Below are 51,779 nucleotides of genomic sequence, written 5' to 3' on the forward strand. Positions count from 1 at the left end.
AAGCCAGGGTTTGGCTGGCGGTGTCAAGCGATGCGGTATAGGTAGTCAAAAGGGCTTCTCCCATGCACTGATTTGAGCGCTAATTATATGATATTTATGGATAATTTCCAAAGTTGATGACATTGGGTTCGGATGGCCCGGCATGGGGCCGGATCAAGGAGGCTGGATGGACCCAAAACTGTTGGATGACATAATCTCAACGAGCGTCGGGGGAGGCGTCGGAGGTGCTGCGGCCGGTATCGTTATCCTCTTGGTTCAGGGGAGCTTTGCGACGTGGCGTAATTGCAGGGATTCCAGGCGTGTGTACTCCTGGCTTTTGAAAAACTCGGATAAGGAAAAAGAGCCGTTTCGTTCAACGCGAGCGATCGCCAGTTACAACAACCTCACCGAAGATCGTGTTCGGTTTGTATGCAGCCATCACGACAAGATCAAGCTATCGACTGGCACTAATGAGGACTTGTGGAGCATCCACATCCGCGACAAGCGTTCGAGCTATTTCACTGGCACTGAGGTTGATGAGTAGTTTCAAGCCATGCGGGTGTGGTTCTTGGGTTCGCTGTCAAACCGGCCTGGCTGAGTGGCTTATCTGTTCAAGCAGGCGTTTCCCAATCCACCGCACCACGGGAATAGCCTTGCTGTTCCCGTAGCTACCTCAAGCGAAACTCTTCGTAAGCGCTTTCTCCAGGCCTGCCACGTGCGCACGAAGCTGCTCATTCTTCTTTGCGCCGTCGATCCCGTAGTGGATCTCGCGATGGCAGGCTGGGCACACGGCTCCGACGTACAGAGGATGATCGAGCCCGCCATCGGACAGCCGATTGATGTGGTGGGGTTCCAAATATGCCCTGCCATCTTTCCTGATGAAGGGGGCGGGTTTCTCGCAGGATTCGCAGATACCCGCCGCGCGCAGTAGTACATAGTTCTTCACGTGAGCGCTGCGAAAGTAGATGTTCCGAATCGCGCTGCCCTGGCTGGTGTCTTCACTGGACACGACTGCTTTAAGTGCCAGCTCACGAGCCGCGGCCACGGAGCTCGGAAGGGCTGCCTGCACCTCATCCTCGACGCCCCCCTCGATTACTCGACCTACCGGAACGAGGCTGAACCGCACGATCTTGCGCATGTTGCCTTCTCGATCTAGGCCGTCACTCCAGTGATGGTCGGCGCAGACAAACTCTCCCATGTAGCGCTGCCCGAGGCTCTTTCCTGCCTTCTTCCCTAGTGCCTTGAAAAGGTGGAGCGACCGCCCTGACTGGGCGTGTTGTAGGACCGCCTTGTTACCTCCCGTCATTTTCATGTCGCCAACCTGGCCTTCCCCTGAGTAGTGGAACACTCCGTATTCATCGAAGCGATCGCTGTACCCGTACTGCTCGCCGCTGTCTCCAGTGAACAGGAAGATCGCAGGCGCCTGCAGTGAGGGCGCGATGCCGCTCTGCTTGCTTCCGCCAAAGGGCCCATGGATGTCCGAGCGACGATCGTAGATCTGGCCGATTTCGAATGCGATCCGGAAGGGGGAGGTCATGTGCTGTCCTTGGCGCCATGGAGAGGCGCCAAGGGTACCTGGAACGAGAGTGCCCTGAGTAGTGGCTCTTGGCCGCTCTTTCCGGTAGGTTCGGAATGATCGGTATGGTCCCAATCAAGGAGAGATGGATGAAGCCCACCTTCGTATTGCTTGCCTTTGCCCTGTTTTCCTCGACTGCCTCCGCCGAGATTGACTGGGATGCGTTGGCGAAAGAAAAAGCAGAAGCCAGGAAGGAAATGAGCGCTATGAGTTGCGAAGAGTTCAAGGCTGGACTCGCCGAACTAGCGGATAGCGTTGATGTCTTGCGCACTGTGGATGATCGCAACACCAACGATTACGAGATGATGATCTTTGGTGTAGGGCTAGCACTGAAAAAAGCTGAGTCTTGCATCAACTAAATTGGATGGCCGGCACGAGGCCGCATCAAGGAGAGGGTCAGTGGGCGTATTTAGCACGGCGCAGGAGCGCCTGGAATCCATCTACGGCAAGATGCAGCGATGGGACAGCGGTAACGGTGTTCGCTGTACGAATGATGTGAAGGGACACGTAACGCTTTACTCCAAGAACCTTGCGTCTGGAAACCTTGCTGAATTGGCATTTGAGATCAATGGATTGGCGGCGCGCGCTGGACGGACCACCACGGAGGCAAAGGCGTTCTTGGAGAGCCTGCGTTGTGCAACGGGGCAGCCCGTCAACATAGATCCCAGGCACAAGTGGCCAAGAGTCGGTTTCGCAAAGCAGGAGCATGTTGATCTGGTCATTTCTGCGCTGGCTGAGTACTTTCCGGAGTAACGGTTATGCTGCCGGCTCTTTGGTGTCGTTGAAGATGTCGCACTCGCCGAAGTCGAGGCCCATCTGGCTCAGCGCGCGCATGCAGGCCGGGTTCAGCCAGAGGCACTCTTCCCGAACGGCTGTTCCGCGAGCTGCGCTGATGCGCGCGTTGGTTGTGTTCATGGACCAGCCGGCCAGGCGGCGCTGGTAGATCTCGCTGGAGTAGCCGGAAAGCACGACCATTCCTTCCAGCTCGAGCAGTTTGTCCAGAAGGTCGCGGTGCTGCCCGTCGTCCATCTCGTGCCGGTAGTACTGCCGACTGCTGGCGCTGGCGTGCCTGGTGGCGAAGACGTAGGGCGGATCGACGTAGTGCAAAGTCTCCGGCCCGTCGTGCGCCCTCATGACTTCTACCGCCGGCCGGTTCTCGATCAGGACGCCCTGCAGGCGCTGTCCGATCTCCGCCACCTGTTCCGGGTACTCCTGCCACAGCGCCTGGGCGGTGCCGTACTGGCGCTTGGTGTCGATGCGAAACCCGGTGCGGCCCTTGGTGGCGCCGGCTGAGCCGAAGCCCATCTGCGCGCGAATGATCGTCCGGCGCGCCTGTTCAACCGTGTCGGTGGTCGGCTCCCATGCGCGCTCGAACTCGCCGCGTGCATAGGGTGTGAGCACCAGCAGTCGAGTCAGGCGCTCACGCGTTTCCTCGAGCTGGAGCACGCGGAACAGGTTGACGATGTCGCCGTCCAGGTCGTTGTAGACCTCGGCGTAAGCGCGCTCCTTCTGAACCAGCACACCTGCTGCTCCGCCGAAAGGCTCGACGTAGCAGAGGTGAGGCGGAAAGTGACTGATCACCCAAGGCGCGAGCCTGAACTTCCCTCCGTGGTAGCGGATGACCGGTGACTGAATCATGGTTTCTCCAGGTAGAGCGCCGCCGCGCCGCGAGTGCAGCGGATGGCGAGTCGTGAAATGGAAATGAGCGCCCGGATGGGCTATTGCTGATATCTGGATTCGGGACGGTCGAGGGCGCTGACATGCACCTGATTACGGATAGGCCAGGTCCGATCAGCTACGTCCACCCGAGTGGGGCAAAGACACTCATTGAGTTTGAGTGGGGCGCCCCTGGTGATCTGGTGCCACGCGAAGTGCTGGTAAGGGTTTCTGACCAGATTGTTTGCTCAGCCACAGGGCCATGGGAATGCTTTGCTGATGCAAGGCACCATGGAATCGAAATGGCCACTCACTGGTGTGAGCGCCACCACTCCTAAGGAGGTTGCGATGCCATTGGACTACTCGACTCAACAGTTGCGGGTGACTTTCGCTGAGCTGGCGTTTCGCAGCGAATCGATTGCGCTGGTGCTCGACCAGGCCATGCACGAGCTGCCGGCCGGGTATGCGGCGAACATCGCTGACGTGATCGCGCTGCTGAAGGACGATGCGGAGAAGCTCAGGACGTTGGCGGAACGCACCCAGGGCGGAAGCATCCAGGTGTTGGATTGAACAACGCCGAAAGGCAGTTGCTCACGGCGCTCCGTACAGCGTCATTCAACAACGCCGGAACCGCGGACCGGCTGGGGTTGTTCGCCAACAGGTTCCCGGCGCTGGCTCGCGAGCTTCGCGAGATGGCCGGCCAGCTGGAGCAGGACGCCGACACTCTGGAGGTCTTCGTGAACGAGATCCATGAGGGGCGGATATTACGCGTGCCTTGATTCTGCTCCGCTTTGTGGTTGGGCGTTAGCAGATGTAGGCGCAGTGGTCCGACGGCGTCGAGCGAAGTCAGCACGGGCCTTTGCGGTCATCTGGAGCAACTGCGGCAACGACGGTTGAACCTGTTCCCTGTTTTGCATGGCCGATCCTCTGCCTATGTGAACCTGTCGCATAGTAGCCATTTGGCATCGCGCGAAGCATGTCTCCGCTACCGCGTAACTGCAGCAGGTTGACTAGAGCTCCTGCGCATCAAGCCGAGCTGCCTCTTGCCGCCCGAGCCTTTCGAGCTTTCGCGCCACGAAACCGGATGGCGTGAAATCGTGGCGCGGAATGGCGAGGAGTGGAGCTGAACCATCCGGACCCAGGTCATGGGCATGCATGATCAGCAGTTGTATCGCTTCGGCCTGCTCCTCGATGCCATGCCAGCGCATCAGGTTCTCCAGCATGGAGCGGGTACCGCGGCGCACCCGGTGGCGAAGCTCCGTCTCGTCCAGGCGCTGGCGCTTCTCGGCTGCGGCCTTGCTGCGTTCCTTCTGGGACTTGGCCATCACCCTTCCGCCCCGATGTCATCGCGCTTGCGGATGGTCAGCTGTTCAGCGCGCGCAATCGCCTCTCGGTAATCACGGCGGAACCCGGCGACTTTGTCGGTGGCGGAGTCGATGATGTGGAAGAAGCCGCGACCAGTCGGGCGGATCTGGTAGGCCGGCTTCTCGACCACGATGGTGCGGCGCTCTTCGAAGGCAGCGCGGGCGGCGGCGGACTGGACCAGGAGCTGGGCCAGCGCCGGGTGAATGTTCAGCTGTTGCATGGCGATCACCTCGTCTGGGTGGTGGCTTCCTTTGGGCAGCACTCCAGCGCGCGGCTATGCGCCGGTGGGCGCCGCGGAGGAGTGCTATCGAAAAAAGGCCCTGATACATTTGCGCCCTGCCTTCAGGGAGGAGCGCGATGTTTAGCTTGTTGAAGCTTGTGGTGATGCTAATTGGTGCGTATGTGCCTACGTCTCTGATCGAGCTAGCCGAGGGCCGGCACGATCAATGGTCTGTCCCGGGCTGAGTGGACACTGACTTTAGGTGGATAATGTCCACCGCAAGGAGTGTTCATGACCCAGACCAGACTGGTCTGTCCCGGAGCTGATGGACAGGTAGTTAAGAGTTACTGCTCGCATAGCGCCGCTCAAACTCCATCGGGCTGAGATAGCCCAGCGTCGAGTGGCGGCGACGGTGATTGTAAAAGCGGATGTAGTCGAACAGGTCGGTTTTCGCCTCGTGGTAGCTGGCATAGCGCGTCAGGTACACCCGCTCAGCCTTCAGCGAACGGAAGAAACTCTCCATCGCGGCGTTGTCCCAGCAGTTCCCGGGACGTGAATGGCTGGGCACGATTCGATGTCGTCGAAGTAAGGCCTGGTAGTCGTACGCGCAGTATTGGCTGCCTCGATCCGAGTGCAGCAGCACTTCTTCTTTCGGCTGTCGGCGTGCAATGGCCATCTCCAGGGCGGCGTGTACCAAGGCCTGCTGCATGCGGTGGTGCATCGCCCAACCGACGACTGCTCGTGAATAGAGATCGAGCACGACTGCCAGATACAGCCAACCTTGGGCCGTCCGCACGTAGGTCATGTCCGAGACCCAGTGTCGATTGGCGCGATCCGAGGCGAACTGGCGATCCAGGTGGTTCGGGGCAATCGGCAGAGCATGACGACTGCTGGAAACCAGCCGCCAGCGCTTGCGCGAGCGAACGCGCAGACCGGCTTCGCGCATCAGTCGAGCAACCCGGTGTCGACCACAAGCATGCCCCATAGCCGCCAACTCGGCCTTGATTCGGCGATGGCCATAGATCCCATTCACCTCGTGGTGAATGGTGCGGATCTCCTTGCTCAGACGCCGATTCGCCATCTCTCTCGCCGAAGGTGGCCGCTGCTGCCAGGCATAGAAGCCGCTGCGGGATACCCGCAGCAGCCGGCACATTGGCGCTACGGGATAGCGACCAGCCAACGCCTCGATGGCGCGGAACTTCACTTCGTGGGTTGCGAGAAGATGGCGAGCGCCTTTTTTAAAACATCGCGCTCCATGGTGACCTGAGCCAGTTGCTGGCGTAGACGACGCAACTCCGCGCTCTCACCACGCTGCTTGCCGTTGCCCGGAAAGGCATCGTCACCTTGCTGCTCGTACTGGCGCTTCCATTTGCCCAGCAGGCTTTCAGCGATGCCGAGCGTCTCGGCCACATGACGAAGCGGCGTGCCGGCAAGTACCTGGTCTACCGCCTCGCGTTTGAAGGATTCGGGAAAACGTCGTCTGGTCTGGGTCATGAACACTCCTTGCGGTGGACATTATCCACCTAAAGTCAGTGTCCACTCAGCCCGGGACAGACCAGTTTCGGTTATCCGCTTATTGGAGTGACCGCGTAGGGCGGATGCCTCTCGAATGTCGGCAATTTCCGATGCGGCCTTGGGGCGGCTGTTGCGAAGCACGAATTCACTAATCCGCTTCGCCAAATACTCGTCGCTGGCCTCGATCGCGGCCGCAGCCGCTCTTGCCTGGTTGCGCGGTTGTCCCAGCGGTGGTGCAACATGCTGGCTGGTAGTGCCGGTGATCAGGTTGGGGCGCAGGTGGCCAATGCGGCGCGCGGATATTTGCTTGATCAACTGGCCACGGATGTTGCGGAACGGGATGCGTAGCTTCTTTGTGGTCTTGGCCTGCTTCACCAGTAGGTAGTCGTCCTTGATGTCGTCGCGACGCATTACCAGGGCGTCGGCAGGGCGCTGGCCAGTGATGTAGGTCAGGTCCATCGCATCATGAATACAGTCTTGCTGCCCGTGGATTTACTCAACGGCAAAAGCTGTAGCAAATGGTAGAGCGCCGCGCATGCAGCGGATGGCGTGGTAATGGAGGCACTGCCAATGCTGGACTCGCCTGCACGGCTTGCCGGCTGCGCGTCCTTTGGATACCCGCGGCGACCTATTCTGCTCTCGGGTGTTGTAGTGGCCATATGGTCTGCCGATCAGTAAGCAGGCTGACACGCGCGCAGCCTAGTCTTCGTCGAACGAACTGACAGAGGGTCTTGTAAGTGAGTCAAGGACTGCTCGCCGACCCGGCAGTGGCCTAGCCGCGTTTCGCGCGGTAGTCGTCTAGGCCATCGATTCGGCCAGGCCTTGGCGCGGGGGTGGCGACAGGTGTGCGAAGGGCATTGAAGACCGCGGTCAGGCGCCGCGACTTAGCCTGTGGGCCGACACCCAGTGCAACTAGAGCGGACAGAGCTGTGGCGGTCAGATCAGCGTTACCGTCGCTCACGGTTGCTCCTTAAGCACCAGTGAGTGCTGCAGTGTCAGGCTGAAAATCCAGTCGCTCAGCGCGCGGTATTCATCTTCGCGCAGTTCGTCACGTTCAATGGACGCAAGTATCCGACCCTGCGCGGCGCCAGCGCGATACTCCAGCTCCAGTATGTTGGCGCTGTCGCTCAGTTCATTGGCGGCGGTGAGCAAGGCGCAGGCGGCGACCTTCGGCAGGCGTTCGACGGCGGCGTAGAGTTTGGCGGGCAGCGCCTCTAGGGAGATGGTGGAGGGCGGGAATAGCGCTAGTCGCTCGGGCTGTGCTTTGCGGGGTACAGGTCTCAGACCTTGTAGGATGGTTTGGAGACCCTCAAGCGCCTCAAGGGCATCTTCCATGCTGTTTCTGCAAACAGTGCTCATCTTAAAACTCCTGAACACGCCGGGGCGTAGCAACCGCAGCCGGCGAAGACTGAGCGAGCCGGGTGTGAACTTTAGAACTTAATCAGCCGGTTCGTTCCAGAACGAAAAGAAACCTACAGCGTTCCTCTGTTCCTGTTATAGCCACATGCTATCAGCTAATGCAGTGCATTTGTATAGGACTCGCTATGCTCGGCGCCTCTAGCGCGGCCTTTTTCACGGGGATTAGTCTGCTATTGAGTCGTCATATTCTGACTTTTTAGAAGTGTCGATGTGCGGTACCAGTTGATCTTGCATTCGAAGAAGGATGGCTCGTAGTGCTGGCCACGGTGCGGCACCCATGTTGAGAATCAGGCTGCTTTCTGGTGATCCCCACCGAAGGTGTGCCCGGCTTCGATCCAGACCGCCTGCAGCCAGTCAGGTTTCTTCGCCATCGGCTTCTTGAGGGTGCCGGCGACGACCACCGAGTCGACTTTGCGGTCGAAGGTCACGGCGCGCCTCAGCACCATGGCGTGTCTTCGACTCGGCAGGTCCACCACGTCGAAGCGGCCCAGCAGGTCCCTCTGCAGGTCCTGATAGTGCCCTTCGGTCCAGATCGTCCCGACCACCTCACCATCAACCAGGACATGGTAGTAGCAAGCCAGGCACCAGTGAAGCTCCCTTGTGGTGTTGTGCTCGGCATTCAACGAGTAGGCGCCGAGCGCGTGGGTGACCTTCGCCTGCCGCTCTGAGAGGGAGAGCAGCCCGAACTGGCAGGCCTCGTCAGCCTGTGCAAGTAAGTAGTGGTAGTGATCGTCAGTGCGGTAGAGGAAGGCAACTTTGTCGTACAGCGCGACTTCAGCAGGCGTCGCTGATCATCGATAATTTCATGTCATTGGTATGTCGAACGAATCAGGTGACAGTAAGGGAGGTGGACAGGGTGCTCAGAGCGGACGAGAAGGGGCGAAAATCAGTTCCAGAAGGTATTTCGCGACCTCAGTAATATCGGGTCTCGTATAGGGTTTATTTCCTGTTAGAATCGGAATGCTTTCACGGCTGAGCGCAGCACCTTTGCGGGATTTGTATGATGGTCTTGAAAACCGTCGACGGGCAACTGTCCTAGAGTTCGAATCTCTACGCTTCCGCCACCATTACAACGTTGAAAGCCCCGCACTGCGGGGCTTTCGCGTTTCTGTCGGAGGAAATGCCTCGTCTTGGCCTTTCGCCCAATCACGTATCGCGCAGATTGCGATTGCCTTGTACAAGTTGAACAACGTCAGAAAAGGCTGATCATCCCGATAGATGATTCTGTAGGACATTGATCCGCTCAGTTAAACTTCAAGTACCAACCTCCGGAAAATCCTGAATGAATCAAGTCGAAGATCTCGAGCGGCAGATGCGCGAAGCGCTGGGCGTTGCTCCGAAAAAAATCAAAACCACTCGAGAAGTCAGCAACCCCATGCGGGGGTACCTGATCGTTCTCAGTGTGCGTGGCGATAGTGGGCCCGCATTTCGTTTCGAGCATCGCTCGCGCTCGCTGAGTCGCACCGAAGCCATCCTGGAGGCGGAGAAAGCAGCGCGCAGCGCTGGCTACAAGCCCTGGGCACTGCTGGATGCCGTCGAGGCCTGAGGCCTGCCGACAAGGAGCCCGACGGTGACGGCTGCACTAATCCTCTGGGGAATCCTGCTGGTCGCCGGTACCGCATGGCTGGCGTTACGCAAAGCACGGCGAGCCGTAGGCAAGCACCAGGGGGGCGGTTCCAGCTACGACTTAATCAGCGCATCTGTCGCAACTGGCGATAGCGACGCGTTCCGCAGAGGCAATCACGCTGACTGTGGCAGTGCGGATACGGATTCGGGCGGTGGATGCGAGTCCGCTGGCAGCAGCGCTGACTGAGCGCATGATCGATAGCGCAGCGGCAATACGCCTGCATCATTGCCATCGATATTTCCAGAGCGGGAACTCTCCGGTACGGCCGTCCTAGACGTGCCAGCGAGCATCTGTCAGCATTTATTCCGCCTGTGCTGCATTTCTCTGGCGCTTGCATTTTGGCGAACGGCTTCCAAGCTAGGTCGTAGAGCCGCTTTCTGTTAAGGTTCGGCAATTGTTCGGGGCTTCTTTTGCGAGGCTCGTCATTCCATTCTGCTCAAGGGGTGCTGCGTGATTAAGGTGCTGGTGGTCGATGATCACGATCTGGTGCGCACCGGAATTACCCGCATGCTGGCTGATATCGACGGCCTGCAGGTTGTCGGGCAGGCCGACTCCGGCGAGCGAGGGCTGCAACTGGCTCGTGAGCTCAAGCCCGATGTCGTCCTGATGGATGTGAAGATGCCCGGCATTGGCGGCCTCGAAGCCACCCGCAAGCTGCTGCGCAGCCAGCCGGACGTCCGCGTCGTGGTGGTGACGGTGTGCGAAGAGGATCCGTTCCCCACTCGCCTGATGCAAGCCGGCGCGGCTGGTTACCTCACCAAGGGCGCGGCCCTCGACGAGATGGTCCAGGCGATTCGCCAGGTGTTTGCCGGCCAGCGCTACATCAGCCCGCAGATCGCGCAGAACCTGGCATTGAAATCCTTCGAGCCGGAGCGGAATGCATCGCCGTTCGACACACTTTCCGAGCGTGAAATCCAGATCGCACTGATGATCGCCAACTGCCACAAGGTGCAGAGCATCTCGGACAAGCTGTGCCTCTCGCCCAAGACCGTGAATACCTACCGCTACCGTATCTTCGAGAAGCTCTCGATCACCAGTGACGTCGAACTGGCGCTGCTGGCTGTCCGGCACGGCATGGTCGACGCCAGCAACTGATCATGGTGCAACCGTTCGATTCGGCGGCCTTCCTGGCGACCTGCAGCGGGCGGCCGGGCGTTTATCGCATGTTCGACGCAGACGCCAAGCTGCTGTATGTCGGCAAGGCGAAAGACCTCAAGAAGCGTCTCTCCAGTTATTTCCGCAAGTCCGGCCTGGCGCCGAAGACGGCCGCGCTGGTGGCGAAGATCGCCCAGGTCGAGACCACCATCACCGGCAACGAGACCGAGGCGCTGCTGCTGGAGCAGACGCTGATCAAGGAGTGGCGCCCGCCTTACAACATCCTGCTGCGCGACGATAAGTCGTACCCCTACGTCTTCCTGTCGAGCGAGGATCAGTACCCGCGTCTGACCATCCATCGTGGCGCAAAGAAGGCCAAGGGGCGTTATTTCGGCCCGTACCCGAGCGCCGGGGCGATTCGCGAAAGCCTCGCGCTGCTGCAGAAGGCCTTCTTCGTGCGGCAGTGCGAGGACAGCTACTACCGCAACCGCACGCGTCCCTGCCTGCAGTACCAGATCAAGCGCTGCAAGGCACCATGCGTCGGGCTGGTGAGCGAAGAGGAATACGCCGAGGACGTGCGCCACTCGATCATGTTCCTCGAGGGGCGCAGTAACGTACTGGCCGAGGAGTTGTCCACCAGCATGGAGCAGGCGGCGATGCGCCTGGACTTCGAAAAGGCCGCCGAGCTACGCGACCAGGTTCAGATCCTGCGCCGTGTGCAGGACCAGCAGAGCATGGAGTTCGGCACCGGCAACGTGGATGTGGTGGCAGCCATCGTAACGCCTGGTGGAGCTTGCGTGCACCTGATCAGCGTGCGTGGCGGGCGAGTGCTGGGCAGCAAGAATTTCTTCCCGCAGGTGGCGATCGAAGAAGAGGTGGGGGATGTCCTGCTGGCCTTCCTTGGGCAGTACTACCTCAGCCACCACGAGCGCGACCTGCCGAATGAACTGATCGTCAATGCCGTGCATGAGGACTACCCGATCCTCGCCGCGGCTATCGAGGAGTCCCGAGGTCGCCTGCTGGAAATCACCCCGCGGGTGCGTGGCACACGTGCGCGCTGGCAGCAGCTGGCAGTGACCAATGCCGAGCAGGCTCTGGCGGCGCGTCTAGCCAACCGCCAGCATATGGCTGCGCGCTTCGATGCGCTGGGTGAGGCGCTGGATCTGCCCGAGGCGCCGCAGCGCCTCGAGTGCTTCGACATCAGCCACTCCAGCGGCGAAGCGACAGTGGCTTCCTGTGTGGTCTTCGGCCCGGAAGGTGCGCTGAAGTCGGACTATCGCCGCTTCAATATCGAAGGCATTACCGGTGGCGACGATTATGCTGCCATGCACCAGGCGCTGACCCGTCGTTTCAGTCGCCTGAAAGAGGGCGAGGGCAAGATGCCCGACATCCTCCTGGTGGACGGCGGCAAGGGACAGTTGGCGATGGCTCAGGAAGTGCTGCAGGAACTGGCTGTGGTCGGCCTGACCTTGCTGGGCGTAGCCAAGGGTGTCACCCGCAAGCCTGGGCTTGAAACGCTCTACCTCAACGACGCCGAGCACGAATTCACCTTGCCCGCCGACTCGCCCGCGCTGCATCTGATCCAGCAGATCCGTGACGAGGCACACCGCTTTGCAATCACCGGCCACCGCGCCCGGCGCGGCAAGGCCCGGCGCACCTCGACACTAGAAGACGTCGCTGGCGTCGGGCCCAAGCGCCGCCGTGACCTGCTCAAGCATTTCGGCGGGTTGCAGGAACTGGGCAGAGCCAGTATCGATGAAATTGCCAAAGCCCCCGGTATCAGCAAAAAGCTGGCAGAGCAGATTTATGCTGCCCTGCACAGCGAGTAGAATGCCGGCTCAACTCGAAGACCTTCCGACCCGATGAATATCCCGAACCTGCTCACACTGCTCCGCGTTCTGCTCATTCCGATCTTCATCCTGTTGTTCTATCTCCCGTTCCCGGCCAGCCACCTGGCTGCCAGCGCCGTATTCGCGCTTGCCGCCGCGACTGACTGGCTGGACGGCTACCTGGCGCGCCGATTGGGGCAGAGCACGCCGTTCGGGGCCTTCCTCGACCCGGTGGCGGACAAGCTGATGGTCGCCACTGCGCTGGTGCTGCTGGTGGAGGAGCATGCGAACCTGTGGCTGACGCTTCCCGCCGCTATCATCATCGGGCGCGAAATCGTGGTATCGGCGTTGCGCGAGTGGATGGCCGAGATCGGGGCGAGGGCGCATGTCGCCGTTTCCAGCCTGGGCAAGTGGAAGACCGCGGCGCAGATGCTGGCGCTGGTGATTCTCCTGGCCAATCCGCCGCTGATGACGTTCTGGGTCCTGATTGGCTATGCGCTGCTGATCGTTGCCGCGATCCTTACCCTGTGGTCGATGCTGCACTATCTGCTGGCGGCCTGGCCGCACCTGAACACGACCCCGAAAGAGAAATAAGTTTTTTTGAATCAAGGAGTTGACAGGCATTTCCAAATCGTTAGAATGGCGCCCGTCAACACGACAACGCGGGAATAGCTCAGTTGGTAGAGCACGACCTTGCCAAGGTCGGGGTCGCGAGTTCGAGTCTCGTTTCCCGCTCCAGATTTTGATGATTCGCCTTGAGTCATCCGTGTCATGGCTGAGTAGCAGAGTGGTTATGCACCGGATTGCAAATCCGTGAACGCCGGTTCGATTCCGACCTCAGCCTCCAATAGAAAAGCCCTGTAAATCGAAGATTTACAGGGCTTTTTCTTTAACTGCCCGCTGCAGGAACTGCGAGCTTCAGCAGCTTGCGCGGGGAGAGTAGGGCTGTATATAGTCCTGCCCTTTCCGGGCTTACCCCGGAAACACTGCAACGCGCTGCCGCCCGGATGGCGAAATCGGTAGACGCAGGAGACTTAAAATCTCTCGCCCTTTGGGCGTGCCGGTTCGAGTCCGGCTCCGGGCACCACTTATTCTTTCCGAGCGTTTCCAAGACGTCACGGAGATCCAGACTAGCCGGGGTTTTCCCCGGCTTTTTTGTGCCCAAAAGACCCGACCGTTTCGTTGAAAGCCCGGAGCTTTGTGAGTAGATTTGTGAGTAAGGATCTATCTTTCTCATCGTTCTACTCACGTGCGGCGTTCGAAGCGGCGCCGCACGTGGCACCTGGAGCGCGCCGTGCCGCTTACAGATACCGCTGCTCGCACAGCTAAGCCAAGGGAAAAGCTCTACCGCGTCTCAGACACGCTGGGCTTGAGCCTTGAGATCACGCCCAACGGAAGCAAACTATGGCGCTTTCGTTATCGCTTTGCCGGCAAGCCCAAGATGATCAGTCTCGGCGCCTATCCGTCGATAACCCTGGCCAGGGCGCGAGAGCTGCGCGATACGGCGCGATCGCAGGTCGCTTCGGGGGTTGACCCCTCTCACCACAAACAAGCTCAGAAGCGTGCGCTTGAGGCTGCCACCTACACCTTCGAAATGCTTGCCGACGAGTGGCACGCTTACAGCGCGCCTCGCTGGGCGGAAGCCACCGTGCAGAAAGCTCGGGCGTACCTCGATAAGGACATCATCCCCGCAATTGGCAAGCGCCCCGTTACAGAGATCAGCAGGCCTGATTTGGTCGATCTGGTGAGGAGGGTGGAGGGTCGCGGGGCAATGAACGTCGCCGGCAAGGTCCGCCAGTGGTTGAACCAGATTTTCAGGTTCGGTCTGGCCCGCGGAGTTGTCGAAACGAATCCTGCAACTGATCTTGATGTGGTGGCGGCGCATACGCCTCCGGCGAGGCATCACCCGCACATCCCGCTCGCTGAAATCCCAGAGCTACTGGATTTACTCTCCAGTGCTTCTTGCGATGTTTCCACCAAGATCGCCATTCGCTTACTGCTCCTCACCGGCGCACGTCCGGGTGAGTTACGCCAAGCACCCTGGAGTGAGTTCGACTTGGATGCTGCGGTTTGGACGGTGCCGGCTGCTCGTATGAAGGCCCGCCGTCCTCACATTATTCCGCTGCCCACCCAGGCGGTAGAGCTGCTGCGCGCTCAGCATGCAATCACGGGACGTTATGTCTTGGCGTTTGCGGGCAAGGCCAACACTAGCCGCCCACTGAGCGAGAACACAGTGAACAAAGCTTTGAGCACGATCGGTTATGCCGGAAGACAAACCGGCCACGGGTTCCGCCACTTGCTCAGCACTGAGCTGAACAGCCGTGGCTATAACCGTGATTGGATTGAGCGTCAGCTTGCGCACAGCGACAAAGATGAAATCCGCGATACCTACAACCACGCTCAGTACCTCGAGCAGCGTCGTGGAATGATGCAGGCGTGGGCAGACGAGATCGTTCAGTTGTGCTCGAAGCTCGATAGCTCAAAAAACACCTAGAGGAGGGTTGGCATGTCTGAATCTGGAAGTGAGCGTTGGCAACTCATACCCGACGATGAAAACCCGCGAAAGCTTCTTTGGAATTGGGAACCCACTGCCAAGGATGATCTGGATGACCTTTTTTATAGGATACGAAATGGCACTGGGACCGGCGTCGACCACGAACTCTTTTACGCCTCCATCATCGATCGATTCATTACGCGAGTATATGCAGGTGAAGAGGTAGAGCAGTGGGTGATGGATCGGCTCGCTGACGCGTTCAGTAAGGTCTTAATGGGGGGGGACTGGATCGATGAAATTCCACTGCCAGGGCGGCCAGGGAATGCAATCCGTCCATGGAGAGATGACCGAGACCTGCAGATATTCTGCGATGTTTCGAACTCGCTCAACTTAGAAAACGCCGTAGTTGTTAACGCGATCCAGAGCGCTGCCGACAAGAACGCCGTATCTTTTGAGACTGCTCGAGCAGCTTACTACCGCTGGAAGAACAGCCTGGGTCGCTGAGTTCTAAAAATCCCTTAAAACCTTAGAAAGCCCTGAAGTCAGGGCTTCCGTAGCTTTATCGCCATCGTTCCCCAAATCGCCCAAGGAGGCGCAGACGATGGCAAAACCAGCCAGCAGCAAACAGGACCGCCGATTCATTAAGCTCAATGAGGTCCTGAATCTCACGGCGCTGAGTACCACTGAGGTATATCGGCGCATCTCTGCAGGGACATTCCCTACTCAAATTCATCTCGGTCCAAAGTCGGTTGTTTGGATCGAATCCGAGGTGGTTGCCTGGTGCGAACAGCGCATTGCTGAAGCTCGCGGGGTGGCCGCCTAATGAACAAAAAAAAGGCCGACCAACAGGCCAGCCCTCAAAATTCGCAACGTAATACTATCACAGTCGCTAACGCTCCCACCAAGGTCAGCAGGATCCTTGCCTACCTGGTCGCCGGCGGCTCTCTCAATCGTTTCGAAGCCGAGCGCCTTGGCGATCACTGCCTGAACTCGACCATCAGCGCCCTGAAGCACGACTGGGGCATCCACTTCCAGGCCCTGCCTGAGCGTGTACCCACCCGTTGGGGCAAGGCCTGCGACGTAAAGCGGTACAGCATCCCCGAATCGGATCGCGCACGTGCCCAGCGTGCCCTGTCGATGATGACCAGCAATCGCGGGGTGGCAGCATGACGCTTGCGAACCTCTCGACCTGGCCCTATAGTCATCTCGCTGCCGCACATTCGGCAGTCGGGATTGGCGTCCCGGAAGCATTGGCGGACACACCGCCTCAGAGCGGTTTTTTTGTGTCCGCAGCATGGCAGCACCTCTATGGGTGGGGCCGTGTGGTGGCATCTTCGGATGCGCCGGTTCCAATGCCCGGTACGCCAACGCCGCACGGCTCCGCTCTCCCTGATTGGCGTCAGACGAGCGGAAAGTCATCCAGCATTGGAGATCTTTCCATGACCAAGCGTCGCATCCTCACCCTCAATCCGTCCAAAGCTCGGGCCGCCTACCATCGCGCCTGCGCCCTGGCCGCACTCCACGCCGATTCCTCTCTGTCTGTCCGCTTGGCTCGTTACAACGAAGCCATGACTCGTGCTCGCGCCCTGGAAGCTCAGGAGGTGAGCCATGCATAGTCTCACTCGCCTGTCTGGCCGTGTCGGCAACGAACTTGTCTGCGCCGGTATTGCTCTGGAGACGCTGGGCAATCTGCTGACTGCTGACAACTCCAAGCACAATCTCGAAGAGAAAGACGTTGATGGGTTGAACCACGCCGTGCTGGCCATCTCTGCCTTTGTCCTGTCCGCTGGATATGACCTCTGTGAAGCGGCTGAGCTTGAGCAGGAAGGAGGCGAGCAATGAAGACCGATACCACTCTTCGACTTGGTCGCCGCCAATATCGGGATTACGCCAGGCAAGCGAAGGAAAGCGGCAGCTACCTCGATATTGCTACTTACCGTGAGCTGGGCAACAACTGGGGGATGTTCAACCGGATGGCCCGCTCGGTCTTTATCGACGCATCTTGCGATGTTGTTCGCTACGACGAAATAGCGGGGATCACTCTCGCCGCTTCGGTGAAAACTGAGGATTTCAGGGGTGCCATTCGCCCAGAGCTTGACTGGTCAGCACTCGAGGACCACGAGATTTATCCGTTCATTCTGCAGCACGAGATTGGCCATCGAGTCGACAACTTCGAGACCTATGCCACTTCGGATATCGAGAACACGCAAATCCGTAAGCGTTGCGAGCGCTGGATGACGATGGTCAACGAAGTTCTTGCGGATCGCTATGCCTGGAATGTGATCCGCCCCGGCGAGCCGCTTCCCCTTAGCGAGCACGGAAAGGAAATCGAGCAGCACGTCAGCGAATGCCTATTCCTCATCGAATCTTTCGTACCCAAGAAGAAAGTTTTCAAGGGTCAACGCGGAACCGGGCAGTACGAGAATGTTACGGAGTGGATGCTAACGACGAACGAGCGGATGGAGTTCGTAGGCAGCAAGGTTTCACAAGCTGCTGTTAGGCGTTCGCGAGAGCGTGAGCTGCGGACCCGGGAGCGCCTTGGATATAAAAGGGTTCCCGGCACTCCGGCGCTGGTCCCGTTCTAAATGGCCCGATCTCTCGCCAGGTCGAAAGGCCGCCGAGAGTCCGGGACCTTCGCTGCCATTCCTCATGCGGTGATGGACAGCGAAGACTTCCGGTCGCTCTCCGGTGGCGCGCTCAAGGTACTGCTGGGCTTGCTCCGGCAGTACCGTGGCGCGAACAACGGCGACCTCAGCGCCTCGATGGGCCAGGCACGGGAGTGGGGAGTTCGTAGCTCCTCCACTCTGGCCGCATCCATCAAGGAGCTGATGGACTGCGATCTGATCATCCGCACCCGGGAAGGAAGGTTCATCAAGCCTGGTGGTTGCTGCGCCTTGTACGCGATCACCTGGCGTCCTATCGATCCCTGCGATGAAAAGATCGAGGTGTCGCCGACCACTACGGCTCCGCGGAAATTCAGCCTCGAATTATCAAATCACCCACTTCGAAAATCGAACCGACTCAGTTCGAAAATCGAAGCGATGGAGGCATAGAGCAGCATGAAAACCATGCTCATCGATTCTAAAATCGAACCGACCACGGGTATTCACTTACTTCGATTTTCGAAGTCCTTCTTAGATATACCAGGCGCAGCCTGGGATGTAGCTCTGTTGATCTACCTGTTCTGCAGCTCCAAAAGGTGCTCAAAAGTGCGCGCGGCCCTTCGGCGCAAAATTTCCGACCTCGGATTTTTGTCCGACCTGGCCCGGGTAGTCGTAAGCGGGCAGAGAAGGGTGGTGACGTCGTCCAATGCCGGCGCGGCATGTGGGGCGGCGCAGGCTTACCCGGTCCTGGAGCGAGTTCAGCTCCAGGATGACCCGCTCCAGTGTGTAGAAATCAACACAGTGAGACGTTTTGGTCTCACTGAGGCGTTTCCACCACGCTCGGTCACGAAGCGTGTACGTTTGGTGGGCAGTACTTTTCGTCTTGGTCGCAGGTCTACTCAAGCCGTCGGTGGGGTAACGCCCACTGCGTTAGTGCCATTCGAATCCTTGGTTGCGGAAAACCAGCAAGCCAGTATGCGGAAAACCAGCAAACTGGCAGCGGGGTGGTGCTGATGAGCGATTCGATTGAGGAGCGCATCGAGGCCACCACTAGGTTGTTGCTGGAGACCTGTCGTGAGCGCGAGATTCGCCTCTCTGGTGATCACGCAGTGAGCGAGAACGATGCTGCTGATCTGCTGGGGTACTCGAGCGGCGACACGCTGCGGAAGCAGGTAAGCGAAGGCATCTGCCAGTTGCCTCATCGGCGCCTCGGAAATCGCCGCCTTTACCGGCTTCGCGACCTCGCCGTGGAGATCGAAAGGACATACGGTCACGGATAACCCGGAAAACGCCGGTTTTCGCAGAATAGGCGGAAATCTCGGCATGGTTCCGAGGTCGCAAGGAAGCGACCATTTCTCCAGCAACTTTTCCTGGAGAACCCCATGCGCGAGCTAGTCCTTTCTCAATTCACCAAGGCGCTTCTGGCTAACCGCGGAAATCCCCAGACCGCTTTGTCAGTGAGCAAAAACCTTTACGGCCATTCCAACGCCGTGGTTCGCCTGCTGGAGAAGGCCGTTGTCACCACCGGCGATCTCCATGCTGATCCTGACTTCCGCTCCGCTGGGCGCGCATTCATCGAGCTCGTTCAAACCCGCTCCCTGATCGGCAAAATCAACGCGATCTCTCCCTTCCGCGCAATCCCTGCGGAGACCCGCGTGCTGGCGCAAACTGAGAGACCGGTTGCTTACTGGACTGCCCAGGGCCAGCCGAAGAGGGTCACTCACACAGCCTTCGAGCAGAAGCGTCTCATTTCGAAAAAGATCACCGGGCTCCTGGTGCTGACCAACGAACTCCTTGAAGGCCAAGGCGCCGCTTTCGAATCCGCGGTGAGCAACGACCTGGTGAATCCAATCGCCGCTCTTGAAGGCCTTTCCTTCTTGGATCCAACCAGTGCCGGTGGCGTCGATTCTCCTGCTTCGATCACAAACGGAGTCGCCCCAATTCCGTCATCCGGCACCGATGCGGATGCCGTTCGAGCAGATATCCGCGCACTCTTTGCTGCTTTCGACGGTTCGCTCGAAACCGCGGTGATTGCAATGCACCCAGAGACGGCTCTTGAGCTGTCGATGATGCAAGCGTCGCTTGGCGAGACCAGTCTGACTGTGCGAGGTGGTGAACTGTTCGGCGTCCCAGTGGTGACCAGCGACTCGGTACCGAGAGACTCCAGCGGCGCTCTGGTGGCGCTGATCGATCCGGCAGGCATCCTCCTGACGGATGAAGGTGTCGACATCCTTCAGTCCAATATCACCACCATCCAGGTGGACGATGGGCAAGGTGGCACTGGGTACCTTTCGCTCTGGCAGAACAACCTCACATCCGCCCTGGCCGAGCGCTTCCTGAACTGGGAAGTCGCACGGGCTGGCTCGGTTGCGTGGCTGTCCGGCGTTCAGTGGGGTGTCTGATGAGCGACTATCGCCCCCTTGCCGAGAGAATGATTAAGCGAATCGGCGAAGAGGCTGAGCAATTCCGGAAGGAAGGGCTCAAGGACGCCTCCTATGTGACTGCCGCCGTCGGCATTCTCTCTGCCCACCTCGCACGTGCTATTGGCCGCATCGAAGTCCTCGAAAGTGAGCTGAAGGATCTATCCATGAAGGCCGATGCGATTGAAGAGCGAGGCCTTAAGTATTGCGGTACCTGGCAACGCGCCATGGATTACCGCCGCGGTGATTGTGTGACCCACAAGGGCAGCCTCTGGACAGCGGTGAAGGCCACCGACAAGGCGCCCGACGAAGCCGCGCCTGATTGGCAGCTCTCGGCCAAGGGGGCGCAGCGATGAGCTCTAATCAGAACTGCAACGAAGTCATCTTCGCCATGGGCAGGATCATCGGTCAGAACGCCGACTGGCTGGATGGTCGTCTCTTCCAGAAGCTCGCAATGATCGCTGCTCGCGCGAACTACGAAGACGAAGAGCTCGACGACTACGGCACCTTCGACGACATGCGTCGAGCCTTCGAAATCTCGTCTGCAGCACTCCGCGATGAAGTCCAGCACCAGGGTAAGGGGCGCCGCCCATGAGCGACCTGATGAGAGAGTTCTTCGAGGCCTCCGGTGATCGCCTCCTGCAACTTTTGGCCGAGCTTCCCGAGTCGTATCTAGCGCACATGAAGCAGCTTCCCATTCACCCCGAACTGGCCGGGCGCCTGGCCCAGGTCAGCGAGGAAGTGGGAGAAGTTCGAGTTCTGAAGGTAGAGCCAGATCAACTGATCATCGTGGTGCTGAAGGGCGATCCGGCTCCGTACTTGATGACGCTCAGGCTCGAGCCACAGCAGATCCACTAGCACCGACCTCAACGGACAAGTCGTGAGTGTCCAGAACAACCGCGACAGCCTGCGCGTGCAATCCCTCCTACGAGCGACTTCAAGCGCGATATCGCCGGCACGGTGGCAGGCAACTCTTCACAAGTTGGAAGGTATAGAAAATGGCATCACAGAGCCTCGGCACCCTTACTCTTGATTTGATTGCCCAAGTCGGCGGATTCGTGTCCGGCATGGATAAAGCCGAGCGCAGCTCGGCGAAATGGCGGAAGGAGGTCGAGAAGAACGCCAAAGCCGCCGGGGTAGCAATCGGCGCAGGCATTGCTGCTGGGGTAACTGCGCTGGGTGCGATCACCGTCGGCGCCATCAACTCAGCGAAAGAGATTTCGAATCTCTCCAGCGTGGCCAACACCAGCACCACCGAATTCCAGAAGTACGCGGCTGGTGCAAAGGTGGTGGGCATTGAACAGGAAAAGCTCGCCGACATCTTCAAGGATGTGAACGACAAGGTCGGCGACTTCCTGAACACTGGCGGCGGTGCGCTCGCCGACTTCTTCACCAACATCGCCCCGAAGGTTGGCGTCACCGCTGATGACTTCCGGAATCTGTCGGGACCGCAGGCATTGGGCCTTTACGTCCAGAGCCTGGAGAAGGCGAACGTCAGCCAAGCCGACATGACCTTCTACATGGAAGCGATCGCCAGCGATGCGACAGCGCTGCTCCCTCTGCTGCGTGACGGCTCGAAGGGTTTCAAGACCCTCGGTGATGCCGCTGAGCAGGCTGGGGCAATCATGGACAAGGAGACTATCGACGCGGCCAATCGCTTGAGCGCCGCCGTATGGCTGATAGAACAGAACGCCACTGGCCTTAAGAACCAGGTCGCGAAAGGTCTATTGCCTGTCCTGAGCAAATTCATCGAGGGTCTGAATGACACTTCGGCGAACGGCCTGCTCGCAAAGGTGGTGGCAGAGGATCTGTCTAATAGCTTCCAGATGCTGGGCAAGTGGGCGCTTGGCGCTGTGGCCGGCATCCACCTGCTGTACCTGGGCATCAAGACCCTGTCCGATGTCGATACGGCGTCGATGAAGGGGGCGAACTGGTGGGAGAAATGGGTACCGCCGGCGCGCTTCTATCGCACTTTCGACAACTTCGACGACGTGAAGAATGTCCTGGAGCAGGCCGGGGTGAAGATCGACGCTGCCGCCCAGGGCTACGGCAACCTCCTGCAGAGCTTCGACAAGCCTGTCTCGGAGAAGTCATCCAACAAGATCTTGGAAATCTCCAAGATGATGGACGATCTCAGGAATCGCGCCAGCAAGCCCGGCACCTTCACCGCCGTCACCGATGAGCAGAAGGCCAGCCAGAAAGCCGCAGAGCAGGCCGCCAAGGCTCTCCAGAATCAGTTCGACCAGGCCGAGACGGGCTACGAGCGGCAGATCGCTCTGATCAACACCGAGGTGGACAAGCGAAAGGATGCCACCGAAGTCGCAAAGCTCCAGTTTGAAATCGAGTCAGGTAAGCTGAAGGGCATCAATGCCCAGCAGCAGGAGCGCCTCAACGGCCTGGCCGCGGAACTCGACCGTCTGCAGAAGTTGAAACAGGCCAACGAGGACGCGGCTAAGGCTGCCGCATACCGAGCCGGGCTTTCCAAGGAGAACGATACAGCCGCAGCAGCTCTCGATATCGATATATCCGGCGCTGGACTTGGAGACAAAGCACGTGATCGTCTCAGAGAAAGTCTTCAGATTCGCCAGACCTACGCAGAGAAGCTCTCTGACTTGGCCGAGCGCTATCAATCTGGCGACATCAGCAAGGAGCAGTATGACCAGAACACCAAGGACCTACAGAACGCACTGAATCAACGCCTGCAGATTCAGGAAAATCATTACGAGCAATTGGACAAGATCCAAGACGATTGGATGAACGGCGTAAACGACGCCTTTCAGAACTATGTCGATAGCGCCTCCGACCATAGCCAGCAGGCTGCTAACGCAATCACCTCGATCCTGGACACCACGTCTTCATCCATTTCGCAGAATTTCGTGGACATCCTGCAGGGAACTGAGAGCTTCAGCCAAGGCGCCCAGGCGGTCATTTCTGACCTCTCTAACGCGATCATCCAAGCCCTCGTTGAGATCGCAGCAAAAGCTCTAGTCGTGAAGACGATCACTGGTATCGCGGGTTTCTTCGGCGGCGGTGCCGGGGCAGCTTCTGCAAGCGATGGCGGCGGCGGTCTCTCAGACCTCGGAGAACTACTCCCTGGCTTTGCTAGTGGCGGCTGGACAGGCGCCCAGGCGCGTAACGCGATTGCCGGCATTGTCCACGGCCAGGAATTTGTATTCGACGCAAGTTCGACTAATCGCATAGGCAAGGAGAACCTGGAGGCACTGCGCTCTGGGAAACTCGATGCGACTCTCAACAGGTTCCAAGAAGGGGTGTCCCAGACCACCAATAACAATGGTGACCGAAATATCAACGTTACCGTGGCCCTTCCTCCTGGCAGTTCGACTAAGGAACAAAGGTCCAGCGGGGCAAGGATAGGGCGCCAGATTGCCAACGCCGTAGACTCAGCTCAGAGGTACAACTGATGACCAAAGAAGAAGTGAAGATCGACCTAGTAGATAGGCCCGACGGCAAAGCCACGCTGTGGACTGCAACGAATAACGAAGATCGTCCGATGGAGTTCGAGGTGGTAACGGAGAAAGGAACTCGGGTCATCACCGTCGTCCCGCCTGGTGGATTTATTCAAGTCATCACGAGCAGCAAGGAAGACGCGAATATCAAATATCGTGAGGTCACGGGCAAAGGAGCCCATTGATGGCCAGGCTCAGGACACTGAAGCCACGCCTGCAAGAGTTCAAAGGGAAAGAGCCGCGCCCATTGCCCAGCACCAGGGAGCGCAGAATGACCGGCAGGAAGCTTCAGGAGCGTCGGTTGCGTGTGTGGTCGAAGGATCCCTGTTGCGCGCACTGCGGCAAGCTATGCGCTTTCCCTGAAGGCTTCGAGCTGGATCACAAGCTATCCCTTCACGCTGGTGGCGCTGACACGGACGAGAACTGCCAGGTGCTCTGTTCAGGGCCTGATGGTTGCCACGCGAAGAAGACGGCTACTGACCTTGGATACAGACAGAAGAGAACCATCGGCATCGATGGTTGGCCAGTCGGGTAACGGGGGGATACGGATACCCTGGTGGGCGCCGAGGCGGAAACCGCCTCGGAAGCTTATCATCCATTAATCCGTAGATTTTTCGTTTTGCAGATGCAAAAAGCCCCGCAAAGCGGGGCCTGTTCAATCCCTAGAAACCAGGGAATCCATCGTCATCATCTTCGCCGTCCTGTGACGGCAGCTCAGAGCAATCGTCGATCGTAGATTTGGCTTCGTTGATGTGTTCTTCAGCATCGTCTAGAAGCTGGCTGAAATTGCTGACCGAAATGGTTTCGAGATTTACAGTCTGGAGGTTGTCTGCGAGAGTGCGAAGCGCATCAGGCATCCCGTCTAGACGAATACACTCCTCTCCATAAGGCAGGTCATCCAAAGGGACGTAGTCGCGCGGGTCTCGCGCCTTCTTTTTGTTGTCGATTTCGGTAGCTACCGCAAGGTAGTTCTCAGCCTCCTCAGCGACCTCTTCTGCCCGGCTGACTAACTCCTGAATTTTCTCTTTTGCGTCTTCCAAGAGATCCGACATCGAAACACCTCTCCCTGCGTCATGTGAACGGTCACGTTAGCGAATTTTGCAGCGGACATTCGAGTAACAAGCTGATGTGGCGCAATGATCCTTTGACTCACTGTAACCTACGAGATCGTTCTGGATAGGTACCCGAAGTTCAGCCCCTGATGCCGGGCAGTCAGGATGACAACTGGTGGAGGAGACGTCTGATCTCTCCAGCATCTACTTGTGCCTGCATCCCTTCAAAAAATTGGACTACATTTCGGCCGCGGAGAGTCTGATAGAGCTCCTCACCGAAGTCTGTTCTCTCCATTGCACCCAGGATCGCAGCGCCTCCACGGCGTACACCCGCAGGTCGGATTAGCCCAGACGCTTGCAACTGCTCTCCGAGTAGTTCACTGATGTCAATCAGTTCAGCGTGAGTTTGGTTGAGCTCGGCTTTAGCGGCGAGAAGATCACGCTCGTACTGCCCCGCAACGAGGCCAGGGCTGAAAGTCTGTCCACCGCCATTGGCAGCACCAAGCAAGCGTTTGATCAATTCCCACAGTTCCAATGTGCTACTCCTTCAGTCCCTGATTACAGTCGTAGGTAATACTGGCTCCAGAGTATCAGTCTGCCCCGATCGAAACTGCAACCAAGTCTCAGTCAAGCGGGGGGATCAGATATGCCGTACCCCCTGAGAAGGGAAACCGACCTCACAGGTGCCCTAGCACTAATCGCAACAATTTTGCTGCGTTCTCACGCCAGGGGTAGGGGGGGGAGTCGGATACTCAAACCCCCTTTCGACTGGAAACCTCGCCCCCTCGCACGCGCAGAAAAAATTCCCCTTTTCAAAAAGCTTTACCTTACCTTACCTTACCGGTCGTCAGCAGCCCTATAACCCTTGTGGCACTAGGCTTACGCCCGGTGTTAACTGCCATTTGAAATCAGCAAATGGTTAACAAGTTAACTAGACCAGAGCTAGACCGGCGTGTGTGTCACCGTCTCAGCTTTCTGAGCTCTTCCTGTGCTTCTGTCCGGCGATCATCGATGTACCTGGCCAGGTCAGCTAGATGGACGCCGCGCGCGGTCTTCTGCGAGCGCTCCATGCGTACGATCGGCAGATTGATCTCTCCGGCCAGCACCTTCCGCTGGAGCTTCTCCGGTGAAAGGTGACTGAAGTAGTCGGCGCAAACGCGCTCGAGCGGGATGATGGCAGCTCCGTCGTACTGGGCCATCAGTAGAATTGCGGTGTTCACTGTTGGTTCCTCAATCACTGGATTGGGGGTGGCCCTGGAGATTCGAATTGGAAACATCCATCGTACTGACAGCGATTGAATTGGTTGAGCTTAGCGGTTACCGAAAAACCTCTGCGCAAGCCAGATGGTTGGAGCGCAATGGCTTTCCATTCGTCATGGGTGGCGATGGTCAGCCCAAAGTTCTGCGCCAGGCAGTTGAAGGCCGCCTTGGAGGGAAGTTGGGTGAGAAGAAGCGAGAGCCGCAGCTTCGCCTTCGGTCGGGTCAGCAGCCTTAGCAGAGGCTCAGCACGCTGTGCGGTTTGTCCTGCAGAATGATGTTTAGCACCAAATGAAGGCGCAGCAGACGGTCTATCTTGTCCAGGTTCACCCTCTTTCCCTCTGGCTCGAAAAGGAGGACGCATGTCGAATATCGAGGTTTATGTTCCAGCAGTGGACGGCTCCGCTTACTGGATTCACGAAAAGGGGGAGTCCTGCCAAAACGCGATTCACACCCTGTTCACCGACGATTTTGCTGCTCCGCCAACCCAGATGGTGGTGGAGATTACGACTGATTCTGGCAAGGTTGTGAGGGTGAGCATTCCCTACAGCAACACAGGTAAGGCAGTGGTTCGGATTGATGACGAGCTCATCTAGGTTGCATCTGGCTCGCTTGATTGCAAAATGATGGCTTGATATATGTTGGCCTCCATCGACTAGGAGGTAAGGATGATCAGGCTAAATGAAGAGGAACTCGCTGCTTGGGATCAGTTCGCGGCGGCAGCCCTGGGGATGGCGCTTGAGCGTTATCCCTCTCGACCTGAATTAGCTGCGCGGGAAGCAGCTGCTACCGCTGATGAGCTAGTCGAGGAGCGTCGTCAAAGAGCGCGCGAAATATGACCGATCGATAGCTTTGCCAGGGCCCGCCGCTGAGCGGGCTTTGCTATTTAATATTCTTTAGATCTCTGTTCCTGAAATGGAGATTTGACTGTGGTGATAACGGAAACGGCCTAGACGTTTACTCATCGCCTGAGGGGGGGTCACATGGAGAGTCCTGAATGGCCTGCGAAGAGCAAGCAATCCGTCTTAATCGACTAGCAGATGAGTTCGAGCGCGCGCTCTCTGATGGCACGCATATAGGGCGTGACTGCAAGGGCCGAACTGGCCGCACACTTCGAGATATTCTCTCGAGCACCCCTTATGAATCGCATGTCGAGCTACTGTCAAAGTGGGTTCTGGAGGACTTCGAGCAAAGAGGCCCTGGCAGGATAAGAAACATCGCGGATACGTTCGGTCATGAGGAGGAGCAGATGCTTATCGTTAGGATGAGCATGATCTAAGTGATCTCTCAAGCTGTATCGAGTGGAGTTCAGTAGCAGCAGATTGGTGTTCACGGGCCATGGCTCAGAAACGAAAAGCCCCGCGGTGCGGGGCTTAGGTCACGGATTGGCGAGGCGCCGTAGGTCGGCCATCAATATCTCGCAATGCTGCAAGTGGAGCTGAGCTTCTGCAGTGCTAACGTCTTCATTTACGTCGTAGTCTGCCTTCTGCCTTGCTAGTTTTCGCTGTCTAAGTCTGGCGCCAATTTTAGAAAGGCCACGCCCCTTTCCCTCGAAGGCCCCAATCAGCTTCTCATGCGACCCGCCGAGCATTCCGTCCGATGTGGCTAATGAAAGCCTTTCGACAGTTTCTCTGGCCTCATGAAAAGCAGCGTAATAGGACCGACCGATTGCAGCGCGCGCGAAAGCTTCACCTGAGTCACTGAGGAGTGCTTTAGCTACCTCAAGAATGTCATTGCTAGACACTGACACGAAACACCTCCATTTGCCGTGATTCGTGGCCTGGGACAAATGGGATGACATCAATGGATAGGATTTCGTTGAGCGGGCCATCAAAGTTGTCGATTAAAGCGTCCGAAACCTCAATGCCTAGCTTAACTAGCTCTTCAATGCTGCCTTTCGCAACGATCTGATAGAGGATCCCCTCATCACGCAAAGCAAAGAGCTTGTAATCCAACAAAGGGTGCCCTACACGCTGGATTACTAGCGATGCGGCGAATGCGAGTCTCTTGGTGACTTCAGAGTCGTCGATTCCGTGGTCCTCAAGGATTGAACTAGCAACCCTCGCGTACTCGTCGTACAGCTCGATGTCGGGAACTACCTCAGTGGCCGACTTGAACATGCCAAGCTCCATGTAATGAGGCACCAGGAATTTTCTGGATGCTTCAATGATGCTATCAACATCGAGCCTCTCAATTACAGTCCGTGCTTCGTTCAGCCTTCCGCCCATCTCCAGGACATATGCGCGCGAGAGGATCATTGCCATCTCATCAAAGCCGATGGACTGCGTCTCATCAAGACGACTCAACGCCTGATCAGTTCTTCCTGCAAAAGCGCTCAGGTAGGCGAGTTCATGCCACATTCCAGCTCTTATAAGGTCGCTGGCACCAGGCCTGTCTCGCTCGGAGATCAGATTTCGCTCAAGCCGTTTTGCTGCAAGCTCATCGAAGTCGAGTGTCTCACGAAGCTTCTGCTGAATGACCTGTCGTTCCCTTACTAAGTCATTCGCCCTGAGTTCTGGAACCGGATTCATGCCGCTCGCTCCATAATCGCCCCGTTCACTGCCCCATGATCCTCCGGTACTCCTGCTGTGTCTCCTGCAGACCTACCATCCACATCCCTTTCGGATCTCAGCAAAGGCAGCCTCGGCGCCGTTGGTGTCGAAAACGGCAGTCACAGGGCTCTCATTGTAGGGAGTCACGCTGGCTATGAAAGACTTGCTACTAGAGAGCTTCTTAAGGACGCCCACTGGGGATCCAGGATAGAACGCCGCGACCTTATCAGTGGAGAGCGTCCAATTGCCCTTCGTGGCCTTATCTTTGTCTACCCGAATGGTCGTATACGCGTCGCTCCCCAAAAAGTCATTCCAGTTGATGTACAGCTCCGTCTGATTATCTGCGCATCGCACGGTCAAACTGATCGGCTTGTTCCACTTACTGCGACCGTTGGTGGCAATCAAGGTGGCTAAGTAGACGTTCTTATCGTTGAGCGGATCCACCTCGGTGCTGGTCTGCCATTTCCCCTTACCCTGCGGGGAAGTGCTCTCTACATGCGGCGCCAAGGAATGCCGTTCCGCGAGCGCGTCGTAGCAGCTAATTCTGGTGACGGTGTTGGACTGGGCTGCGCACTCAGCGATCTCTTTGTCTTCAACAGCAAAGGCCAGGACCGGGATAGCTAACAGCAGAAGTAAAGCGGCTTTCATGGCAACCTCCTTGTTTTGAGGAACGACTTTGTCCCGTGTACGCGCGTCAACGGTCATAGGTCTTCCCGCCCGTAGAGATTAGGTAAAGGGATCGAGAGTAGGGCAGGCGTGCAAGAATCTTGGTGTTATTCACCACCGCGGCCATCGTGAGGCCACGGCACATAATGCTCACGCCACCCTGGATGCGCTCACACATTGCGTCGGCGCTATCGATGAAGTTCGTCTTGTTCAAACGAAGCATTATGACTGTGCGCCCCTCGGGCACTGCGCCAATTGGAGGGACCACGAAGATTGTGATCTGGGTGTAGACGGCAATCGCAATAATCACCAGAGCAACCAAGCTGATCAGCTTCTTCATGAGACTTCCTTGTCTTCAGTCAGGGCATTCTGCCATCACAGATTGCTTGGCCGCTATAGGTTGGCGGCCGGTTCCTACCTGAAATCGTGTTCTCGTTAGCAGCGAGAATTTTGAGCTAAATTTTCTACGCCCATTCGAGGGAGGGCCAACTGGCCTTTTTGCCCAGGGCGCAACTGTGAGGTGAGAAATCAGCTGAGGAAGGACCTAATCGTGGAAGATTGCGATCTGGAGCTTATGGAGGCGGCAGTCACCGCCTTTCTGTGTCTTGTGCCGGCGCTGGCCGAGCAAATTGAGCACAGCGTTCCCGCGGGCTCGACCAGGGCTGAGCGGAACCTACACCGGCAGCAAAAGGGATGGGCAGAGCTCTGCCATTCGGCGCATCGAACTGGCGTTGATCCCATGGAATACGCCAGGCAAGTGGTTGCCGTGCATAGGCAAGATCAGCGAACGCGAAACCTCAACTGAAGCCGCTCGTCCGGAGTGGTGGGCTACTGGCGACTCTCAGGGAGCATGCTGCTGGAGCGGCACTTGGTCTCGGCTATCTTGACACTGTGGCCGAAGGAACGGCTCATCTGTTATCCCCTGAGTCGCCGTCTTGAAGCCCCGCTTACTCTCCAGGTGCGGGGCTTCTCGTATGGGCCTTTTTATCGCTTCCTTATATAAGGAAGGGCGTCCTTGCACCCCATGCATGGGGTCACTTTCAAAAAAGTGAGTAGGAATGTGAGTAGATTGTCGGGCGCTCTTTGATGGAGCTCAGCAGCTAAAGGCTTTCAGTTGCCTCTTCGAGTCCGGCTCCGGGCACCACTTCTAAATCAACGGTCTACGGTCCGTTGTGCTACCCCCCCTTCTATCGTTCCGGTCCGCAATTCAGGATTCGTCCGCCATTACTTCGTTGGCGTGACCTTTTTGCCTTTCCGATCACGGATATAGCGCTCGGTCATCGTGACGGTGGTGTGCCCCAGCTGATCCCTGACCTTCAGGATGTCTCCGGTCGATTCCGACTTGTCGCTGCCGGCTTTCGCGTGCAGGTCGCGGAGCTGGAAAGTGGCCTTTTCGATGCCGGCAGCTTCTCGGGCCAGGTCGAACCGGTCGCGCAGCATGTACTTGGTCATTACCAGCCCAGCCTCGGACACGATCAGACGAGTGGGCCTGACCTTCATTCCGGCCTTCCCGGCCTTGATTCGGTCGAGCAGGGCGGTGAGTTCAGCCTCAATCACGATCCGGCGCTTCGCCTGGGTCTTGCCCGGGGGCGTGCAGCATCCCGTCGCGGATATCCCGCTCATCCATGGCCAACACATCCCCAGGCCGCTGGCCAGTGAGGTAAGCGAGGTCCATCGCCTCCTGCAGGCCGATCTCGAAGTGCTGGTAGACCAGCAGGTAGAGGTCGTCCTCGATGTAGACGTCGCGGCCGGCTTCCGGGTTGTCGCTGATCCCTGAGCAGGAGTTGGCCAGTTTCGTGTAGCCCATCTTCCGCGCGTAGTTCCACATGTGGCTGAGCAGGGCCTTCTCGCGGTTTGCGCTGACCGGCGCATCGCTACGCCAGCGCATGTACTGGTAGACGTGCTGCGGCTCGGTCGAGTCCAGGGGGCCGGGCGGGTCGTCGAAGAACTCCATCAGCTTGACCAGGTACTGGGCGTCCTTCTTCTGGGTGCTGGGCGCCTTCTTCGGCACCACGTCGAGGAAGTACTGCGCAGAAACGTAGCGCAGGGTGACGATCTTCTCGGCCAGGTTGTCGGCGTTGCGATCCCGCTCCAGCTCGGCGTACTTCATGATCGCCAGGCCGTAGTCGGAGCCGAGCGGCACCTCTTTCCGCGGCTTGCCGCCGGCGTCGTAGCTGTAATAGGTCTTTCCGCTGGGCTTGGTGCGCTCACGCAGGTGCGTCGCTGCGCCTGGCTTCTCAGGAGGTTGGCGGAGATCACGCAGGGCCATCCGTTCATCTTGATGATGTGCTTGATCCCGCTCTGCTTCAAGACGCGCACCTGGCCTGCCTTCGCCCGGGCGCCGGTGAGCTGGCAGATCTCCTCATGGGTGAGGAAGGCGATGGGTACTATGGATACTTCATCTCTGTACCGGTTGATGCCAGCGGGTTCAGCGATGGGGGTAGTTGGTGAAAACGTACGGCGCGTTGATATCTATCAGTGGGGCGTTGAGGGGAGGGGGCGAGACTCAAGTCAGGCGCTATGAGCGCAGTCTGGAGAACTTGAAGATGAAAGCTCTGTCCGTACTGATCGATCTGATTAGCAGTGATGATGCTGTTGTTGCTCTTGGTGTTTTCTCATTTGTCGTAGGTGCTCTCGCCGTGTCTTCGGTACTGCTGCTTGGCGTGAGCTGAGGGGTATAGCCTCAATGGGGCAATCTTTGTGAGGGCAGGCCTGTGCGCAGGCAGTCGCATTTCTCGGAGGGTTGGCCGGTGCCGTGGCAGAAGGTGGGGCGGGTCATGCTGCGCTCCTTGCCGGCTCGGTGATCTGGCTGGCAGTGAATACCTGCATGCCCAGTTCGCTGGCAACGTGGTATTCGAGGCAGGCGCCCTTGGACTTGTCCCAGCCCGGGAACAGGGCGACTGCCTCGCAGGTAATGAGCTTCTGCAGAACCAGGCGCAGGTAGTGCCCATTCGAATCCGTCGATCATGCCGTGGTCGGCCGGGTTCTCGGCGTGGTAGCCGAGCTGCCGCAGGCGCGCGGCCTCGGTGTGGAAGGCCGGGTAGTTGAACTCCGGCGGGCCGGTCATGGGCCCGATTATATGAATCCATTTCATGAGGTTTTTTGCCCCTGGAGCTTGGCTCAGAGGCCACCGGTCATTATGTGGTTGGCAGTGGAGCGGCTGGCGCCGTACTCGGCTGCCAAGGTCGCCTGGCTCACGCCGCCGGCTCGGTAGCGCGAATGAGTTTTGCGAACCTGCTGCTCGGTGAGGACCGCTTGCGAGTGGGCCGAGCCGATCTTTGTTCTCGTGGTCCGCCTGCTCCAACCTTGGCCGCAACGTCGCGACTGCCGTGCGTGAGTGTTCGGGCTGGCTGGCTCGAGGATCGCTGTCTGGTCGAAGCAGTACCGAGCGGATTTGCTCAGCACGAAAATGTACTCGTGCGACTTGGTGTAGCGGTCGCGGATGATCTCCGGCATCGGGTTCTGCTTGTTCCAGACGATGTCCTGGCGCAGGTACCAGCCGTCAGCCTGCAGGGCGAAGGCTAGGCGCCAGGGCATGCCCACCAGGTCCTTCGCCTTCAGGCCCATCTCTCTACCGCGGACGCTGGTACCGGATTGAAACCTTGGGTGTTCGTTGATCCGGCGAGCGGAGGCGGCGCTGCGCCCCGACTTCTGGCCATTTCCTTGCGGGCGCCCCTGCGCGCCCCAGCTACCGGCGTAGCTGTCGCCCATATTCACCCAGCAGGCACCGTCGTCCCGGAGCGCCCGCCGCACTTCGCGGAACACCTCAACCAGCCGCGTGATGAACTCGGCCGGCTTCTCCTCAAGACCGATCTGGCCCTCCACCCCGTAGTCTCGGAGACCGTAATAGGGTGGGCTAGTGATGCAGCAGTGCACCGAGCGCTCAGGCATTGTCCGGATCAGCTCCAGGCTGTCGCCGACCAGAATCTGGTGAGCGGGGTGTCATGGTCTCTCCAGGTCGAGCGCCGCCTCGCTGATGTTTGGGAAACGTCCTATTGCGGCGGCGTTGGCAGGCCGTCAGGGTTCCCGCTCCAACCAAGGAGCGGATTTAGATGCGGATGTGGTGCAGGGCGATGGGGCTTGCTGTTGTGGTGCTCAGCACGAATGGCTGTGCGAGTTCGCTGGGGCATATGTTCGGTCCATGCCCCTATGTGGGGGTGCAGCTGGACGCGAAATCTTGGGATGTCGCCGGCCCCTTGATCTTCCTTGATATGCCGTTTTCTGCGGTGATGGACACGGTGCTTTTGCCTCTAGACCTTGCCTCCGGGAGGAGTTGCAGCGGCTGGTAGAGCGCCGCCGCGCGGTTGTCGTAGACTCGGCGATCTTTTGCGCTGCTTAGGGATGGCGGTGATGCGATTCGCGAAGGTGTTTCTGCTGCTCAGCTTGCTGGTCTTCTGCACAGTACTGATCGGCGGCGTAGGTGGCGCTCTAATGAAGCAGTTTCCCAGAGCGGTGTTCAGCTCTGACGAGGAGAGGGTCGCCTTCGTGGCGAAACTGGACGCCGGTTTAAAGAATGGCGGAGCTGCAATGGAAGAAGCCAGGCGGCTGAACGAGGATTTCAGCGCCAAGGTCGTATGGCGCCAAAGAGCTGTGTTCTGGGGAGAGATATTTGCCTATGTCCTCGTCGTGTTGACGGCGACGCTGCTGTATCTCCGGTCTACACCCAGAAAGAACTGAGCGCTGCCGCGCCGCGAGTGCAGTGGAAGGGTTGGCTGCTGAAATTTTGACGTAAGAAACCCGGCATATAGCCGGGTCTCGGTTGAGGAGTGTCGAGGAGTTATTCAGGCTTCTGACCGCGCTACTTCTCGACTGGCTTCTGGGGGCTGCCTGTGCCCGGATCCTCTTCCTCTTCTTCGTTATGGCGACGCATCGGATCGTTCGGATTCTGCCGATGCGGATCGTTGGGGCTTTGTTTGCTGGGGTCGTTGGGGTTCTGACCAGCATTTTGGTTTTGTGTCTGGTTCATACATCACCTCTCAAGGAGACCAGGCAGTGGTCTCACTCGGTAGAGGAGTGTGTTGTGCACTCGTTCAACCTTTCGCTGCCGCTGGCGTTGCCATTGGTCGGAGCGGTGTTTCGCGTCGCCGAAGGGACTCATCGCTCGGTAGGTTAGTGGTGGAGTTCCCACGGCCTCAACGAACTTGTCTTCGAAGACATCACCCGTAGGATCATCGGCGGCCTAAATGGCCTGGCCGGCCCTCTTGACCAGAAGTGCACGGCACTGGGATTGTCTCTACTTCATGGCGTCTCGGTGCTGTCCATCGTCTTCGAACTGCTGGCATTTGAGTTCGGCGCTGGCGAATGCCTGATCGGGTGTTTGGTCGCTGCGGTAGCCGAAGCGCACGAAGTATCTGGCGATCAATCGAGTGTCCGGGTCGAGTTTGCTGCTGCGGGCGTCGACGGCCGAGATTGCTTGTTGCTCGGTACTGCCCTGGTCCCTGTAGGCTGCGCCTGCATGGGCAAACAGACCCACGCCCTTGCAGAAGTCCGATGCCTGGCCACTGGTGGCCAGGGATGCGAGCAGGAACAACGCCGTGAGTCTCAGCATGCGACCTCACCAAGCCTGCGATTGAGTGGCTACTTGAAGTATGGTGCCTGCTTCGAGCTTCCGCCTGCTCGCCAGCTGTCGATGGCGACTGAAAGTCATCACGCTCTGTCGCAAATTACTGGAAGGACATGGCATCTGAGATAGGCGTGATCGGCCCAATGCCCGGTGGCGCGCTGGGTGTCGTTGAGACCTTGGGTGTTGTCAGCATCCACGAGGATCGCAGCCTGTCTCTCCCAAGCCATTGCGAAGTGCCGGTCTGATATGGCGAGCGTGCAGGGCATGAAAACCTCGGCCCGGACCGGGGTTTTCATCATTTCCAGCGTTTCAGGCGCCAACGTTGGCCATCGAGCGCAATTTCGCCCCGGCCTTGACGATGCGGCGCTGGCGCAGCGGCCCGGCAGCTTCATAGAAGTTCTGCAGCGGTACTTCTTCTTTGAAGTGGTCGGCATCGTGTTCCTGCAAGGGACCGTATTCGGTTGCCAGATCCCGTCGAATGCGACCAACCAAGCTGGTGAGCAGTGCTTCGTTGCGCTGTTCTTCCAGGCGCACTACGCGGCAGGCGATGTGTTCGCCGGCTTCCTTGCTCAACGTCATGATCAGATTGCCGTCCGGTCGAGCCGTGAAGCTCACGTCGAAATCGGAGAATACCTGGCAGAGGTATTGGGCGGCAGGCAGGCGGTCGATTGGCATGGTGTCGTCCTCAGCAGTGAATGGGCAGTTCCTTCCCTTTCAATGCAGAGTGCATACCAATTCAGGTTAAATTAAAAATTCTTTAAAATCATATAGTTATGAGTTTTTGTCGTCTCGCTTGCCTTGCAGCTTGCATGGGGGGAAGCAAATCGCAGGGCATTTTGCACGACGATGATTTCAGTGCGGGAGAGGGTGGTGCCGTGATGACTCGGCTTTGGCCTTGTGCTTCTGCAAGCGAGCCCGGCGCATTGGCACCCGCAGGATGGCCCAGAGGGTAACCAAGGCCAGCAGGAACCAGCCGAAAATCATGAGCGTGACGAACGTGCCTGGATTCATATCGATATCCTCACCCCTCCCTAAGAGTAGTCCACCGCCATCGGTGCGCTGTCCTTTCGGTTGAGCGGCATTTCTCCCTGTAGGTTCCATCCAATGGCTTGTCGGGCTTGCAAGTATCTGCTATCTGTATGGATATACAGTATTCGAGGAAGCGTCATGCAACAAGCCATTCTGGAAGTCAGCGACGTGGTGCAGCCTGGCGGAGTAATCGCGGCTATGTCGCTTCACACCTACATAGTCCGCGCATGTGGCGAAGGCATGACGCAGGCAGGGATTCACGACTGCGACCTGCTGCTGGTCGACCGTTCCGAGCTGGCTTCGCCCGGTGAAATCGTGGTGGCAGCGCTCAACGGCGAGGCGCTGATACGTCGCCTGGCCATCATCGATGGCTCATTTGCGTTGCAGGCGGCAAGCGACGGCTATCCGACCCTGAAAGTCGAGGAGGGCGATGAGCTGTCCATCTGGGGCGTGGTGCGTCAGCGGCTTGCCGTTAGCGATGTGGCGCAAGCCGCCTGGGTCTAGGTCTGGCGCGGGATGGAGCGGGATGCTGACCATTTGCCAGTAAGCTGGAGAACTAAATGGGGGCCTTGGTGGTCAGATTGCGAGTGCCATCGGTTTCGCAAGACCTCACAAGAGTCGTGCAGCTTGCAATCCGGGGCATTGTAAGGCGGGCGCAGCCTGATTAGACTGCGCGCAACTCGCACCCCTGTCCCTCTCGAAGGACTCCCATGATCAAGAAATGTCTGTTCCCGGCCGCCGGCTACGGTACCCGCTTCCTCCCGGCCACCAAGGCCATGCCCAAGGAAATGCTGCCGGTGGTGAACAAGCCGCTGATCCAGTATGCCGTTGAAGAGGCGCTGGAAGCCGGTCTCGGCGAAATCGGTATCGTCACTGGCCGCGGCAAGCGCTCGCTCGAAGACCACTTCGACATCAGCTACGAGCTGGAGCACCAGATTCGCAACACCGACAAGGAAAAGTACCTGGTCGGTATTCGTCGCCTGATCGACGAGTGCACCTTCTCCTACACCCGTCAGGTCGAAATGAAGGGCCTGGGCCACGCGATCCTGACCGGCCGTCCGCTGATCGGTGACGAACCCTTCGCTGTCGTGCTGGCGGACGACCTGTGCCTGAACCTGGAAGGCGACAGCGTCCTCAAGCAGATGGTCAAGCTGTACAACCAGTTCCGCTGCTCGATCGTGGCGATCCAGGAAGTACCGCCGGAAGAGACCAACAAGTACGGTGTGATCGCCGGCGAGATGATCCGCGACGACATCTATCGCGTGAATACCATGGTCGAGAAGCCCAAGCCCGAAGACGCCCCGTCGAACCTGGCGATCATCGGCCGCTACATCCTGACCCCGGATATCTTCGACCTGATCGAGCAGACCGAGCCGGGCAAGGGCGGTGAGATCCAGATCACCGACGCCCTGATGAAGCAGGCCCAGGACGGTTGCGTACTGGCCTACAAATTCAAGGGCAAGCGCTTCGACTGCGGTAGCGCCGAGGGTTACATCGAGGCGACCAACTTCTGCTACGAGCACCTCTACAAGACTGGCAAGGCCTGGTAACTCCGGGTCTTTCCACTCTGGAAAAAGCCACCTGCGGGTGGCTTTTTCTTTTCCGGCCTACATGGAGCGCGGAATCGGCAGGGCTTCCGAGCCCGGGCCCAGTGGTTGGCCGTAGCTGAACTCGACGTAGTTGCCGGCCGGGTCGCGCAGGCCGCAGTAATAACCCACGGGAAAAGGTTCCTGTCGGGGTGGCCAGATCAGGCAGCCGGCAGCCTCGGCCTCCTTCGCGATGCGGTCGACCGCATCGTGGGAGTCGACGGCGAAGCCGAAGTGGCTGTAGTCGTCGACTGCCAGGTGGCGTTCCTGACCGCCCGGTATGATGACGAAGATGAAACGATGCTCGTTGCCTGGTTCTGCCATCCAGACGATGCGCGAGCCCTTGCCTTCACGCTCGTGGATGACCCGCATGCTGCAGAAGCGCTGGTAGAAGTCCACGCAGGCTTCCAGGTCCGGCACATGCAGGGCCAGGTGGGTCAGGGTCGGGTGCATGGCGATTCCTCCTTCAGGGCCGGCACTTGGCAGGATAGGTCAGGCGCCATGAGGTATGCTGGCTCGCATATCCAAGCGGAGAACCATGATGTCTTTCGATTTTGACCTGTTCGTCATCGGTGCGGGTTCGGGCGGTGTGCGTGCCGCGCGCTTCGCTGCCGGCTTTGGCGCCAAGGTGGCTGTGGCGGAAAGCCGCTACCTGGGCGGTACCTGCGTCAACGTCGGTTGCGTGCCGAAGAAGCTGCTGGTGTACGGCGCACACTTCCATGAAGACTTCGAACAGGCTGCCGGGTTCGGCTGGACCCTGGGTGAGGCGAACTTCGACTGGTCGACCCTGATCGCCAACAAGGATCGCGAAATCCACCGGCTCAATGGCATTTATCGCAACCTGCTGGTGAACAGCGGCGTCACGCTGCTGGAGGGCCATGCCAAGCTGCAGGATGCGCATACCGTTGAGGTCGCCGGGCAGCGCTTCCGCGCCAGGCATATCCTCATCGCCACCGGCGGCTGGCCGCAGGTACCGGACATTCCGGGCAAGGAGCACGCGATTACCTCCAATGAGGCCTTCTTCCTCAAGGAGTTGCCGCGTCGAGTGCTGGTGGTCGGCGGTGGCTATATTGCGGTGGAGTTCGCCGGCATCTTCCATGGCCTGGGAGCGCAGACTTCGTTGCTGTATCGCAAGGAGCTGTTCCTGCGCGGCTTCGACCGCAGCGTGCGAGAGCACCTGCGTGACGAACTGACCAGGAAGGGCCTGGACCTGCAGTTCAACAGCGACATTGCGCGCATCGAAAGGCAGGCTGACGGCACGTTGGCTGCAACGCTCAAGGATGGCCGTGTGCTGGAAGCGGATTGCGTGTTCTACGCCACTGGCCGTCGCCCGCAACTGGACAATCTCGGGTTGGAAAACGTCTCGGTCGAACTGGATGATCGCGGCTATGTGAAGGTGGATGAGGCTTATCGCACGAGCGAGCCGTCGATCCACGCTATCGGCGATGTGATCGGTCGTGTGCAGCTGACCCCCGTGGCGCTGGCCGAAGGCATGGCGCTGGCGCGCCAGCTGTTCCGCCCGCAAGAGTACCGTCCGGTGGACTACAAGCTGATTCCCACTGCCGTATTCAGCATGCCCAACATCGGCACCGTGGGCTTGACCGAGGATGAGGCGCGCAGCGCCGGGCACCGGGTGAAGTTGTTCGAGAGCCGTTTCCGCCCCATGAAGCTGACACTCACCGAGTGCCAGGAGCGGACCTTGATGAAACTGATCGTCGATGCCGACACCGACAAGGTGCTGGGTTGCCACATGGTTGGCCCGGAAGCAGGGGAAATCCTGCAGGGCATCGCGATTGCGCTGAAGGCCGGGGCGACCAAGCGGGTCTTCGACGAAACCATCGGTATCCACCCGACCGCCGCCGAGGAGTTCGTCACCCTGCGCACGCCGGTTGGTGCCTGATAGCGGTCGAAAAGAAAAGCCGGTGCATCTGCACCGGCTTTTTCATGGGCGGCTTTCGCCTGGCTGTGCACTCAGTTGGCACGTTCCAGCGAAGCCTGGCCGTCCTCCTGGCGCTGGTGGTAACGCTGGGCGAGCACCGCGCAGACCATCAGCTGGATCTGGTGGAACAGCATCAGCGGCAGCAGTATCACGCCCACGGTGCTGCTGGCGAACAGTACCGAGGCCATCGGTACGCCGGTGGCCAGGCTCTTCTTCGAACCGCAGAAGATAATGGTGATCCGGTCCTCCAGGGAGAAGCCCAGCCAGCGTCCCAGCAGGTTGGTGGCGATCAGCGCCAGTGCCAGCAGTACACAGCAGGCGACTACCAGGCCGGCCAGCGCGGGCAGCGGCACCTGGTGCCACAGGCCCTGGATGACGGCGGCGCTGAAGGCGGTGTAGACCACCAGCAGGATCGAGCCCTGGTCCACGTAGCGCAGGACCGGCTTGTGCCGCTCCACCCAGGCACCGATCCACGGTCGCAGCAGTTGGCCAGCCAGGAACGGCACCAGCAATTGCAGGGTGATCTTGCCGATGGCGTCCAGCGTCGACATACCGGTATCGCCATGGGCGCCGATCAGCAGCTGTACCAGCAGCGGGGTGACGAACACCCCCAGCAGGCTCGACGCCGATGCGCTGCAGATGGCCGCCGGGATGTTGCCTCTTGCCAGCGAGGTGAAGGCGATGGCGGACTGCACCGTAGCGGGCAGGGCGCAGAGATACAGCATGCCCAGGTACAGGTCCGGGGTTACCAGCGGCGACAGCACTGGCTTGAGCGCCAGGCCTAGCAGGGGGAAGAGGATGAAGGTGCAGGAGAAAATCAGCAGGTGCAGGCGCCAGTGCGTGGCGCCGGCAATGATCGCCTGGCGTGACAGCTTGGCGCCGTGGAGGAAGAACAGCAGCGCGATGCCCAGGTTGGTAATCCAGCCGAAGATCACGGCAGCGGTGCCTTCGCAGGGCAGCAGGCTGGCAACGGTCACGGTGGCGATCAACGCCAGGGTGAAGTTGTCGGGGAGCAGGCGTGGGCGAGCCATGGGCACATCTCTCATCGTTGTTGTGTGAAGGACCACGAGGGTCAGGTTCGCACTCTAAGCCCGGGAGCATGTGCCGGCTAACGCCAGAAAGTCAGCTTATGTCGCTGAGAGGACAGATGCGCCAGCGCCAACGTGCAGATCGACTGAGTAGACACTGACCATTCCCCGCATCCGCTGCGCTATGACTTCCGCGCGATAACGCGGCAGCGTGTTCACCCGCAAGGCGATGTCCAGCCATTCCTCATGACGGGAAGCTTCAACTTCTGCCGGCACATGACCCTGCAGCGCGAACTGGTTGAGCAGCCGGCAGAGAATGTCGGCATCGATCTCTGTGCGGATCAGGTAGCGCACGTCGGCGGCTACTTCGGTGGGCACCGGGCGTTCCTGTTGGTCCAGGGGGAATTCGGCGAGATGGAGTGCGGGGAGTGTCATGGCAACTGACCGAGGCGGGGAAGTGAGAAATATTCTGCGGCCCATGCGGAGGATTTATTTGCCTGTTTTTAGCCATGAATCCCTTATCTGTGCATTAATGATTCTCTGAAGTTACTCATGGTGAATCATTTATGCCTGTTTTGCTGGATGCCCAGGACCGCAAGATCCTTGCCTTGCTGCAGGATGAGGCGACTCTTTCCACGGCAGAGATCGCCGAACGTATCGGTCTGTCTCAGTCGCCGTGCTGGCGCCGGATTCAGCGGTTGAAGGAAGAGGGGGTGATCCGCAAGCAGGTCACCCTGCTGGATCGCAAGAAGATCGGCCTGAACACCCAGATTTTCGCCCAGGTGAAGCTCAACGCCCACGGGCGTAACCACCTGACGGATTTCGCAAAGGCCATGGAGGCGTTTCCTGAAGTCCTGGAGTGCCACGTCCTGATGGGGGCAGTGGACTTCATGCTGCGCATCGTCACGGAGGATGTGGAGGCTTACGAGCGCTTCTTCTTCGAGCGACTGTCCCAGGTGCCGGGCGTGCAGGAGATCAACTCCATCGTGGCGCTTTCGGAAATCAAGTCCACCACCACATTGCCGTTGCCGCGGGGCTGAAGGGGCGCCGGGAGGCCGGCGCCCTGGCCGGTCAGACGCCGCCGAGGTAATCCATCTTGCCGACTTCCACGCCGTTGTGGCGGAGGATGTCGTAGGCCGTGGCGATGTGGAAATAGAAGTTCGGGTTGACGAAACCCAGCAGGAAATCCGATCCCTTGAAGCTGACCTCGCGGGTGCGCAGCTTCAGCTCGATGGTGCGGTTTTCCGCGCCTTCGAATTGCTCAGGCTTGAGGCTCTTGAGGAAATCGACAGTCTTCGTGAGGCGTGCCTGCAGTTGCTCGAAGGTGGTCTCGTCATCGGCATAGCTCGGCACGTCGACGCCGGCCAGGCGGGCACCGGCACCCTTGGCGGAGTCGGAGGCGATCTGCACCTGGCGCGCCAGGGCGAACATGTCCGGAGCCAGGCGGGCGTTGATCAGGACGGATGGGTCGATGGACTTGGCTTCGGCATGGGCGGCAGCCTTGGCGAGAATCGCCGAGAGATTGCCGAGCATGCGGATGAACACGGGAACGGAAGCCTGGTAGATCGAGAGGGACATGCTGCGTACTCCAGACAGATAAAGGTGGGGCTCGTCACGCTGGACGGCTGTCGGAGTCTACTGCTGGCGATGGCGGCTGTCGCCAGGCTTCAGCGCCTGGCTACTTTCGGGGCGGGGCAGCGCTCGGCCTCGACCTGACCGACATAGGGGTTGCCCCACCCCATCACGCAGCCAACCATCTGGTTGCGCTGGCGCTCCCAGGCTTCCACCGGGTACTGCTTGCTCCAGGCGGTGAACAGTTGGCGGTCCTGCCTGGACAATTTCAGACCGTAGCGGTCGCTCATGTAGAAGTAGGTGCGGGCAATCATGCCGCGGATCTGCGGGCGCGGCATGGCCTTGCGCGCCTTGAAGTCCACCACCATCGGACAGGCGCCGTACTGCGAAGGCTTCTGCTGCAGCCAGGCAAAGCTGTAGTTGGCGCGATCGCCGTTTACCTCACCGATGCTCGGCACCAGGTTATGCAGGTCGGCTTCGGCCTTCTGGTACACCCGGTCATTGCGCGAGCAGTTCTTGCGTCCGCCGTTCTGCCAGCACTGGCGCTGATGGCCGATCACCCAGGCGGGGACGATGTGCTCCCATTCGATGCGCGAGGCACGATTGGCGTTCTTGCGCGGGGTGTAGCCGCAGCTCTTCAGATCGACCTTGGTGCCGTTGTAGCGGCAGCCGCAATAGAACTCCACCGACTGGCGAGCATACAGCTTGCGCCCGAGCTTCTTCGCCTCCTCGAAGGTGCGCGGGGCGGCGGCGGTGGCAGCGGTAGGAATGGCGAGGATCAGCAGCAGGGTCAGGCAGCGTCCGAACATGAGGCGTTCCTTACGAAAGTCGCTGCATCTTACTGATTGAGAAGGAAATGCCAATCGTGGCAATGGAATGGCAACGCTCGAATACGACGAGCGAGGCGATGGCGCGAAGATTGAGTCCTGCAGCCGCTGGGAATGCCTCGCATCAGAGTCCGCCATCCTCCCGCTTTACTTCATGAAGAGTACGCAAGCTATTGTTTATAAAGTAAATTTTATTCTATAAATCACTTTAGAAAGCGACGCTATCATGATGTTTTGGCGAGCTTTGATCCTGTCGATGATGGCTATTGGCGATGCGCCGTACCTCGATGGCCGATAATCGGCGTATCCACATGAGGTTAACGTTATAAACTATTGATTTATAATTGTTTAAATTCAGGTATCGGTACTGCTGCACGGCGCAAACAAGGCTTGCTAAGCTGGAGCCTTTCCATCATTCGAGAGATCGTCATGATCAGTCCCAGAATCCTCGCGCTCATTGCCTGTCTTGCTGTGGTGATGCCAGCTTCCGCGCAGAAGTTCGGCGCTCAGGAGACTCCATCGCAAGCTGCGCCTCGCTACTCGAACCCGTCGCAATGGCAGCAATCGCCGCCTGCAGTCCAGCGCATTTACGTCAGTCCTGGTGCCAGCGGCAGTGTGGACAGCTCCTCCAGCTGGCAGCGCTATGACGGTTACGGCGGCGTTCAGGTACCGCGCAGCTACGGTGAGACACGCTCGGGCACGGTTATCATCGACCAGGGCAGCGGCGGCATCCGCCAGAGCATCGAATATCCCAACGGCGCGGTTTATCCGCGCGGCAATGGCTATTACCAGCAGCAATAGGCTGGATCAGTCGATCAGGTCGTCGCGGGTCAGGCGGGATTTGCGCAGGCCGCCGTGGCTGTAGAACAGCCCGGTGTCGCCGCGCCAGTGGAAGAGTGTGGCGAGAAAGGCGGAGCTGACCCGGCCCACATCCCAGCTACGGAGTTTGCGGTAGGCCCAGAGCCAGCTGTCGTCGGAGGAAGAGTCGCTCATGGAATCGTCCTTGATTCGGCAAGCGGGAAAAGTGCATGGGACATTAGTGCGCCCGCCAGGCCTTCGCAAGTCGCTGCTCCCGCAACCGCGTCCTGCGAAATAATGGCCCGAGCGCTCAGGCTATGCTGGCTGCCTTCGACTCCTCGACGTACTCCTTCAGCCAGCGCAGGACTTCCACGGCATCCCAGCGGCTGGGATCGAACATGGCGTAGGCCTGGCCCTGGTAGCCCACCACATCCAGCGGGCGGTGATAGCCGGCGCGCTGCATCAGAGCCTCGATTTCCGCAAAGCAGACATTGAAGTGGGTGCGGCTGAAGGGCGTCTTGCCCTCTGTGACCAACCCCTCAAGCAGCAGTTCCGAAACGGCCTCGCTGACTTCCTCGATGGCCATGTGATTCACGGTGTATTTCAGCTGATGGATACTCACCATCGCTTGCTCCTCAATGGGTTTCAGGCCCATGCCCGGTGGTTCGAGGTAATCGACGTAGCCAATGGACTGTGGCCTTTCGTCGAGGTTTAAAAAATTTTCGCAAAATACTGTATGCATGAACAGTATTTTCTCCTAGTATCCCTCTCGCGGTCAGACAGAAAACCTGAAGTGCCCGCCGCCTCTGGGCTGGCGGGCATTCCTCGAACGACAGGAGCGATGGCGATGCTGCAGAAACTGATGCTTTGCGCAGGTGTGGCGATGCTGGCGGGTTGTGCCCAGCCCCAGGCGGACGTACCGCGCGCCAATGGCGCCTACCTCATCATCGAGGGCAAGGAGGCCTGGGCCGTACTGGTCGCCGACGGCAAGCGCATCGAAGAGCGCGGCACAGTGCGCGACGCCATCCGTCTGCCGAAGCAGCGCTCGGCGATCGCTGCCAGCTACGTCATCGACACGCCCAACTGCGGGCGCTTGCAGTGGCTGACCGAGGGCGAGGGCGACTCGACCGTGCGCCTGTCCTCGCGCGGTGAAGCGGATGATCTGTCGAGCTGCCAGATCAGTGACGGGCTCAGCCGTGTCTGGACCGCACTGGATTATTCGAGCTGAGCTCCAGCCACTGAAGAATGCGATCTCCAACAAAATGTTTCGAGCGCCCCTCGCTTCACATTTTTTTCACACCCGCGGGCAGAGGATGAAAACCAGCTAAGGGATTAGCTCCCCATCGAAAAGCCCGCTTGATTGCGGGCTTTTTATTGCCTGTCGACCAAGGTCGGCTCGCCTGCATGACGCTGCACGGCTAAGGTGACACTCCACGGAAAGGTCGGAGATAGAGATGCAGCGGGTTCTTGCGGAACGACTTTGGACAGCCCTGGGCGGCCAGGCCGAGCGCCTGAGCCATCTGGCCTTTCGTAGTGAGGGCTCACTGCCTTCGGCCTTCTTCGTTACGGAATTGGCCGCCGCCAGCATCGCCAGCGCCGGCCTGGCGTTGGGCGAGTGGCTGGAGCCAGACTCCGCTGCCGCCACTTCGCTGGTCGTGGACCGCCGGCTGGCGTCCTTCTGGTTCTCCACTTCCTTGCGTGCGCAAGATTGGACGCCAGCCGATTTGTGGGATGCCATCGCCGGCAACTATCGCACCCGAGACGGCTGGATTCGCCTGCATACCAATGCGCCGCATCATCGAACGGCCGCCCTGCGCGTATTGGCAGCCGAAAATGATCGTGAGCGGGTCGCTGCCGCCGTGGCCAACTGGGATGCGAGCGAGCTGGAACTGGCGATCGTGAACGAGGGTGGCTGCGCCGCCCAGATGCGCTCCTGGGATGCCTGGAAACAGCATCCGCAAGGTGTCGCGGTAGCCCGTGAGCCGCTGGTATTGCGTGATATCCAATTGGTCAGCGCAGCGCCCCTGGATATCGAGATCGACCGCGAGCGTCCGCTCGCCGGCTTGCGCGTACTTGACCTGACTCGCGTGCTGGCCGGGCCGGTCGCCACCCGATTTCTCGCCGGCTTCGGTGCCGAAGTCCTGCGCATCGACCCACCGGATTGGGATGAACCCGGCGTGGTGCCGGAAGTCACCCTGGGCAAGCATTGTGCGCGCCTGGATCTCCGTCAGCCGGCAGACCGTGAACGCTTCCAGGCGCTGCTCGCCAGCGCCGATGTTCTGGTCCACGGCTATCGGGCCGATGCCCTGGATCGCCTGGGGTTCGGCGCTGACGTGCGGCGGACCATCGCCCCCGGGCTGGTGGACGTCAGCCTGAATGCCTATGGCTGGCCCGGTCCCTGGAGTGAAAGGCGCGGTTTCGACAGCCTGGTGCAGATGAGCAGTGGTATTGCCGAAGCAGGGCGCGTCTGGCAGGGCGGTGACACACCTGTGCCATTGCCCGTGCAGGCGCTCGATCACGCTACCGGTTACCTGATCGCGGCGGCCGCTTTGCGCGGCCTGGCCGAGCGCCGGCGTAGCGGCCGGGGCAGCCGCTGGCGGCTATCGCTGGCACGCACGGCGCAATGCCTGCTGGAGGCGGGGGTTTCGTCGGTAGGCTCCCTGGAACTGGCGGCGGAGACAGCGGCCGATCTGGCTCCCGGTATCGAGACGACGCCCTGGGGCCTTGCGCGGCGTTTGCGCCCACCGTTGCACATCGCCGGCTCGCCGCTCTACTGGGAATTACCGGCCTGCGAGCTGGGCTCGCAACCGGCCGCCTGGCAGCCGGTCAGCCCCGACTGACCTGAAACGCCTCGCCGGTGGCGAAGAAGGCGCCGCCCGCCTGATAGTGGATGGTGCGCAGCTGGTCGTCGGAGAAATACCAGCGGCCATTGGAGAAGGCGCGCTCATCGGCGTAGGCGGCAACCACCTCGGCGATGAACAGGTCGTACTTCTCCTGGTTGTGCGGCTCGCTGATCACCTTGCACTCCAGATAGGCCACGCAACCATCGACGATCGGCGCCGCGATCTGCTTCGCCCGCGAGGTGCGGATATCCAGCTGCTCGAACTTGTTGCCTTCGCCGCCGTTGCTCGAGCCCACTGCCAGGGTCAGTTCGGCCTGCTGGCGTGTCGGCAACTGGATGACAAAGGCGCCCGAGCCTTCCACCAGGTGGCGCGACCAGGTGTTGCGGTCCAGCACCAGCATCAGCTTGGGCGGATCGAAGTCCAGTGGCATGACCCAGGCGGCGGCCATGACATTGGCGACGCCTTCGTACTCGCTGGTGACCAAGGTGCTGGGACCGTGGTTGAGCAGCAGGTAGGCCTTGTTCAGCGGCACGTCTTTCAGGTGGTTCATTCAGGGGTCCTCAGGGCCGGTTCAGAGCAGCAGGCCGTCGACGGGTTGCAGCGCTTCGGGCAGATCGGTGTCGCCGAGAATTTCCAGTACGGCGATTTCCACGTTGCGGCTCATGGCGTCCAGCGGCAGGTCGTTGGGTTGGGTGTCGAACGGGTCGGCGATCTGGTCGCCGAGGGCGTCCAGGCCGAAGAAGGTGTAGGCCAGCACGCACACCGCCAGCGGGGTGAACCAGCCGATGCTGTCCACCAGGCAGAAGGGCAGCAGGAAGCAGTAGACATGCACGATACGGTGCAGCATCAGGATGTAGGGGTAGGGGATCGGCGTGTTGCGGATGCGCTCGCAGCCGCCCAGCACATACGACAGCCGGGTCATCTGCTGGTCGATGGCAGCCAGGGTGATGTCGCTGGCGCCGCTGGCGCGGCCACGCTCGGCGAAGCGCTGGCCGAGGCTGGCGAGCAGGGCGTTGGTCGGACTGCGACTGGCGGCCAGGGCGACGGCTTCCTCGCCGAGCAGACGGCGCACATCGTCGCTTTGCGGGGTGTCACGCAGTTGATCGCGCAGCGCGTAGCTGAACGCGATCAACGGATTGCACAGTTGGCGGCGACTATCGGCATCGAGGTCTGGCAGCAGCGAGCGGGTCTGCCGCGCCAGGTTGCGCGTGACGATCAGCAGTTCACCCCAGAGCGTGCGGGCCTCCCAGAAGCGCTGGTAGGCGACGTTGTTGCGAAAGCCGAGAAAGATCGCCAGCGTCAGGCCCCAGAGGGTGAATGGCGTGGAGGTGATGATCACCTTGTAGTGGTAGAGCGTGCCGTGGGTGGCAACTACCAGTGAGCTGAGCAGCACCGTGTAGAGCACCTTGCGCCAGATCGCCGGGATGATCGATCCCTTGAGCGAGAACAGCAGGACCCAGAGTGTCGGGGTTTGCGGGCGGAGGATCATGCGGCGGCATCCGGTGGGGCGGAGCGCGCATGATAACGGAGATAGGCGTCCTGGAGGCGCGTTGCAGAGGGCGACCTTGGTAGGAGCGAGCTGGCTCGCGAACCGGCCACGTAGCGAAGAGGTTCGCGAGCAAGCTCACTCCTACAGAAAAGCGGAACGTCCCGGCGTACCTAGCCCTGCTCGTACAGCTTGACGATCGCCGAGAAGTCCAGCTGGCCGTTGCCCTGGTTGCTGAAGGTCTGGAACAGCTGCTGGGCCAGTGCGCCGAGCAGTACTGGCTGGCGCACCTGGCGGGCGGCCTCGCTGGCCAGCCCCAGGTCCTTGAGCATCAGGTCGGTGCCGAAACCGCCGCTGTAACCGCGCGCTGCCGGAGCGCCGGTGAGCGGATTGTTCACTTCCGAACTCCAGCAGCGGCCGCTGGAGGTATTGATGATGCCGGCCAGCACCTCTGCGTCCATGCCCAGCTTCACGCCCAGCGACATGGCTTCCGCTACGCCGATCATGGAGATGCCCAGCAGCAGGTTGTTCGCCACCTTGGCCACCTGGCCGTTGCCGGCGCCGCCGCAGTGCACGAGGTTCTTGCCCATGGCTGCCAGTACCGGGCGGGCGCGCTCGAAATCGGCCGGCTCGCCGCCAACCATGAAGGTCAGGGTGCCCGCTGCCGCGCCGGCCGTGCCGCCGGAAACCGGCGCATCCAGCATCGGATTGCCGTGGGCGATGGCGACGGCGGAGACCTCGCGAGCGTTCAGCGGGTCGATAGTGGAGGAGTCGATCAGCAGTACACCGGGCTGCACATTGGCCAGCAGGCCGTTGTCGCCGAGGAACACCTGCTTCACGTGCGCTGCGGCGGGCAACATGGTGATGATGACTTCGACGTCGTCGCGCGCCACCTCGGCGGGGGATGCCAGAGCGCGGGCGCCGAGGGCGACCGCCGCCTCCACGGCCTTGGCGGAAAGATCGAAGACGCTCAGGTCGAAGCCAGCCTTGAGCAGATTGGCGGCCATGGGGCCGCCCATGTTGCCGAGTCCGATGAAGCCGATGCGCATGGGGATTTCCTCTTCTTCTTGTGCGGGAGCGCCCAGTCGAGCGGGCGCCAAAAGGGTGCCCGCCCGCGTGGTGCCTGGTCCGGCCAGCATCCTTGCTGAAATCCGGGGCGGCTCGGGGCAGGCGGGCGGGCAGGCGTTTCTAAGGGATCACTTGAGGTTGATGGTGGTGTTCACTGCACCGCCAACCTCGTTCTCGTCGAACCAGCGCTCGGTGACGGTCTTGGTCTGGGTGTAGAACTGCACCACCTGCTTGCCGTACGGGCCGAGGTCGCCGAGCTTGGAGCCGCGCGAGCCGGTGAAGGAGAACAGCGGTACCGGTACCGGGATCGGCACGTTGATGCCCACCTGGCCGACGTCGATTTCCTCCTTGAAGTGCCGCGCGGCAGCACCGGAACGAGTGAACAGCGCGGTACCGTTGCCGTTAGGGTTGGCGTTGATCAGCTCGATGGCCTCGTCGAAGGTCTTCACCGACACCACGCAGAGCACCGGGCCGAAGATTTCCTCGCGGTAGATGCTCATCTGCGGGGTGACACCGGAAAACACGGTCGGGCCGACGAAGTTGCCCTTGGCGTAGCCGGCCACCTGCGGGTTGCGGCCGTCCAGCTCCAGCTTGGCGCCTTCCTGGGTGCCGCGCTCGATCAGGCCGCTGACGCGGTCCAGCGCCGCGCAGGACACCAGCGGGCCGACGTCGGTGTTGGCCTCGGTGCCGCCGCTGACCTTGAGGGTCTGCGCCTTGGCTACCAGGTCCGGAATCCACTCGTTGGCTTCACCCACCAGGATTGCCACCGACACCGCCATGCAGCGCTGCCCGGCGGCGCCGAACGCTGCACCGGCAATGGCGTTGAGGGTCTGCTCCTTGTTGGCGTCGGGCAGCACCACGGCGTGGTTCTTCGCCCCCATCATGCACTGCACGCGCTTGCCGGCCAGCGAGGCGCGGTTGTAGACGTGGGTACCGACGCGAGTCGAGCCGACGAAGGAAACGGCCTTGATGTCCGGGTGGTCGCAGATGGCGTTCACCACGTCCGGGCCGCCGTGGATCACGTTGAGCACGCCGGGCGGTACGCCGGCCTCATGGGCCAGCTCGACCAGGCGCATGGTCACCATTGGGTCTTGTTCGGAGGGCTTGAGGACGAAGGTGTTGCCGGTGGCGATGGCCATCGGGAACATCCACAGCGGAATCATCGCCGGGAAGTTGAAGGGCGTGATGCCGGCGCACACGCCGATGGGCTGCAGGATGGTGAAGGTATCCACGCCGCCGGCCACGTTGTTGGCCAGCTCGCCCAGTTGCAGGTTGCCGATCCCCGCTGCGTGCTCGACCACTTCCAGGCCGCGGAACACGTCGCCCTCGGCGTCGGGCAGGGTCTTGCCCTGTTCGGCGGTGAGGATCGCCGCGAGTTCCTTCATGTTCTCGCGAATCAGTTGCTGGTACTTGAGGAAGATGCGCGCGCGGGCGCCGATGGGCGTCTTCTTCCAGGTCTTGAACGCGGCCTTGGCGCTGGCCACCGCGCGCTCGACTTCCTCGGGCGTGGCGAAGGGCACGCGGGCGAGGACTTCCTGGGTGGCGGGGTTGATCACCTCGCGCCATTCGGAGGTGGTGGACTCGACGGGCTTGCCGTCGAGGAAGAGTTTGACGGTCGGGACGGCAGTTGCGGTCATCGGGGTTCTCCCAGCCTGAAGGCCTTGTTCTTGTGTGGTTCGATCCTAGCAGTGCATTTTTGATGTGCTCAATGAGGTGATGTGCAAGTATGGTCTGCATTTTTGCAGATAGAGAGCGCACACAGGAGCGCGCATGGACTGGGACAACCTGCGGTTTTTCCTCGAGCTATCCCGTGCTGGCAAGCTCACCGTCGCCGCGCGGCGCCTGGGCGTGGACCACACCACGGTTGCCCGCCGCCTGCAGGCGCTGGAAAAAAGCATCGGCGCACAATTGCTGGTGCGTGAGCCTGCCGGCTATCGGTTGACCGAGGCGGGTCACGGCCTGTTGCCCCAGGCCGAAGCGATGGAAAGTGCGTGCAAGGTGATCGAGAAGCGCCTTGCCGGGGCCGAGGACAATCTCTCCGGCAAGGTGCGTATCGGCGCCACCGAGGGCTATGGCTCGACATTGCTGACCTCGCAGCTGGTGGAGCTGAACCAGCGTCACCCGCACCTCGGCCTCGACATCCTGGCGGTGCCGCGCGCGCTGCAGCTGTCGCGCCACGAGGCAGACATCGTCATCACCCTGGAGCGCCCCGGACGAGGGCCCTACATCATTACCCGGCTCACCGATTACGTGCTGCGTCTCTATGCCTCGAAGGATTATCTGGCCGAACGCGGGCCGATCCGCAATCGCGACGACCTGCGCGAACATGCCCTGGTCGGCTACGTCGATGACCTGCTGTACAGCAAGGAGCTGCAGTATCTCGACGAGATCGGCCGGCCGCTGCACATGGCGCTGCGCTGTACCAGCATCCTCGCCCAGCAGCGCGCGGTGGCGGAGGGGGCCGGGTTGGCGATCCTGCCGGCGTTCGCGGCAAGCGAAGACCCCTCGTTGCAGCCGGTGCTGGCCGGGGAAATCGAGTTCGTGCGCACCTTCTGGATGCTGATGCCGGCCGAACTCAAGGACATCGCACGGATGCGCACGACCTGGGATTTCCTCCGGGAAAAGGCCGAGGGCAGCCAGGACAGATTGATGGGCCGCGCCGTGTAAGCGCTGGCAGGCAGTATCAACAGTGACAGGGGCTCGCCGGGACAGCGCGGGCACGTTTCAGGAGAGGGAAGAATGGCCGTCATCATTCCGCTGTCGGCGGAGTTGCAACAACAACTGGAAGACCTGCAGCAGCAGGCGCTGGCGCTGCTTCGACTGGCGCCAGAGCTGCCACCCCATGAGGTGGTCGCGGTGATCACCGAGTACGTGCGCGATGCCAAGGCGCAGCGGCGCGACGTGGACGACGACGCGGTGTTCGCCCTGGGTGCCCTGCTGGGCCGACAGTTCGTGCTCGGGTTGGGGTGGCACTGGGGCGACGTCACCTGGGATGACGATCCCGACACCGCGGCCATCGGCGTACTCAACCCGGATGATTCGCTGTTCAACAACCCGATCGGCTGGGTGAGCCAGGCGCTGGCCAGCGAGGGCGGCGTGGCGTTCATGCTCAGCTACAACATGATCCAGGCCAATCAGACTCCGGTCTTCGAGCCGGGAAGCGCGACCGGGCTGTACTGAAAATGCCGCAAGGGGCTGGCCATGGCCGGCCCCTTGCGGCTGCTGGTTGCTGCGGAACGGCGCAAAGC

At 59.9% G+C, this 51,779-nt stretch carries 71 protein-coding genes, 3 tRNA genes and 2 pseudogenes; 43 read left to right on the top strand and 33 right to left on the bottom strand.

Features of this window, described 5'->3' with window-relative positions; all coding sequences use genetic code 11:
- Positions 1-166 precede the first annotated feature (166 nt).
- Positions 167-523 carry a hypothetical protein gene (locus L6D89_RS30105; protein WP_236202081.1) on the top strand — a complete coding sequence of 119 codons (357 nt, stop codon included), beginning with the start codon at positions 167-169 and terminating at the stop codon, positions 521-523.
- Between the two features lie 129 nt (positions 524-652).
- Here the strand turns inward: L6D89_RS30105 and L6D89_RS30110 are convergent, their stop codons facing one another.
- Complete coding sequence (locus tag L6D89_RS30110; RefSeq protein WP_236202082.1) at positions 653-1,516, bottom strand: HNH endonuclease; 864 nt, start codon at positions 1,514-1,516, stop codon at positions 653-655.
- Positions 1,517-1,644: 128 nt separating this feature from the next.
- Here L6D89_RS30110 and L6D89_RS30115 point away from each other — a divergent pair, with 128 nt between their 5' ends.
- Both L6D89_RS30115 and L6D89_RS30120 read left to right on the top strand, forming a co-directional pair.
- Positions 1,645-1,914 (top strand): hypothetical protein, encoded by a 270-nt coding sequence (locus L6D89_RS30115; RefSeq protein WP_236202083.1) that lies wholly within the window; start codon positions 1,645-1,647, stop codon positions 1,912-1,914.
- A gap of 40 nt (positions 1,915-1,954) precedes the next feature.
- On the top strand, positions 1,955-2,308 hold the full coding sequence (locus L6D89_RS30120) for a hypothetical protein (RefSeq protein ID WP_236202084.1): 354 nt from the start codon (positions 1,955-1,957) through the stop codon (positions 2,306-2,308).
- 3 nt (positions 2,309-2,311) lie between these two features.
- On the opposite strand, the gene L6D89_RS30125 is transcribed toward L6D89_RS30120, so the two are convergent.
- Positions 2,312-3,193: a DNA adenine methylase gene (locus L6D89_RS30125; protein WP_236202085.1), complete on the bottom strand. Its 882-nt coding sequence runs from the start codon at positions 3,191-3,193 to the stop codon at positions 2,312-2,314.
- 297 nt (positions 3,194-3,490) lie between these two features.
- On the opposite strand from L6D89_RS30125, the gene L6D89_RS30130 reads away from it, so the two are divergent.
- Together L6D89_RS30130 and L6D89_RS30135 are read left to right on the top strand one after the other, a co-directional pair.
- A complete protein-coding gene (locus L6D89_RS30130; RefSeq protein WP_236202086.1) occupies positions 3,491-3,781 on the top strand; it encodes a hypothetical protein in 291 nt (96 codons plus the stop codon).
- Entirely contained in the window at positions 3,778-3,990 is a 213-nt protein-coding gene (locus L6D89_RS30135) for a hypothetical protein (RefSeq protein ID WP_236202087.1), read from the top strand. Before L6D89_RS30130 ends, L6D89_RS30135 begins: the two co-directional genes overlap by 4 nt.
- A 231-nt stretch (positions 3,991-4,221) precedes the next feature.
- Here L6D89_RS30135 and L6D89_RS30140 read toward each other — a convergent pair whose 3' ends face one another.
- The 7 genes from L6D89_RS30140 to L6D89_RS30170 form a co-directional block, all read right to left on the bottom strand.
- Positions 4,222-4,536: a hypothetical protein gene (locus tag L6D89_RS30140; RefSeq protein WP_236202088.1), complete on the bottom strand. Its 315-nt coding sequence runs from the start codon at positions 4,534-4,536 to the stop codon at positions 4,222-4,224.
- On the bottom strand, positions 4,536-4,796 hold the full coding sequence (locus tag L6D89_RS30145) for a hypothetical protein (protein ID WP_236202089.1): 261 nt from the start codon (positions 4,794-4,796) through the stop codon (positions 4,536-4,538). The genes L6D89_RS30140 and L6D89_RS30145 overlap by 1 nt, the downstream gene beginning before the upstream one ends.
- Before the next feature lie 337 nt (positions 4,797-5,133).
- Positions 5,134-6,000: an IS3 family transposase gene (locus L6D89_RS30150; protein ID WP_169939643.1), complete on the bottom strand. Its 867-nt coding sequence runs from the start codon at positions 5,998-6,000 to the stop codon at positions 5,134-5,136.
- Positions 5,997-6,290 (bottom strand): IS3 family transposase, encoded by a 294-nt coding sequence (locus tag L6D89_RS30155; protein ID WP_033974343.1) that lies wholly within the window; start codon positions 6,288-6,290, stop codon positions 5,997-5,999. The genes L6D89_RS30150 and L6D89_RS30155 overlap by 4 nt, the downstream gene beginning before the upstream one ends.
- A 21-nt stretch (positions 6,291-6,311) precedes the next feature.
- Complete coding sequence (locus L6D89_RS30160; protein ID WP_236202090.1) at positions 6,312-6,770, bottom strand: tyrosine-type recombinase/integrase; 459 nt, start codon at positions 6,768-6,770, stop codon at positions 6,312-6,314.
- 498 nt (positions 6,771-7,268) lie between these two features.
- Positions 7,269-7,670 carry a hypothetical protein gene (locus L6D89_RS30165; protein ID WP_236202091.1) on the bottom strand — a complete coding sequence of 134 codons (402 nt, stop codon included), beginning with the start codon at positions 7,668-7,670 and terminating at the stop codon, positions 7,269-7,271.
- A gap of 347 nt (positions 7,671-8,017) precedes the next feature.
- Positions 8,018-8,353 carry a hypothetical protein gene (locus L6D89_RS30170; protein WP_236202092.1) on the bottom strand — a complete coding sequence of 112 codons (336 nt, stop codon included), beginning with the start codon at positions 8,351-8,353 and terminating at the stop codon, positions 8,018-8,020.
- Between the two features lie 659 nt (positions 8,354-9,012).
- Here L6D89_RS30170 and L6D89_RS30175 point away from each other — a divergent pair.
- From L6D89_RS30175 to L6D89_RS30290, 24 genes are all read left to right on the top strand, one after another.
- Positions 9,013-9,276: a hypothetical protein gene (locus L6D89_RS30175; protein ID WP_236202093.1), complete on the top strand. Its 264-nt coding sequence runs from the start codon at positions 9,013-9,015 to the stop codon at positions 9,274-9,276.
- Between the two features lie 531 nt (positions 9,277-9,807).
- A complete protein-coding gene (gene gacA, locus L6D89_RS30180; protein WP_017517075.1) occupies positions 9,808-10,452 on the top strand; it encodes a response regulator transcription factor GacA in 645 nt (214 codons plus the stop codon).
- 2 nt (positions 10,453-10,454) lie between these two features.
- Positions 10,455-12,281 (top strand): excinuclease ABC subunit UvrC, encoded by a 1,827-nt coding sequence (gene uvrC / locus L6D89_RS30185; RefSeq protein WP_236202094.1) that lies wholly within the window; start codon positions 10,455-10,457, stop codon positions 12,279-12,281.
- Between the two features lie 33 nt (positions 12,282-12,314).
- Positions 12,315-12,875, top strand: a complete 561-nt coding sequence (gene pgsA / locus L6D89_RS30190) for a CDP-diacylglycerol--glycerol-3-phosphate 3-phosphatidyltransferase (RefSeq protein WP_236202095.1) — start codon at positions 12,315-12,317, stop codon at positions 12,873-12,875.
- Positions 12,876-12,943: 68 nt separating this feature from the next.
- Positions 12,944-13,019 (top strand) — tRNA-Gly (locus L6D89_RS30195).
- A gap of 35 nt (positions 13,020-13,054) precedes the next feature.
- Positions 13,055-13,128: transfer RNA gene (locus L6D89_RS30200), tRNA-Cys, on the top strand.
- 154 nt (positions 13,129-13,282) lie between these two features.
- Positions 13,283-13,368 (top strand) — tRNA-Leu (locus tag L6D89_RS30205).
- Positions 13,369-13,575: 207 nt separating this feature from the next.
- Complete coding sequence (locus L6D89_RS30210) at positions 13,576-14,775, top strand: tyrosine-type recombinase/integrase (protein WP_236202096.1); 1,200 nt, start codon at positions 13,576-13,578, stop codon at positions 14,773-14,775.
- A 12-nt stretch (positions 14,776-14,787) separates the two neighbouring features.
- Entirely contained in the window at positions 14,788-15,279 is a 492-nt protein-coding gene (locus tag L6D89_RS30215) for a hypothetical protein (RefSeq protein WP_236202097.1), read from the top strand.
- Positions 15,280-15,376: 97 nt separating this feature from the next.
- Positions 15,377-15,598, top strand: coding sequence for a helix-turn-helix transcriptional regulator (locus L6D89_RS30220; RefSeq protein ID WP_138526877.1), 222 nt, complete (start codon positions 15,377-15,379; stop codon positions 15,596-15,598).
- The gene (locus L6D89_RS30225; protein ID WP_236202098.1) at positions 15,598-15,945 is read left to right on the top strand and encodes a hypothetical protein; all 348 of its coding nucleotides are present in this window, start codon (positions 15,598-15,600) and stop codon (positions 15,943-15,945) included. The genes L6D89_RS30220 and L6D89_RS30225 overlap by 1 nt, the downstream gene beginning before the upstream one ends.
- Before the next feature lie 269 nt (positions 15,946-16,214).
- Positions 16,215-16,391 (top strand): hypothetical protein, encoded by a 177-nt coding sequence (locus tag L6D89_RS30230; protein ID WP_236202195.1) that lies wholly within the window; start codon positions 16,215-16,217, stop codon positions 16,389-16,391.
- The gene (locus L6D89_RS30235) at positions 16,384-16,617 is read left to right on the top strand and encodes a hypothetical protein (RefSeq protein ID WP_236202099.1); all 234 of its coding nucleotides are present in this window, start codon (positions 16,384-16,386) and stop codon (positions 16,615-16,617) included. Before L6D89_RS30230 ends, L6D89_RS30235 begins: the two co-directional genes overlap by 8 nt.
- Entirely contained in the window at positions 16,614-17,360 is a 747-nt protein-coding gene (locus tag L6D89_RS30240; RefSeq protein WP_236202100.1) for a hypothetical protein, read from the top strand. Before L6D89_RS30235 ends, L6D89_RS30240 begins: the two co-directional genes overlap by 4 nt.
- Before the next feature lie 72 nt (positions 17,361-17,432).
- Positions 17,433-17,828: a hypothetical protein gene (locus L6D89_RS30245; RefSeq protein ID WP_236202101.1), complete on the top strand. Its 396-nt coding sequence runs from the start codon at positions 17,433-17,435 to the stop codon at positions 17,826-17,828.
- 6 nt (positions 17,829-17,834) lie between these two features.
- Positions 17,835-18,392, top strand: a complete 558-nt coding sequence (locus L6D89_RS30250; RefSeq protein WP_236202102.1) for a hypothetical protein — start codon at positions 17,835-17,837, stop codon at positions 18,390-18,392.
- The gene (locus tag L6D89_RS30255) at positions 18,392-18,658 is read left to right on the top strand and encodes a hypothetical protein (RefSeq protein ID WP_205337968.1); all 267 of its coding nucleotides are present in this window, start codon (positions 18,392-18,394) and stop codon (positions 18,656-18,658) included. The genes L6D89_RS30250 and L6D89_RS30255 overlap by 1 nt, the downstream gene beginning before the upstream one ends.
- A 102-nt stretch (positions 18,659-18,760) precedes the next feature.
- The gene (locus L6D89_RS30260; RefSeq protein WP_236202103.1) at positions 18,761-19,780 is read left to right on the top strand and encodes a phage major capsid protein; all 1,020 of its coding nucleotides are present in this window, start codon (positions 18,761-18,763) and stop codon (positions 19,778-19,780) included.
- Positions 19,780-20,154: a hypothetical protein gene (locus tag L6D89_RS30265; protein ID WP_236202104.1), complete on the top strand. Its 375-nt coding sequence runs from the start codon at positions 19,780-19,782 to the stop codon at positions 20,152-20,154. Before L6D89_RS30260 ends, L6D89_RS30265 begins: the two co-directional genes overlap by 1 nt.
- The gene (locus L6D89_RS30270; protein WP_236202105.1) at positions 20,151-20,393 is read left to right on the top strand and encodes a hypothetical protein; all 243 of its coding nucleotides are present in this window, start codon (positions 20,151-20,153) and stop codon (positions 20,391-20,393) included. The genes L6D89_RS30265 and L6D89_RS30270 overlap by 4 nt, the downstream gene beginning before the upstream one ends.
- Positions 20,390-20,656, top strand: coding sequence for a hypothetical protein (locus tag L6D89_RS30275; RefSeq protein WP_236202106.1), 267 nt, complete (start codon positions 20,390-20,392; stop codon positions 20,654-20,656). Before L6D89_RS30270 ends, L6D89_RS30275 begins: the two co-directional genes overlap by 4 nt.
- A 140-nt stretch (positions 20,657-20,796) precedes the next feature.
- Positions 20,797-23,220 (top strand): phage tail tape measure protein, encoded by a 2,424-nt coding sequence (locus tag L6D89_RS30280; RefSeq protein WP_236202107.1) that lies wholly within the window; start codon positions 20,797-20,799, stop codon positions 23,218-23,220.
- Positions 23,220-23,450, top strand: a complete 231-nt coding sequence (locus L6D89_RS30285) for a hypothetical protein (RefSeq protein ID WP_236202108.1) — start codon at positions 23,220-23,222, stop codon at positions 23,448-23,450. Before L6D89_RS30280 ends, L6D89_RS30285 begins: the two co-directional genes overlap by 1 nt.
- A gap of 86 nt (positions 23,451-23,536) precedes the next feature.
- The gene (locus L6D89_RS30290; protein ID WP_236202109.1) at positions 23,537-23,800 is read left to right on the top strand and encodes an HNH endonuclease; all 264 of its coding nucleotides are present in this window, start codon (positions 23,537-23,539) and stop codon (positions 23,798-23,800) included.
- Between the two features lie 127 nt (positions 23,801-23,927).
- Here L6D89_RS30290 and L6D89_RS30295 read toward each other — a convergent pair whose 3' ends face one another.
- The 3 genes from L6D89_RS30295 to L6D89_RS30305 form a co-directional block, all read right to left on the bottom strand.
- Entirely contained in the window at positions 23,928-24,317 is a 390-nt protein-coding gene (locus tag L6D89_RS30295) for a hypothetical protein (RefSeq protein WP_236202110.1), read from the bottom strand.
- Positions 24,318-24,477: 160 nt separating this feature from the next.
- Complete coding sequence (locus tag L6D89_RS30300; RefSeq protein ID WP_236202111.1) at positions 24,478-24,852, bottom strand: hypothetical protein; 375 nt, start codon at positions 24,850-24,852, stop codon at positions 24,478-24,480.
- Between the two features lie 424 nt (positions 24,853-25,276).
- The gene (locus L6D89_RS30305) at positions 25,277-25,537 is read right to left on the bottom strand and encodes a pyocin activator PrtN family protein (RefSeq protein WP_236202112.1); all 261 of its coding nucleotides are present in this window, start codon (positions 25,535-25,537) and stop codon (positions 25,277-25,279) included.
- Between the two features lie 47 nt (positions 25,538-25,584).
- Between L6D89_RS30305 and L6D89_RS30310 the strand changes: the two genes are divergently transcribed.
- Both L6D89_RS30310 and L6D89_RS30315 read left to right on the top strand, forming a co-directional pair.
- Complete coding sequence (locus tag L6D89_RS30310; protein WP_309295845.1) at positions 25,585-25,812, top strand: DUF4224 domain-containing protein; 228 nt, start codon at positions 25,585-25,587, stop codon at positions 25,810-25,812.
- Between the two features lie 124 nt (positions 25,813-25,936).
- The gene (locus tag L6D89_RS30315; protein WP_138527019.1) at positions 25,937-26,170 is read left to right on the top strand and encodes a hypothetical protein; all 234 of its coding nucleotides are present in this window, start codon (positions 25,937-25,939) and stop codon (positions 26,168-26,170) included.
- A gap of 1,140 nt (positions 26,171-27,310) precedes the next feature.
- Here the strand turns inward: L6D89_RS30315 and L6D89_RS30320 are convergent.
- The 5 genes from L6D89_RS30320 to L6D89_RS30335 all read right to left on the bottom strand — a co-directional run bounded on the left by L6D89_RS30320 (position 27,311) and on the right by L6D89_RS30335 (position 31,061).
- Complete coding sequence (locus L6D89_RS30320) at positions 27,311-28,105, bottom strand: hypothetical protein (protein WP_236202113.1); 795 nt, start codon at positions 28,103-28,105, stop codon at positions 27,311-27,313.
- Between the two features lie 72 nt (positions 28,106-28,177).
- The gene (locus L6D89_RS30325; protein ID WP_236202114.1) at positions 28,178-28,774 is read right to left on the bottom strand and encodes a type VI secretion system-associated protein TagO; all 597 of its coding nucleotides are present in this window, start codon (positions 28,772-28,774) and stop codon (positions 28,178-28,180) included.
- Between the two features lie 46 nt (positions 28,775-28,820).
- Positions 28,821-29,132, bottom strand: coding sequence for a hypothetical protein (locus tag L6D89_RS30330; protein ID WP_236202115.1), 312 nt, complete (start codon positions 29,130-29,132; stop codon positions 28,821-28,823).
- Positions 29,133-30,016: 884 nt separating this feature from the next.
- The gene (locus tag L6D89_RS32715) at positions 30,017-30,349 is read right to left on the bottom strand and encodes a site-specific integrase (protein WP_309295846.1); all 333 of its coding nucleotides are present in this window, start codon (positions 30,347-30,349) and stop codon (positions 30,017-30,019) included.
- Positions 30,342-31,061, bottom strand: coding sequence for a hypothetical protein (locus tag L6D89_RS30335; RefSeq protein WP_309295847.1), 720 nt, complete (start codon positions 31,059-31,061; stop codon positions 30,342-30,344). Before L6D89_RS30335 ends, L6D89_RS32715 begins: the two co-directional genes overlap by 8 nt.
- Before the next feature lie 277 nt (positions 31,062-31,338).
- Here L6D89_RS30335 and L6D89_RS32680 point away from each other — a divergent pair, with 277 nt between their 5' ends.
- Positions 31,339-31,464 (top strand): hypothetical protein, encoded by a 126-nt coding sequence (locus tag L6D89_RS32680; RefSeq protein WP_276574854.1) that lies wholly within the window; start codon positions 31,339-31,341, stop codon positions 31,462-31,464.
- A 103-nt stretch (positions 31,465-31,567) separates the two neighbouring features.
- Here L6D89_RS32680 and L6D89_RS30345 read toward each other — a convergent pair.
- Together L6D89_RS30345 and L6D89_RS30350 are read right to left on the bottom strand one after the other, a co-directional pair.
- Positions 31,568-31,886 (bottom strand): annotated as a pseudogene (locus L6D89_RS30345) (DUF4406 domain-containing protein).
- Positions 31,887-32,142: 256 nt separating this feature from the next.
- A pseudogene (locus L6D89_RS30350) lies at positions 32,143-32,683 on the bottom strand (DNA-methyltransferase); the annotation flags it as partial.
- Between the two features lie 239 nt (positions 32,684-32,922).
- On the opposite strand from L6D89_RS30350, the gene L6D89_RS32895 reads away from it, so the two are divergent.
- Together L6D89_RS32895 and L6D89_RS30355 are read left to right on the top strand one after the other, a co-directional pair.
- A complete protein-coding gene (locus tag L6D89_RS32895; protein ID WP_373875000.1) occupies positions 32,923-33,081 on the top strand; it encodes a YceK/YidQ family lipoprotein in 159 nt (52 codons plus the stop codon).
- A gap of 61 nt (positions 33,082-33,142) precedes the next feature.
- Positions 33,143-33,469, top strand: coding sequence for a hypothetical protein (locus tag L6D89_RS30355; RefSeq protein ID WP_236202116.1), 327 nt, complete (start codon positions 33,143-33,145; stop codon positions 33,467-33,469).
- Positions 33,470-33,590: 121 nt separating this feature from the next.
- Here the strand turns inward: L6D89_RS30355 and L6D89_RS30360 are convergent, their stop codons facing one another.
- From L6D89_RS30360 to L6D89_RS30370, 3 genes are all read right to left on the bottom strand, one after another.
- Positions 33,591-33,758 carry a hypothetical protein gene (locus L6D89_RS30360; protein WP_236202117.1) on the bottom strand — a complete coding sequence of 56 codons (168 nt, stop codon included), beginning with the start codon at positions 33,756-33,758 and terminating at the stop codon, positions 33,591-33,593.
- A 267-nt stretch (positions 33,759-34,025) separates the two neighbouring features.
- A complete protein-coding gene (locus L6D89_RS30365) occupies positions 34,026-34,340 on the bottom strand; it encodes a hypothetical protein (RefSeq protein ID WP_236202118.1) in 315 nt (104 codons plus the stop codon).
- Between the two features lie 324 nt (positions 34,341-34,664).
- Positions 34,665-35,030: a DUF3509 domain-containing protein gene (locus L6D89_RS30370; protein WP_236174863.1), complete on the bottom strand. Its 366-nt coding sequence runs from the start codon at positions 35,028-35,030 to the stop codon at positions 34,665-34,667.
- 492 nt (positions 35,031-35,522) lie between these two features.
- On the opposite strand from L6D89_RS30370, the gene L6D89_RS30375 reads away from it, so the two are divergent.
- Positions 35,523-35,888 (top strand): LexA family protein, encoded by a 366-nt coding sequence (locus L6D89_RS30375; protein ID WP_236202119.1) that lies wholly within the window; start codon positions 35,523-35,525, stop codon positions 35,886-35,888.
- A gap of 206 nt (positions 35,889-36,094) precedes the next feature.
- Positions 36,095-36,934: a UTP--glucose-1-phosphate uridylyltransferase GalU gene (gene galU, locus L6D89_RS30380; protein ID WP_024767166.1), complete on the top strand. Its 840-nt coding sequence runs from the start codon at positions 36,095-36,097 to the stop codon at positions 36,932-36,934.
- A 57-nt stretch (positions 36,935-36,991) separates the two neighbouring features.
- Here galU and L6D89_RS30385 read toward each other — a convergent pair whose 3' ends face one another.
- Complete coding sequence (locus tag L6D89_RS30385) at positions 36,992-37,423, bottom strand: VOC family protein (RefSeq protein WP_236202120.1); 432 nt, start codon at positions 37,421-37,423, stop codon at positions 36,992-36,994.
- Positions 37,424-37,511: 88 nt separating this feature from the next.
- On the opposite strand from L6D89_RS30385, the gene gorA reads away from it, so the two are divergent.
- Entirely contained in the window at positions 37,512-38,870 is a 1,359-nt protein-coding gene (gorA, locus tag L6D89_RS30390; protein ID WP_236202121.1) for a glutathione-disulfide reductase, read from the top strand.
- Positions 38,871-38,941: 71 nt separating this feature from the next.
- On the opposite strand, the gene L6D89_RS30395 is transcribed toward gorA, so the two are convergent.
- Together L6D89_RS30395 and L6D89_RS30400 are read right to left on the bottom strand one after the other, a co-directional pair.
- Positions 38,942-39,940, bottom strand: coding sequence for a bile acid:sodium symporter family protein (locus L6D89_RS30395; RefSeq protein WP_236174868.1), 999 nt, complete (start codon positions 39,938-39,940; stop codon positions 38,942-38,944).
- 96 nt (positions 39,941-40,036) lie between these two features.
- Positions 40,037-40,315, bottom strand: a complete 279-nt coding sequence (locus L6D89_RS30400) for a hypothetical protein (protein ID WP_236174869.1) — start codon at positions 40,313-40,315, stop codon at positions 40,037-40,039.
- A gap of 188 nt (positions 40,316-40,503) precedes the next feature.
- Between L6D89_RS30400 and L6D89_RS30405 the strand changes: the two genes are divergently transcribed.
- Entirely contained in the window at positions 40,504-40,977 is a 474-nt protein-coding gene (locus tag L6D89_RS30405) for an Lrp/AsnC family transcriptional regulator (protein WP_236202122.1), read from the top strand.
- 31 nt (positions 40,978-41,008) lie between these two features.
- Here L6D89_RS30405 and L6D89_RS30410 read toward each other — a convergent pair whose 3' ends face one another.
- Both L6D89_RS30410 and L6D89_RS30415 read right to left on the bottom strand, forming a co-directional pair.
- Positions 41,009-41,515 (bottom strand): DUF1993 domain-containing protein, encoded by a 507-nt coding sequence (locus L6D89_RS30410; RefSeq protein WP_236202123.1) that lies wholly within the window; start codon positions 41,513-41,515, stop codon positions 41,009-41,011.
- A gap of 89 nt (positions 41,516-41,604) precedes the next feature.
- Complete coding sequence (locus L6D89_RS30415) at positions 41,605-42,318, bottom strand: endonuclease (RefSeq protein WP_236202124.1); 714 nt, start codon at positions 42,316-42,318, stop codon at positions 41,605-41,607.
- A 447-nt stretch (positions 42,319-42,765) separates the two neighbouring features.
- Here L6D89_RS30415 and L6D89_RS30420 point away from each other — a divergent pair, with 447 nt between their 5' ends.
- Entirely contained in the window at positions 42,766-43,137 is a 372-nt protein-coding gene (locus tag L6D89_RS30420; protein WP_236174873.1) for a hypothetical protein, read from the top strand.
- Positions 43,138-43,143: 6 nt separating this feature from the next.
- On the opposite strand, the gene L6D89_RS30425 is transcribed toward L6D89_RS30420, so the two are convergent.
- Both L6D89_RS30425 and L6D89_RS30430 read right to left on the bottom strand, forming a co-directional pair.
- Positions 43,144-43,329 (bottom strand): hypothetical protein, encoded by a 186-nt coding sequence (locus L6D89_RS30425; protein WP_045217600.1) that lies wholly within the window; start codon positions 43,327-43,329, stop codon positions 43,144-43,146.
- Between the two features lie 115 nt (positions 43,330-43,444).
- Complete coding sequence (locus tag L6D89_RS30430; protein WP_236174947.1) at positions 43,445-43,759, bottom strand: transcriptional regulator; 315 nt, start codon at positions 43,757-43,759, stop codon at positions 43,445-43,447.
- A 222-nt stretch (positions 43,760-43,981) separates the two neighbouring features.
- Between L6D89_RS30430 and L6D89_RS30435 the strand changes: the two genes are divergently transcribed.
- Both L6D89_RS30435 and L6D89_RS30440 read left to right on the top strand, forming a co-directional pair.
- Positions 43,982-44,362, top strand: a complete 381-nt coding sequence (locus tag L6D89_RS30435) for a hypothetical protein (RefSeq protein WP_236174874.1) — start codon at positions 43,982-43,984, stop codon at positions 44,360-44,362.
- A 226-nt stretch (positions 44,363-44,588) separates the two neighbouring features.
- A complete protein-coding gene (locus L6D89_RS30440) occupies positions 44,589-45,974 on the top strand; it encodes a CoA transferase (RefSeq protein ID WP_236202125.1) in 1,386 nt (461 codons plus the stop codon).
- Here the strand turns inward: L6D89_RS30440 and L6D89_RS30445 are convergent.
- From L6D89_RS30445 to L6D89_RS30460, 4 genes are all read right to left on the bottom strand, one after another.
- Positions 45,961-46,527, bottom strand: coding sequence for a flavin reductase family protein (locus L6D89_RS30445; protein ID WP_236202126.1), 567 nt, complete (start codon positions 46,525-46,527; stop codon positions 45,961-45,963). The genes L6D89_RS30440 and L6D89_RS30445 overlap by 14 nt on opposite strands.
- 21 nt (positions 46,528-46,548) lie before the next feature.
- Entirely contained in the window at positions 46,549-47,466 is a 918-nt protein-coding gene (locus L6D89_RS30450) for a bestrophin family protein (RefSeq protein ID WP_236202127.1), read from the bottom strand.
- A 170-nt stretch (positions 47,467-47,636) separates the two neighbouring features.
- Positions 47,637-48,512: a 3-hydroxyisobutyrate dehydrogenase gene (mmsB, locus tag L6D89_RS30455; RefSeq protein ID WP_236202128.1), complete on the bottom strand. Its 876-nt coding sequence runs from the start codon at positions 48,510-48,512 to the stop codon at positions 47,637-47,639.
- Between the two features lie 147 nt (positions 48,513-48,659).
- Positions 48,660-50,168, bottom strand: a complete 1,509-nt coding sequence (locus tag L6D89_RS30460; RefSeq protein WP_236174879.1) for a CoA-acylating methylmalonate-semialdehyde dehydrogenase — start codon at positions 50,166-50,168, stop codon at positions 48,660-48,662.
- A gap of 133 nt (positions 50,169-50,301) precedes the next feature.
- Here L6D89_RS30460 and L6D89_RS30465 point away from each other — a divergent pair, with 133 nt between their 5' ends.
- Positions 50,302-51,198, top strand: a complete 897-nt coding sequence (locus tag L6D89_RS30465) for a LysR family transcriptional regulator (protein WP_236202129.1) — start codon at positions 50,302-50,304, stop codon at positions 51,196-51,198.
- A gap of 72 nt (positions 51,199-51,270) precedes the next feature.
- Positions 51,271-51,711 carry a hypothetical protein gene (locus L6D89_RS30470; RefSeq protein ID WP_236174881.1) on the top strand — a complete coding sequence of 147 codons (441 nt, stop codon included), beginning with the start codon at positions 51,271-51,273 and terminating at the stop codon, positions 51,709-51,711.
- Positions 51,712-51,779: the final 68 nt, after the last annotated feature.

Origin of the sequence: Pseudomonas pseudonitroreducens (genome assembly GCF_021603645.1) — a bacterium.
GTDB classification, from domain to species: domain Bacteria; phylum Pseudomonadota; class Gammaproteobacteria; order Pseudomonadales; family Pseudomonadaceae; genus Pseudomonas; species Pseudomonas pseudonitroreducens.

Bases quoted from the DNA above. Each gene is read 5' to 3' on its own strand.
- L6D89_RS30470 (WP_236174881.1), top strand. From the start codon at position 51,271: ATGGCCGTCATCATTCCGCTGTCGGCGGAGTTGCAACAACAACTGGAA.
- L6D89_RS30280 (WP_236202107.1), top strand. From the start codon at position 20,797: ATGGCATCACAGAGCCTCGGCACCCTTACTCTTGATTTGATTGCCCAA.
- L6D89_RS30330 (WP_236202115.1), bottom strand. From the start codon at position 29,132: ATGAAGAAGCTGATCAGCTTGGTTGCTCTGGTGATTATTGCGATTGCC.
- L6D89_RS30260 (WP_236202103.1), top strand. From the start codon at position 18,761: ATGCGCGAGCTAGTCCTTTCTCAATTCACCAAGGCGCTTCTGGCTAAC.
- L6D89_RS30220 (WP_138526877.1), top strand. From the start codon at position 15,377: ATGGCAAAACCAGCCAGCAGCAAACAGGACCGCCGATTCATTAAGCTC.
- L6D89_RS30165 (WP_236202091.1), bottom strand. From the start codon at position 7,670: ATGAGCACTGTTTGCAGAAACAGCATGGAAGATGCCCTTGAGGCGCTT.
- L6D89_RS30115 (WP_236202083.1), top strand. From the start codon at position 1,645: ATGAAGCCCACCTTCGTATTGCTTGCCTTTGCCCTGTTTTCCTCGACT.
- L6D89_RS30250 (WP_236202102.1), top strand. From the start codon at position 17,835: ATGAAAACCATGCTCATCGATTCTAAAATCGAACCGACCACGGGTATT.
- L6D89_RS30175 (WP_236202093.1), top strand. From the start codon at position 9,013: ATGAATCAAGTCGAAGATCTCGAGCGGCAGATGCGCGAAGCGCTGGGC.
- L6D89_RS30105 (WP_236202081.1), top strand. From the start codon at position 167: ATGGACCCAAAACTGTTGGATGACATAATCTCAACGAGCGTCGGGGGA.
- L6D89_RS30435 (WP_236174874.1), top strand. From the start codon at position 43,982: ATGCTGCAGAAACTGATGCTTTGCGCAGGTGTGGCGATGCTGGCGGGT.
- L6D89_RS30320 (WP_236202113.1), bottom strand. From the start codon at position 28,105: ATGAATCCGGTTCCAGAACTCAGGGCGAATGACTTAGTAAGGGAACGA.
- L6D89_RS30270 (WP_236202105.1), top strand. From the start codon at position 20,151: ATGAGCTCTAATCAGAACTGCAACGAAGTCATCTTCGCCATGGGCAGG.
- L6D89_RS30360 (WP_236202117.1), bottom strand. From the start codon at position 33,758: ATGAACCAGACACAAAACCAAAATGCTGGTCAGAACCCCAACGACCCC.
- L6D89_RS30420 (WP_236174873.1), top strand. From the start codon at position 42,766: ATGATCAGTCCCAGAATCCTCGCGCTCATTGCCTGTCTTGCTGTGGTG.
- L6D89_RS30395 (WP_236174868.1), bottom strand. From the start codon at position 39,940: ATGGCTCGCCCACGCCTGCTCCCCGACAACTTCACCCTGGCGTTGATC.
- L6D89_RS30140 (WP_236202088.1), bottom strand. From the start codon at position 4,536: ATGGCCAAGTCCCAGAAGGAACGCAGCAAGGCCGCAGCCGAGAAGCGC.
- L6D89_RS30230 (WP_236202195.1), top strand. From the start codon at position 16,215: ATGACCAAGCGTCGCATCCTCACCCTCAATCCGTCCAAAGCTCGGGCC.
- L6D89_RS30145 (WP_236202089.1), bottom strand. From the start codon at position 4,796: ATGCAACAGCTGAACATTCACCCGGCGCTGGCCCAGCTCCTGGTCCAG.
- L6D89_RS30405 (WP_236202122.1), top strand. From the start codon at position 40,504: ATGCCTGTTTTGCTGGATGCCCAGGACCGCAAGATCCTTGCCTTGCTG.
- L6D89_RS30430 (WP_236174947.1), bottom strand. From the start codon at position 43,759: ATGGTGAGTATCCATCAGCTGAAATACACCGTGAATCACATGGCCATC.
- L6D89_RS30225 (WP_236202098.1), top strand. From the start codon at position 15,598: ATGAACAAAAAAAAGGCCGACCAACAGGCCAGCCCTCAAAATTCGCAA.
- L6D89_RS30450 (WP_236202127.1), bottom strand. From the start codon at position 47,466: ATGATCCTCCGCCCGCAAACCCCGACACTCTGGGTCCTGCTGTTCTCG.
- L6D89_RS30290 (WP_236202109.1), top strand. From the start codon at position 23,537: ATGACCGGCAGGAAGCTTCAGGAGCGTCGGTTGCGTGTGTGGTCGAAG.
- L6D89_RS30465 (WP_236202129.1), top strand. From the start codon at position 50,302: ATGGACTGGGACAACCTGCGGTTTTTCCTCGAGCTATCCCGTGCTGGC.
- L6D89_RS32680 (WP_276574854.1), top strand. From the start codon at position 31,339: ATGAAAGCTCTGTCCGTACTGATCGATCTGATTAGCAGTGATGATGCT.
- L6D89_RS30285 (WP_236202108.1), top strand. From the start codon at position 23,220: ATGACCAAAGAAGAAGTGAAGATCGACCTAGTAGATAGGCCCGACGGC.
- L6D89_RS30245 (WP_236202101.1), top strand. From the start codon at position 17,433: ATGGACAGCGAAGACTTCCGGTCGCTCTCCGGTGGCGCGCTCAAGGTA.
- L6D89_RS30265 (WP_236202104.1), top strand. From the start codon at position 19,780: ATGAGCGACTATCGCCCCCTTGCCGAGAGAATGATTAAGCGAATCGGC.
- galU (WP_024767166.1), top strand. From the start codon at position 36,095: ATGATCAAGAAATGTCTGTTCCCGGCCGCCGGCTACGGTACCCGCTTC.
- L6D89_RS30315 (WP_138527019.1), top strand. From the start codon at position 25,937: ATGTCGAATATCGAGGTTTATGTTCCAGCAGTGGACGGCTCCGCTTAC.
- gorA (WP_236202121.1), top strand. From the start codon at position 37,512: ATGTCTTTCGATTTTGACCTGTTCGTCATCGGTGCGGGTTCGGGCGGT.
- L6D89_RS30275 (WP_236202106.1), top strand. From the start codon at position 20,390: ATGAGCGACCTGATGAGAGAGTTCTTCGAGGCCTCCGGTGATCGCCTC.
- L6D89_RS30255 (WP_205337968.1), top strand. From the start codon at position 18,392: ATGAGCGATTCGATTGAGGAGCGCATCGAGGCCACCACTAGGTTGTTG.
- L6D89_RS30240 (WP_236202100.1), top strand. From the start codon at position 16,614: ATGAAGACCGATACCACTCTTCGACTTGGTCGCCGCCAATATCGGGAT.
- pgsA (WP_236202095.1), top strand. From the start codon at position 12,315: ATGAATATCCCGAACCTGCTCACACTGCTCCGCGTTCTGCTCATTCCG.
- L6D89_RS30375 (WP_236202119.1), top strand. From the start codon at position 35,523: ATGCAACAAGCCATTCTGGAAGTCAGCGACGTGGTGCAGCCTGGCGGA.
- L6D89_RS30160 (WP_236202090.1), bottom strand. From the start codon at position 6,770: ATGGACCTGACCTACATCACTGGCCAGCGCCCTGCCGACGCCCTGGTA.
- L6D89_RS30410 (WP_236202123.1), bottom strand. From the start codon at position 41,515: ATGTCCCTCTCGATCTACCAGGCTTCCGTTCCCGTGTTCATCCGCATG.
- L6D89_RS30365 (WP_236202118.1), bottom strand. From the start codon at position 34,340: ATGCTGAGACTCACGGCGTTGTTCCTGCTCGCATCCCTGGCCACCAGT.
- L6D89_RS30215 (WP_236202097.1), top strand. From the start codon at position 14,788: ATGTCTGAATCTGGAAGTGAGCGTTGGCAACTCATACCCGACGATGAA.
- L6D89_RS30295 (WP_236202110.1), bottom strand. From the start codon at position 24,317: ATGTCGGATCTCTTGGAAGACGCAAAAGAGAAAATTCAGGAGTTAGTC.
- L6D89_RS30460 (WP_236174879.1), bottom strand. From the start codon at position 50,168: ATGACCGCAACTGCCGTCCCGACCGTCAAACTCTTCCTCGACGGCAAG.
- L6D89_RS30125 (WP_236202085.1), bottom strand. From the start codon at position 3,193: ATGATTCAGTCACCGGTCATCCGCTACCACGGAGGGAAGTTCAGGCTC.
- L6D89_RS32895 (WP_373875000.1), top strand. From the start codon at position 32,923: ATGTTCGGTCCATGCCCCTATGTGGGGGTGCAGCTGGACGCGAAATCT.
- L6D89_RS30325 (WP_236202114.1), bottom strand. From the start codon at position 28,774: ATGAAAGCCGCTTTACTTCTGCTGTTAGCTATCCCGGTCCTGGCCTTT.
- L6D89_RS30445 (WP_236202126.1), bottom strand. From the start codon at position 46,527: ATGAACCACCTGAAAGACGTGCCGCTGAACAAGGCCTACCTGCTGCTC.
- L6D89_RS30355 (WP_236202116.1), top strand. From the start codon at position 33,143: ATGCGATTCGCGAAGGTGTTTCTGCTGCTCAGCTTGCTGGTCTTCTGC.
- L6D89_RS30440 (WP_236202125.1), top strand. From the start codon at position 44,589: ATGCAGCGGGTTCTTGCGGAACGACTTTGGACAGCCCTGGGCGGCCAG.
- L6D89_RS30385 (WP_236202120.1), bottom strand. From the start codon at position 37,423: ATGCACCCGACCCTGACCCACCTGGCCCTGCATGTGCCGGACCTGGAA.
- L6D89_RS30235 (WP_236202099.1), top strand. From the start codon at position 16,384: ATGCATAGTCTCACTCGCCTGTCTGGCCGTGTCGGCAACGAACTTGTC.
- uvrC (WP_236202094.1), top strand. From the start codon at position 10,455: ATGGTGCAACCGTTCGATTCGGCGGCCTTCCTGGCGACCTGCAGCGGG.
- L6D89_RS30415 (WP_236202124.1), bottom strand. From the start codon at position 42,318: ATGTTCGGACGCTGCCTGACCCTGCTGCTGATCCTCGCCATTCCTACC.
- L6D89_RS30335 (WP_309295847.1), bottom strand. From the start codon at position 31,061: ATGGCCCTGCGTGATCTCCGCCAACCTCCTGAGAAGCCAGGCGCAGCG.
- mmsB (WP_236202128.1), bottom strand. From the start codon at position 48,512: ATGCGCATCGGCTTCATCGGACTCGGCAACATGGGCGGCCCCATGGCC.
- L6D89_RS30130 (WP_236202086.1), top strand. From the start codon at position 3,491: ATGCAAGGCACCATGGAATCGAAATGGCCACTCACTGGTGTGAGCGCC.
- L6D89_RS30370 (WP_236174863.1), bottom strand. From the start codon at position 35,030: ATGCCAATCGACCGCCTGCCTGCCGCCCAATACCTCTGCCAGGTATTC.
- L6D89_RS30110 (WP_236202082.1), bottom strand. From the start codon at position 1,516: ATGACCTCCCCCTTCCGGATCGCATTCGAAATCGGCCAGATCTACGAT.
- L6D89_RS30155 (WP_033974343.1), bottom strand. From the start codon at position 6,290: ATGACCCAGACCAGACGACGTTTTCCCGAATCCTTCAAACGCGAGGCG.
- L6D89_RS30425 (WP_045217600.1), bottom strand. From the start codon at position 43,329: ATGAGCGACTCTTCCTCCGACGACAGCTGGCTCTGGGCCTACCGCAAA.